43 protein-coding genes and 2 tRNA genes (2 of these 45 running past the window's edge) are annotated in these 57,671 nt (G+C 34.2%); 20 read left to right on the top strand and 25 right to left on the bottom strand.

All coding sequences use genetic code 11. From position 1 onward, the window contains the following. Both recQ and N4A45_05140 read left to right on the top strand, forming a co-directional pair. Nucleotides 1-77, top strand: partial view of a DNA helicase RecQ gene (recQ, locus tag N4A45_05145; protein ID MCT4664601.1) — the 3' end only. Its footprint begins 2,098 nt before the window's first position; the window shows 77 of its 2,175 coding nt (coding positions 2,099-2,175); its start codon lies beyond the left edge, outside the window; the stop codon is at nucleotides 75-77. Between the two features lie 75 nt (nucleotides 78-152). After that, entirely contained in the window at nucleotides 153-2,312 is a 2,160-nt protein-coding gene (locus N4A45_05140; protein MCT4664600.1) for an OmpA family protein, read from the top strand. A gap of 617 nt (nucleotides 2,313-2,929) precedes the next feature. Here N4A45_05140 and N4A45_05135 read toward each other — a convergent pair. The 3 genes from N4A45_05135 to N4A45_05125 form a co-directional block, all read right to left on the bottom strand. Beyond that, on the bottom strand, nucleotides 2,930-3,652 hold the full coding sequence (locus N4A45_05135) for a DNA-binding response regulator (GenBank protein ID MCT4664599.1): 723 nt from the start codon (nucleotides 3,650-3,652) through the stop codon (nucleotides 2,930-2,932). A gap of 25 nt (nucleotides 3,653-3,677) precedes the next feature. Further along, nucleotides 3,678-4,286, bottom strand: a complete 609-nt coding sequence (locus N4A45_05130) for a hypothetical protein (protein ID MCT4664598.1) — start codon at nucleotides 4,284-4,286, stop codon at nucleotides 3,678-3,680. 164 nt (nucleotides 4,287-4,450) lie between these two features. Continuing rightward, nucleotides 4,451-6,205, bottom strand: a complete 1,755-nt coding sequence (locus tag N4A45_05125; GenBank protein MCT4664597.1) for a sensor histidine kinase — start codon at nucleotides 6,203-6,205, stop codon at nucleotides 4,451-4,453. 684 nt (nucleotides 6,206-6,889) lie between these two features. Here N4A45_05125 and N4A45_05120 point away from each other — a divergent pair. The 3 genes from N4A45_05120 (at nucleotide 6,890) to N4A45_05110 (ending at nucleotide 9,617) form a co-directional block, all read left to right on the top strand. Next, on the top strand, nucleotides 6,890-7,135 hold the full coding sequence (locus tag N4A45_05120) for a helix-turn-helix domain-containing protein (GenBank protein ID MCT4664596.1): 246 nt from the start codon (nucleotides 6,890-6,892) through the stop codon (nucleotides 7,133-7,135). After that, nucleotides 7,132-7,482, top strand: coding sequence for a hypothetical protein (locus N4A45_05115; protein MCT4664595.1), 351 nt, complete (start codon nucleotides 7,132-7,134; stop codon nucleotides 7,480-7,482). Before N4A45_05120 ends, N4A45_05115 begins: the two co-directional genes overlap by 4 nt. A 701-nt stretch (nucleotides 7,483-8,183) precedes the next feature. Beyond that, the gene (locus tag N4A45_05110) at nucleotides 8,184-9,617 is read left to right on the top strand and encodes an FG-GAP repeat protein (protein MCT4664594.1); all 1,434 of its coding nucleotides are present in this window, start codon (nucleotides 8,184-8,186) and stop codon (nucleotides 9,615-9,617) included. Nucleotides 9,618-10,313: 696 nt separating this feature from the next. Here N4A45_05110 and N4A45_05105 read toward each other — a convergent pair. The 11 genes from N4A45_05105 to N4A45_05055 form a co-directional block, all read right to left on the bottom strand. Next, nucleotides 10,314-13,070: a hypothetical protein gene (locus N4A45_05105; protein MCT4664593.1), complete on the bottom strand. Its 2,757-nt coding sequence runs from the start codon at nucleotides 13,068-13,070 to the stop codon at nucleotides 10,314-10,316. 234 nt (nucleotides 13,071-13,304) lie between these two features. Next, a complete protein-coding gene (locus N4A45_05100) occupies nucleotides 13,305-15,074 on the bottom strand; it encodes a chloride channel protein (GenBank protein MCT4664592.1) in 1,770 nt (589 codons plus the stop codon). A 57-nt stretch (nucleotides 15,075-15,131) separates the two neighbouring features. Beyond that, nucleotides 15,132-17,231, bottom strand: a complete 2,100-nt coding sequence (locus tag N4A45_05095) for a helix-hairpin-helix domain-containing protein (GenBank protein MCT4664591.1) — start codon at nucleotides 17,229-17,231, stop codon at nucleotides 15,132-15,134. Nucleotides 17,232-17,324: 93 nt separating this feature from the next. Further along, nucleotides 17,325-17,825 (bottom strand): hypothetical protein, encoded by a 501-nt coding sequence (locus tag N4A45_05090; protein MCT4664590.1) that lies wholly within the window; start codon nucleotides 17,823-17,825, stop codon nucleotides 17,325-17,327. 385 nt (nucleotides 17,826-18,210) lie between these two features. Beyond that, nucleotides 18,211-18,948, bottom strand: a complete 738-nt coding sequence (locus tag N4A45_05085) for a histidinol phosphatase (GenBank protein ID MCT4664589.1) — start codon at nucleotides 18,946-18,948, stop codon at nucleotides 18,211-18,213. 152 nt (nucleotides 18,949-19,100) lie between these two features. Further along, the gene (nadE, locus tag N4A45_05080; GenBank protein MCT4664588.1) at nucleotides 19,101-19,883 is read right to left on the bottom strand and encodes an NAD(+) synthase; all 783 of its coding nucleotides are present in this window, start codon (nucleotides 19,881-19,883) and stop codon (nucleotides 19,101-19,103) included. A gap of 60 nt (nucleotides 19,884-19,943) precedes the next feature. Continuing rightward, entirely contained in the window at nucleotides 19,944-21,158 is a 1,215-nt protein-coding gene (locus N4A45_05075) for a SufS family cysteine desulfurase (GenBank protein ID MCT4664587.1), read from the bottom strand. Between the two features lie 9 nt (nucleotides 21,159-21,167). Further along, a complete protein-coding gene (locus N4A45_05070; GenBank protein MCT4664586.1) occupies nucleotides 21,168-22,166 on the bottom strand; it encodes an NAD(P)H-dependent glycerol-3-phosphate dehydrogenase in 999 nt (332 codons plus the stop codon). Between the two features lie 239 nt (nucleotides 22,167-22,405). Next, complete coding sequence (locus N4A45_05065; GenBank protein MCT4664585.1) at nucleotides 22,406-23,386, bottom strand: hypothetical protein; 981 nt, start codon at nucleotides 23,384-23,386, stop codon at nucleotides 22,406-22,408. A gap of 179 nt (nucleotides 23,387-23,565) precedes the next feature. Then, a complete protein-coding gene (kdsB, locus tag N4A45_05060) occupies nucleotides 23,566-24,318 on the bottom strand; it encodes a 3-deoxy-manno-octulosonate cytidylyltransferase (protein ID MCT4664584.1) in 753 nt (250 codons plus the stop codon). Between the two features lie 9 nt (nucleotides 24,319-24,327). After that, nucleotides 24,328-26,778: a TonB-dependent receptor gene (locus tag N4A45_05055; protein MCT4664583.1), complete on the bottom strand. Its 2,451-nt coding sequence runs from the start codon at nucleotides 26,776-26,778 to the stop codon at nucleotides 24,328-24,330. 99 nt (nucleotides 26,779-26,877) lie between these two features. Between N4A45_05055 and dprA the strand changes: the two genes are divergently transcribed. Beyond that, a complete protein-coding gene (gene dprA, locus N4A45_05050) occupies nucleotides 26,878-27,945 on the top strand; it encodes a DNA-processing protein DprA (GenBank protein ID MCT4664582.1) in 1,068 nt (355 codons plus the stop codon). Between the two features lie 164 nt (nucleotides 27,946-28,109). On the opposite strand, the gene N4A45_05045 is transcribed toward dprA, so the two are convergent. Next, nucleotides 28,110-28,262: a hypothetical protein gene (locus N4A45_05045; protein MCT4664581.1), complete on the bottom strand. Its 153-nt coding sequence runs from the start codon at nucleotides 28,260-28,262 to the stop codon at nucleotides 28,110-28,112. 177 nt (nucleotides 28,263-28,439) lie between these two features. Between N4A45_05045 and N4A45_05040 the strand changes: the two genes are divergently transcribed. After that, a complete protein-coding gene (locus tag N4A45_05040) occupies nucleotides 28,440-29,381 on the top strand; it encodes a GSCFA domain-containing protein (protein MCT4664580.1) in 942 nt (313 codons plus the stop codon). 86 nt (nucleotides 29,382-29,467) lie between these two features. Here the strand turns inward: N4A45_05040 and N4A45_05035 are convergent. Together N4A45_05035 and N4A45_05030 are read right to left on the bottom strand one after the other, a co-directional pair. Then, nucleotides 29,468-29,539 (bottom strand) — tRNA-Thr (locus N4A45_05035). 55 nt (nucleotides 29,540-29,594) lie between these two features. Then, nucleotides 29,595-29,667, bottom strand: a tRNA-Gly gene (locus tag N4A45_05030). 405 nt (nucleotides 29,668-30,072) lie between these two features. On the opposite strand from N4A45_05030, the gene N4A45_05025 reads away from it, so the two are divergent. Both N4A45_05025 and N4A45_05020 read left to right on the top strand, forming a co-directional pair. Continuing rightward, nucleotides 30,073-33,486, top strand: a complete 3,414-nt coding sequence (locus tag N4A45_05025) for an HYR domain-containing protein (protein MCT4664579.1) — start codon at nucleotides 30,073-30,075, stop codon at nucleotides 33,484-33,486. A 10-nt stretch (nucleotides 33,487-33,496) separates the two neighbouring features. Next, entirely contained in the window at nucleotides 33,497-34,747 is a 1,251-nt protein-coding gene (locus tag N4A45_05020) for an OmpA family protein (GenBank protein ID MCT4664578.1), read from the top strand. Between the two features lie 190 nt (nucleotides 34,748-34,937). Here the strand turns inward: N4A45_05020 and N4A45_05015 are convergent, their stop codons facing one another. Beyond that, on the bottom strand, nucleotides 34,938-36,587 hold the full coding sequence (locus N4A45_05015; GenBank protein ID MCT4664577.1) for a S41 family peptidase: 1,650 nt from the start codon (nucleotides 36,585-36,587) through the stop codon (nucleotides 34,938-34,940). After that, nucleotides 36,584-36,934, bottom strand: coding sequence for a ribonuclease P protein component (rnpA, locus tag N4A45_05010; GenBank protein ID MCT4664576.1), 351 nt, complete (start codon nucleotides 36,932-36,934; stop codon nucleotides 36,584-36,586). The genes N4A45_05015 and rnpA overlap by 4 nt, the downstream gene beginning before the upstream one ends. Before the next feature lie 405 nt (nucleotides 36,935-37,339). Here rnpA and N4A45_05005 point away from each other — a divergent pair, with 405 nt between their 5' ends. The 10 genes from N4A45_05005 to rffA all read left to right on the top strand — a co-directional run bounded on the left by N4A45_05005 (nucleotide 37,340) and on the right by rffA (nucleotide 50,869). After that, the gene (locus N4A45_05005; protein MCT4664575.1) at nucleotides 37,340-40,363 is read left to right on the top strand and encodes a DUF2723 domain-containing protein; all 3,024 of its coding nucleotides are present in this window, start codon (nucleotides 37,340-37,342) and stop codon (nucleotides 40,361-40,363) included. Between the two features lie 89 nt (nucleotides 40,364-40,452). After that, on the top strand, nucleotides 40,453-42,315 hold the full coding sequence (locus tag N4A45_05000) for an ABC-F family ATP-binding cassette domain-containing protein (GenBank protein ID MCT4664574.1): 1,863 nt from the start codon (nucleotides 40,453-40,455) through the stop codon (nucleotides 42,313-42,315). Between the two features lie 278 nt (nucleotides 42,316-42,593). Beyond that, the gene (locus N4A45_04995; protein MCT4664573.1) at nucleotides 42,594-42,956 is read left to right on the top strand and encodes a hypothetical protein; all 363 of its coding nucleotides are present in this window, start codon (nucleotides 42,594-42,596) and stop codon (nucleotides 42,954-42,956) included. Nucleotides 42,957-43,009: 53 nt separating this feature from the next. Further along, nucleotides 43,010-43,597, top strand: a complete 588-nt coding sequence (locus N4A45_04990) for a penicillin-binding protein activator LpoB (GenBank protein ID MCT4664572.1) — start codon at nucleotides 43,010-43,012, stop codon at nucleotides 43,595-43,597. A 233-nt stretch (nucleotides 43,598-43,830) separates the two neighbouring features. After that, entirely contained in the window at nucleotides 43,831-45,216 is a 1,386-nt protein-coding gene (locus tag N4A45_04985) for a hypothetical protein (protein ID MCT4664571.1), read from the top strand. A 191-nt stretch (nucleotides 45,217-45,407) separates the two neighbouring features. Further along, a complete protein-coding gene (locus N4A45_04980) occupies nucleotides 45,408-46,532 on the top strand; it encodes an Mrp/NBP35 family ATP-binding protein (protein ID MCT4664570.1) in 1,125 nt (374 codons plus the stop codon). A gap of 20 nt (nucleotides 46,533-46,552) precedes the next feature. Then, nucleotides 46,553-46,834 carry a NifU family protein gene (locus tag N4A45_04975; GenBank protein MCT4664569.1) on the top strand — a complete coding sequence of 94 codons (282 nt, stop codon included), beginning with the start codon at nucleotides 46,553-46,555 and terminating at the stop codon, nucleotides 46,832-46,834. Next, complete coding sequence (locus tag N4A45_04970) at nucleotides 46,824-48,662, top strand: 2-oxoacid:acceptor oxidoreductase subunit alpha (GenBank protein ID MCT4664568.1); 1,839 nt, start codon at nucleotides 46,824-46,826, stop codon at nucleotides 48,660-48,662. Before N4A45_04975 ends, N4A45_04970 begins: the two co-directional genes overlap by 11 nt. Before the next feature lie 5 nt (nucleotides 48,663-48,667). Next, nucleotides 48,668-49,663 (top strand): 2-oxoacid:ferredoxin oxidoreductase subunit beta, encoded by a 996-nt coding sequence (locus N4A45_04965; GenBank protein MCT4664567.1) that lies wholly within the window; start codon nucleotides 48,668-48,670, stop codon nucleotides 49,661-49,663. A gap of 60 nt (nucleotides 49,664-49,723) precedes the next feature. Beyond that, nucleotides 49,724-50,869: a dTDP-4-amino-4,6-dideoxygalactose transaminase gene (rffA, locus tag N4A45_04960; GenBank protein MCT4664566.1), complete on the top strand. Its 1,146-nt coding sequence runs from the start codon at nucleotides 49,724-49,726 to the stop codon at nucleotides 50,867-50,869. Between the two features lie 108 nt (nucleotides 50,870-50,977). Here the strand turns inward: rffA and N4A45_04955 are convergent, their stop codons facing one another. From N4A45_04955 to miaB, 6 genes are all read right to left on the bottom strand, one after another. Next, a complete protein-coding gene (locus N4A45_04955; GenBank protein MCT4664565.1) occupies nucleotides 50,978-51,922 on the bottom strand; it encodes a DUF3365 domain-containing protein in 945 nt (314 codons plus the stop codon). Between the two features lie 340 nt (nucleotides 51,923-52,262). Further along, the gene (secG, locus tag N4A45_04950; protein MCT4664564.1) at nucleotides 52,263-52,652 is read right to left on the bottom strand and encodes a preprotein translocase subunit SecG; all 390 of its coding nucleotides are present in this window, start codon (nucleotides 52,650-52,652) and stop codon (nucleotides 52,263-52,265) included. A 1-nt stretch (nucleotide 52,653) separates the two neighbouring features. Next, nucleotides 52,654-53,409 (bottom strand): hypothetical protein, encoded by a 756-nt coding sequence (locus N4A45_04945; protein MCT4664563.1) that lies wholly within the window; start codon nucleotides 53,407-53,409, stop codon nucleotides 52,654-52,656. Next, nucleotides 53,410-53,916, bottom strand: coding sequence for an LPS assembly lipoprotein LptE (gene lptE, locus N4A45_04940; protein ID MCT4664562.1), 507 nt, complete (start codon nucleotides 53,914-53,916; stop codon nucleotides 53,410-53,412). Then, nucleotides 53,913-55,202 (bottom strand): sigma 54-interacting transcriptional regulator, encoded by a 1,290-nt coding sequence (locus N4A45_04935; GenBank protein ID MCT4664561.1) that lies wholly within the window; start codon nucleotides 55,200-55,202, stop codon nucleotides 53,913-53,915. Before N4A45_04935 ends, lptE begins: the two co-directional genes overlap by 4 nt. A gap of 13 nt (nucleotides 55,203-55,215) precedes the next feature. Next, nucleotides 55,216-56,685 (bottom strand): tRNA (N6-isopentenyl adenosine(37)-C2)-methylthiotransferase MiaB, encoded by a 1,470-nt coding sequence (gene miaB, locus N4A45_04930; protein ID MCT4664560.1) that lies wholly within the window; start codon nucleotides 56,683-56,685, stop codon nucleotides 55,216-55,218. Between the two features lie 330 nt (nucleotides 56,686-57,015). Between miaB and N4A45_04925 the strand changes: the two genes are divergently transcribed. Then, a protein-coding gene (locus tag N4A45_04925; GenBank protein MCT4664559.1) for a class I SAM-dependent methyltransferase crosses the window boundary here: on the top strand, nucleotides 57,016-57,671 show its 5' portion. 91 nt of this gene lie beyond the right edge of the window; 656 of the gene's 747 nt are visible here — the first part of the coding sequence; its start codon is at nucleotides 57,016-57,018; its stop codon lies off the right edge, out of view.

Genomic DNA, 57,671 nt, shown 5'->3' with positions numbered 1-57,671 from the left:
ACGAATTTGATGGAGATTATACAGAAGAAGAACTTCGACTCGTTAGACTCAAATTTGTTTCGGAAGTAGGTAATTAAGCTTGTGTTATCTGTTTATTAAATCAAAATAATTCACTATTTTAGCAGTCATTGAAAAAACCCAGAAGAAAAAGTATGAAATTTTCTAAAATACTATTTGGATTATCGCTAACGTCTTTTCTATTTGCCGCTGAGGCAGATGCTCAAACGAAAAGAACGAAAAGAGCCGATGAAGCCTACTCTGTTGTTGAGTTTAAAAAAGCTTTAGACTTGTACAAAGACGCCTACAAACGGGCAAACGACAAGAAAGAAAAGCAATATATCAGCTATAGAATGGCGCTTTGTGCCAAGAATATAGGAGATTACCGCAAGGCAGAAAACTACCTAAAGCGAACAGTAAAAATGAGATATGAAGATCCAATTGCCCTATTGGAACTTGCTCAATCTCAACTCGCTCTTGGAAAATTTGACAAAGCGGAAGAAAATTTCAAAAAATACCAAAAACTTGTTCCTGGTGATAAAAGAGCAGAACAAGGACTGAAAAGTACCGATTTTGCCAGAGCTCAAAAAGCCAATCCAACACGCTATTACCTCACCAATATTAAGAGAGTAAATACCAAATACCAAGACTTTTCTCCTGCCTATGCAAAGAAAGATTATAGCTCTTTCTTATTTACTACTGCTAGAGAAGGTGTTGTTGGGAACGATATTGATTACCAAACAGGTGGATATTTTACCGATATCTACGGAACAAAATTGGAAAAGAAAAAGCGTAAAAGATCTTCTAGAAAGAAAGGAAAAAACGCAAAAAAAGCCAGACGTTGGGAAAAAGCCGTTTCTCTTGGGAATATGGGAAGTGGAAAAGGTGAAGAAACCATCAATACAAGAGATGCAGAAGGACCTATATCTTTGACTCCAAAAGCGAATATCATGTTCTACGCAAAGTCTGTGTTTGATAAAAATCAATACGAAGGAAGAAAAATATTTACCTCTAAACGTAAAGGTGGAGGATGGGATGAAGGAACTATTGTAGATATTCCTGTATTAAATGCAGAAAACTATGATATTATCGACTTCACACACCCTGCAATTACTCCTGACGGAAAAAGATTATACTTTGTAGCAAAACTAAAAGACTCTTACGGAGGAACCGATATTTATTACTCGGAATACGATAAAAGAAAGAAAAAATGGACTACGCCTAAAAATTTAGGACCTAATGTAAACACAGCTTTCAATGAAGCTTTCCCTACAGTACATATAGATGGAACACTCTATTTTGCCTCTATGGGACACGTAGGAATGGGAGGATATGACATGTTTAAATCTAAAATGGATGAAAACGGAAATTTCCAAAAAGCCATGAACTTAGAGTATCCATTAAACTCTACTTATGACGATTTCGGTATTGTATTTAAAGGAAACACTGTAGAAGAAGGATTAATGACCTCTAACAGAAAAGGAGGAAGAGGATCTGATGATATTTACTCTTTTGAACTTCTTGATGTGTTCTTTAATATTAAAGGAAAAGTAACCGAAATAGAAGAAGGTCTTCCTGTAAAAGGTGCAGAAATTACTATGGAATCTAAAGATGGAGTAGTAGGAGATATTCGTACAAGTGATCAAGGTGAATTTATGGTTAACCCAAAATTCGTTGAAAAAGGAAAAGAATATGTAGTTACGATAAACGCAAAAGGTTACGAACCATTCGTAAAGAAAATTTCTACCAAAGGACTTACCGTAAACGATTTTGAAAAGACAGATAAAGGATACGAATATATGTTTGACAACAATATTTCTTTGATTAAGAAAAAAGAAATTATTGTGCCTATCGTAATGCCTCACGTAGAATATGATTTTGGAAAAGCAACACTCAGAAACTCTGCCATGCAAGATCTTGATGCTTTAGCCAGTGTACTAAAAGCTCACAAAGAGCTTAAAGTAAAACTAAGATCGCATACAGATCATATTGGAGGAGAAGAACGCAACCGTGAACTTTCTCAACAAAGAGCACAAGCTTGTGTAGATTACCTAGTAAGTAAAGAAATTTCCGCTGATAGACTTGTACCTGTAGGAATGGGAGAAAGCGAACCATTTACCATGAAAAAGGATGATGGAAACCTAAAAGCAGGAACAAAACTTACAGAAGCTTTTATCAACACTCTTTCTAAGAAAGATCAAGCTAAAGCTAGACAATATAACCGTAGAACAGACTTTGGGAAAGCAAATGACCCAGCTAAAGAAGCTCAAGATGCCAAAGCAAAAGCTGAAGCCGAAGAGCTAGGAAGATACTAGTCTTTCGGGTTTATTTAAAATAGTATTTTTATTGATTAGCCTCACTCATTTATTTGAGTGGGGCTTTTTTTTGATAGAAAGAAAATGAGTAATACCATTTATGGTGTTAATTTACCCAAATACAAAAGCCCCCTTTGAATAGCTTGTCCCGATTTTTCGGGAGGGAAAGGGGGATGTTCCACTACGATAGCACTCCAAAAGAAGCTGAAACAAATGGGTAAATTAACGCCGTAAACGGTATAAAAGCAATAAATACATCAATATCCAAAAAAATATAAAAAACAAAATAGCAACAACGATAGCCATAGAATCACCTGAAGTAAATTGAATGAAATAAGATAGAAAAGCGGGAAATGAAACAACTAGTTGCAGATAACCCCAGATGACATCAAAATCAATATCATAAACAAACAAAAAATGATAGTAAATCCATGCCACTGCATAATATCCCAATGTAATCCAAAATGAAAATTTTATTTTTTTAAAATTATTCATACCATTTATGGGGTTAATTTACTCTTTGATACCGCACTAATAAACTTATGAAAATCAGTAATTAATGTAATGAGATAAGAAAGTAAATTTATCAAATAATCGGTATCAAACCAAAAACTAATTTATTTTGAGTGTCTCAGAACTGATAGTATTTCATTTTTTTTATATCGTCCAATGGGAATTTCGAACTCTGATATTCGCAGCCAGTTATAGCTCCAACTTTCAACCTTTTTTATGTTTGCAATAAAAGACCGATGAACTTGCTGAAAACGTGAGTCGTCTAATATTGCAAGAATATTAACAAGACTCCCTCTTAACAAAAATGGCTTTTTCCTAATAGTGGTTTGTATATTAATATAAACATGGTCTGATTGGATGAATAAAATGTCTCTTTTTTTTAATTCAAGGATCTTTTTATCTACAGATATTTTCAATATATCTTCTTCCGAATTAATTTCAATCATCTCTAAGGTTGTATAGAGATCTTGGTATCTTATAGGTTTTGTAAGGTAACCCCTCGGTTTAGTCCTTTTGGCCTCACTAACAAAATGGTCATCTTGTTGTGCAGTAACATATACAAAGGGTATTTGATATTCCACATTAATAAACTTCCCTAAATCAATTCCTGATTTTTCTCCCTCTAATGCTATATCTATCAAGACAATATCAACTTTATTTTCTTTCAAAAAATCCACTGTATCCTCAAAACAGGTAGTTATCTTAACAACAGAGTATTCTTTCTTTTGCAGATATAATGAAATAGTTTGCGCAATCAATAACTCGTCTTCTACTACAAGAACAGTCTTTATCTTTTGTACACTCAACATTTTGGTAAAATTTAGCATGAATATTTTCGATAATGGATTGAAGTTAACGATAAGTGTTAATCAGATGTCCATTTAATTGGTCTATGAAAATTTGAACAATTTCCTTCTCATGATTATTTAATTCATAGGAGTTTTCTCCGTCATCATAGTATTTCAGCTTATACCGCCTTTTCTTAATACATTCAACGGATATCGAGATTGTCAAATCCCGTAAGAGTTCTTGATTAATACGTAAAGAATGAATAATTAGCTCGTTCAATATCAAGCTAAGTGGCTGAATCGTTGTTGTATTAAATAAAATCTCCTTAGCTGAGATATCGAATCTAATTATTGGTATGTTTGACGAATAAGAATGAGTGATATTTCTACATAGTTCTGAAAAATAAGCTTCAAGATTATACTCAAAATTTTCATTTAATAGATTAATGGAATTATGCCATAGGGCGATCGTTTGAATTTTTGAATCAATATCTTCAATTTGATGGCTATTTCCATTACAGTACTTATGGATATTATTTTCTATAAGATTGGCAATTATTTGTAAATTATTATTAAAAAGATGTCTTGATTTCCTACTCAAAAATAAGTTGATATTGGATCCTTTCGGTATTTTCTTTTCGAAATGTATTTCGGTCATTTTTATCAATTTCATAGTTGCGAGCTTTAATTGAATACTAGAATAAGGCAAGATTAAGAAAACAAAGTATTAACACAAAAGCAATTGTTACGAACAGCATTATTTTGTTGTAAACAGCAACAGTAACGAAACAAACGATAACATTAAATAAAACAGTATAGCTGTTGATTAAGATTTTGTTATACATTTATGCAAAAAGAAAAATCATTCAACTCATTATTTTTAATTTCCCCTCTGAGCTGTTTTACCATTGTATATATTACATGAGTTCCAAATCCCATAGGTTTCTCATGTATTGGCATGATACCATTATCATTAAAAGACACCCTTAGCAAACCCTTCTTTTCAAGATTAAGACCTATATGAATATCTAAATCCCCAGAATCTGGATTAGCATGCTTTAAAGAATTAGTCATTAACTCATTAATAATCAAACCTATTGGAACGAGCTTTTCGAGATTCAAATGCATATCAGAAATAGACAAATTATAATTGCTTCCTATTCGATAATCATTTGAGTAAATAATATTCTCACATAATTCTGCAATATATTTAGAAACTTCAAGTTCCTCAAAATCGTCATCTAAATACATCAGATTATGGCAAGCTGATATTGTATGAATTCTGTTAATTAATTCATCTTCAGAGAATGTATCAAAATTTAGCTCTATTAAACTAATAATCAGTTGTAAATTGTTTTTTACTCTATGATGTAGCTCTCTCATCAAGAAATTGGTTTGAACTATTGACTTATTAAGTTTTTTGTTGGCTCTTAATAAACGTGTTTTCTGAATTTGTATTTTTCTATTCAACTTCCTAGTTTTATGCATAAAAAACCATGTAATTAATAAGACTATTACTACAATGCTGGATACAATAATTAACAAGGTTATCCAGTATTTTTGTTTTTCAATATTCAATTCTCGATCCTTAATAATCACGGAATACTTCGCTTTCTCATATTTTTGTGAAATTTTTTGAATAATAAGATTGTCCTGAACACGACTCTGTTTTTGACGTTTATAAGCTTCAGCATAATAAACATTTGCAGAATCAATTTGTTTCATTTTCTCAAATACACGTGCTTTATAAAACAAAGAATAACCATTCCTAAATAACCTTGAATCACTCGGTAGTATTTGATCTTTTTTATTAAAATAGTGTAATGCACTATCTTGCATATTGATACGAGAATAAATTTTGGCGATATTAATATAGTTCCCCGCTTCTTCTTCTAATCTTTTTATACGATGGTTTGCTTTTGCTGCAAGCTCTAACAAAGAAATAGCTTTTTTATATTTTTTTCTTCGAGACGCAATAAAAGCACTTGCCATATATAGATCAGGCAAATTAATCGTGTCATTGTATTCCTGTGCTAATAAAAGACCTTTTTGATTTGCGATATATGCAGAGTCTGTTTCGAAAAAAACACGATAAACAGATCCTAATCTAAGATAATATAATGAAAGTAATTCTTCTTCCAACTTATATTCTTTAATCAATTTCCAAGCAATATTTAGATAGTCTTTGGCTTCTTTTTCCAATACCATTTTTTCGTTAATCAATGACATCAGTATATAAACCCTTATCAATAGTTTAGGATTTTCTTTGGGAACAATGTCGGATTTTAAATCAATAAGGATATCTAGAGCATTAACATAGCTTCTGTTCGACGCCTCTAACACCTTAGCTTTTTTAAATAATATATGGTGAGCTATAGATTTATTTTGTTTAGGAATTATATCTAAACAAAGATTATAATACTTGACTGCACTATCAACCTCTAAAGCATTGTTATAATAATCTCCTTTTACTTCCAAATTGGTCCAGCTAAATTTCTTTTGTCCAAATATTTGAAAACAACCCATTCTAAACAGCAAAAACAGCAAAACCATTCTGAGTGTAAAGTTTTCAAAAATAGCAACATAAGTCATTCAAGGGTTTTTACGAGTAAGTTTTATTATATAATTAGCAATAATATAGATATATTTTTATTAATTGATAATGAAACTTCCATTTATAAAACAAATCCATCTATTTGTGCTATTAGTAACAAAAACATACCGCTCAGAACAAAGGACCCGCTTTTAAATACTAATTTCAATTTTTGCTTATAAGTTTGCTCAAGAGTTTTGTACATACACGAGTGCGAGTTAATTGTATATTCCTAATATTTGAATATTTTGAAACATGGATTCTCTTTATTCGAAAATCGATGTTAGTGTGTAGTGTAATTTTATATTCTCTTGATAAGATTGATTATCAGAGTGATTAGATAAAACCAATCACTCTGTTTCAATTCAAAGAAAAAAAGAACTAAAAATCTACGTTTTATGTCGTTCTGAACATAAACTGACCGTTTACAACATTCTCAATTTATTTTTATGATTTTGTCTATAGTTTTGTTTCAAACTTTAGATAAGGTAAATATGGATTATAAAGAAATACATATGGGCAAGCACCTCAAAATTATCTCTGAAGAAAAAGGGCTATCCTTATCAAGGGCTTGTTCTTTTCTGAATTGTAGTAAAGATGATATACATACAATGTATCAACAGTCCTCGTTAGATTCTTCTATTTTATTGAGGTGGTGCAAATTACTTGACTATAACTTTTTTATGATTTATCATACACATTTACAAATGTTCACTCCAAGTGCAGCAACTACCAAAATAGCGAGTAAACCTAAAAACCAAGAAATCCAGAAGTCATACAGCTTCAAAAAAAATCTTTATAGTCCAGAAATAATCAAATGGATTTTGGAGCAGATAGAATCCAAAAAAATGAGTGTTTCTCAAATCATTGATCGATATTCAATACCAAGAACTACTATCTATAGATGGAAAAAGAAATATGCCAAATGAATCGAATTAACTATAAAGCACTGTATTTGGACTTTCTGAATGATAAGGCAATAGACATTCCAAGCCCAATAAGAGCTTCTTTGATTAAGTCAATTAATACTATTGAAAAGGGAGAAATTTCTTTAAAACAGATTCGAGAACTTAATGAAATAATTAAGAAATCCATCAAACCGAAAAGTAGTAATTCAGGAATAAAGGTTCAAAATAGCTATGACAAAGATTTTATAAAGTATATTCTGGAAAATCAAAAAGAATATGGGTACTCTAATAGGGAAGTAGCAAATATTTATAAAATGAGTAGAAATACAATTGCTAACTGGAAGAGAATTTTCCAGGAAGGATATTAGTGTATTTTCAGCGTGATTAAAGGTGATGGTTTAGTGAATGAGGGACTTCAAATATCGTATTTGATTTCCCTTTTTTTATATAAATAAATCTTAATGTCATTGAGAACAGGATTCTGTCGTTTATAACATTTTCAACTTCTTATAAGAACCAAAATTGTACTTTTACGCTGTTCTTGTTCTGGTATGAAAAATAATACTTATTCCGAACAAAGGTTGTGTTTACTCAAAAATAGCACCAGTTCTTTTTTTTAGTTAATGGATACTCACCAAAAATTATTGCTTTTTTTGATATGAATTTGTTCTAAAACATTTATCTAAAAAGAACTCTTTTTTTAATAAACCAAAAATGATTTTAGTTTATTACACATGCTTTTGTTCGGATTATTTTAAATAAGATTTCCCTTCTTATATTTAGATAACTAATCATATACAATCTACATAAGTATTTAAGCCACAGCCATATTACTTTTACTCTATAAATAGTGAATAGACAATAATTTTCAAACTCTTATCGTATCATTTTCCTAGTTTTTCAAACTGAAATATCAAAAAATCGATAACCCTAGTTTAGATTCTTGTGTGCATTTCAAAATTATCATTCAAAACACTGTCGTTCAGAACAAATTCTGTGTGTATAGAACAAAAAACATTCTCATGAATCTTTGTATCGTGAAGTTTGTAATCAAAAAAAAAACTCTTTTATGAAAAATAAATCAATGTTAGGTATTGCCTTTATACTACTTATTCTAACAGTCACATCTTTTTCTAGTTTCGCTCAAATCGGTATTGGAACAACGATTCCTGATCAATCGGCCACTTTAGAATTATCCTCAAGTACTCAAGGGTTCTTGATGCCTAGGTTGACTTATAGTCAAATTGACGATATTATAAATCCTGCAGAAGGATTGATGGTCTACAGTATAGATGAAAATTGTTTATGTACTTATAATTCGAATATCTGGGTGAATTTATGTACTAATATTGAAGTTTACAACCTACCTACAAAACAGAAAAAAATAATTACCCCCAATGGAATAGGGAGTTCATATTTTGGTACAACCGTTAGTTTGAGTGATGACGGAAAAAACGGAGTAGTTGGTGCATATTTAGACGATTCAAGTATGGGTGCTGTTTACGTTTACTCCATAAACGACAGTGTCTGGACAGAAGATCAAAAAATAGTACCTACGAATAATATTGGAGTAAGTAACTTTGGTTATGCTACCAAAATGAGTCCTGATGGTACAAAAATTGCCGTAGGTGCATTTTCCGATGATAACAGTATAGGAGCAGTATATATCTATTCATTAAATGGATCAAATGTTTGGGTAGAAGATCAAAAAATTGTTCCAACTAATGGAATTGGTACAGGTCAATTTGGAGGTTCTGTAGATTTCAATGCAGATGGATCGAAAATTATTGCAAGTTCTTTATCTGATAACGGCAGTATAGGCGCTGTATATGTTTATTCGTTAGATGGATCTAATGTTTGGGTACAAGATCAAAAGATTATTCCTACAAATGGTATTGGCAATGGTCTATTTGGCCTTGCTATGGCACTAAATGCAGATGGAACACGTTTTATTGTGAGTGCATATCTTGATAATTCGGACATTGGAGCGGTTTACGTGTTTTCACTAAATGGATCCAACGTTTGGGTGCAAGATCAAAAGATAATTCCAACTAACAATGTTGGAGCAGGAAAATTTGGTAGATCAATTGCCTTAAATTCCGATGGGACCACACTTAGTGTAGGCTCATACACTGATAATAATAGCATTGGAGCAGTTTATATATATTCTTTAAATGGATCTAATGTTTGGGTACAAAATCAAAAAATTATTCCTACAAATGCTATCGGAGCAAGTGAATTTGGTACCTCTTTAGATTTTAGTAATGATGGGTCTAGAATGATTATTGGTGCACCGATAGATAATTCAAAAATAGGAGCTGCTTACCTTTACTCTCTAAATAGCAATAATAATTGGGTAGAACACAAAAAAATAACGCCGGATAATCATATTGGGATCAACGATTTTGGGTTTTCAGTGAGCTTTCATTCAGTAGGAACTCAAGCCATAGTAGGAGCTCCGAGAGATAACAGTGATTTAGGAGCCGTTTATTTGATTTACTGATACACTCTTCTTCTTGCCAACTAAATAAATTTCATTTTTAGATTACCAAGAGACTGATCCATAAAATAATATGGCAGTCTCTTTTTTTTACCCCAGAAATGGGATAAAAATCCTACAATTCCATTGCAGAACCTTAGCGGAGGGTAAAAAATTATTGAATTATCTTTAAAGCGTACAGAAAAAAGAGTCATGCTGTTATACCATTTATGGTATTATTCTTTGATCTTGCCATATTGTTTGGATAACAAAATATCAAAACAAAGAGCTTAAGGGAAATGATCAAAAACGGTGTAGGGAAATACTTTTTCAAGTTTGTAAATTAGAAAATGTAGAAATTATTAGGAATATTGTGAGTTGCTATCATATTAACATACATACAGAATATCTACTAAAATAAGGATCAGTAGCTTGGTCAAGAAATTGAAAAGACGAAGTTATTGAATAATTCAATCAGAATTCCTAACATTAACGTAAGTTCGACTTAAAAATTGAGCCACACTTCTATTTTTTAGATTTGACCCATAGGGTCGGAAAACAAGAATTATTTAAACATTTACAACAAACCTAACCCGAATCCCATTTTCTAATAAAAGTAGCAAAAAGCTTTTCCTCTTACCATGACAGATTATTAAACAAAAAAAATTGATGTGAAAAGAGATCTCACATCAATTTTTTTTAACATTATTTTTCTACTTATCAATTTTTAATACATCTCACAGAGTTTCCATTGTGACGTCCAGATTGATGTAAAAATGGTACCCCAGTTAAAGTTCTTGTAACTACTCGAGATCTTGTACCAGAGTTCACTGTAGAAGTATAATATCTAGCATAACCTCCTGGAGCACTATCTCCTCCATTTGCTCCTGCATTTGGAAAAATTAAAGAATTTACATAACCTGATAGATTAGTCATTTCTTCCACGCTAATCAATGTTGTGAATTCACTTAATGTTGGCACTCTATATCCAACAGGACAAGGATTATTCGTTCCGTTCACTCCCTGCCATAAATTTGTATTTGGAGTACTTCTCCAGTCTCCACTATTGTGCCATTGAGGAGGTGTTCCAAATGCAAGAATAAAATTACTATGACCTGGGACATCTGTTGGAGACTTGGTATATGTAACATTAGTTGGGTTCGTTAAGTTTGCTGTAGTATTTGTAGGATATGTCATAAGCTCATGACCATCTGTAAATCTACCCCATTGAATATGCGATCCATAAGCATGCCTATCCGTTACAGAGGTGGCTTGTTTAGATGGATCAAATACTGATGTCATATTTCTGTTGGCATAATTTGCCCCTAAATTGTTATTAAGCCAAATATTTCCATCTTCTGCAAGTATAGGAGCATATACAAAACGGTGTGAAGGATCACTATATCGTCTATCTGGAATTCCTCCAGCACCTTTTAGTATAATATTTCCTTTGCTCTCTCCATTTATCGAAAAGTTTAATGTAGCTATGGTATTTTCAGCATTAAATAATAGTTTTTTAATATTAAAGTTTCCATCGCCATTCACTTGTATGGTTACTGTGATTACTCCTGAAGCAGAGAAATTTCCTGCAGGATAAGTAATTCGGAAACTATTATTATCACTTTGACCAGTACCTGGATTATTGGCTACATAAGTCCCATTAAATGCCGCATAGCTTCCCACTCCTCCTGTATAAGGAACTTTAATTAAAATTTTCTTGGTTGTATTATTGATTACACCTTGGAAATTAACCTGTGGACTTCCATCCATTGTGGAAAGTATATACGCTGTTTTTGGGAAATTAAAATTGGCATTTCCAATTTGAACAGCTTGATTTTTAGTACAACTAGTAAACCCTGTCTTACTCCATGTGACATTGAGGGTTCCAGAAGCCGCTGGTGTACCTCCTAATTGGTAAGTAACTAATTGTGAGCCACCTGCTGGAATATTCACTGAAGTTGGACTAACAGAAGATACGGTCATACCTCCTACACCACTTAAACTCAAATCACCTGTAGAGAATGTCTGAGTACTACTAGCAGTACCTGTATTATTAATAGTAACCGTAAATTTGTTTGCAGCGGTTAAATTCGCTCCTTGTATATAGGTTCCCTCAATACCATTTGTATTACAATCATTAGTAACAATAGGAGCAGAAACAGTTCTATTTCCACTACAAGATAATCCACTATTGGAACATGAAGTCGTAAAATTACCTGATTGTGTAGGGGTTCCTGTAAGTTGATAAGTCACTACTTGGTTTCCTCCTGCTGCAATGTTTGCAGTGGCTGGAGAGACTGAAGCTACGGTGATTCCTCCGTTATTACCCGATAAAGAAATATCTGATGTCGCAAAGTTAAGCGTTCCGGAAGCTGCCGATCCTGTATTATTGATTCTTACACGGAAATAATGCGTATTATTTAGTGCTGAGTTTTGAGTATAATTCCCTTTAAGTCCATTGGTTCCTGTACAAACTTCGGCCAAAACTGGAATACCCGAAATAGTTCTATTTCCACTACAAGATAATCCATTATTGGACCATGAAGTCGTAAAGTTACCTGATTGCGTAGGAGTTCCTGTTAGTTGGTAAGTCACTACTTGATTTCCTCCTGCTGCAATGGTTGCAGTGGCTGGAGAAACTGAAGCTACGGTGATTCCTCCGTTATTACCAGAAAGACTTAAATCCGAGGTCGCAAAGTTAAGTGTTCCGGAAGCTGCCGATCCTGTATTATTGATTCTTACACGGAAATAGTGTGTATTGTTTAATGCAGAGTTTTGAGTATAATTCCCTTTAAGTCCATTGGTTCCTGTACAAACTTCAGCCAAAACAGGAATACCCGAAATAGTTTCACTTCCACTACAAGATAATCCACTATTGGACCATGAAGTCGTAAAATTACCTAATTGTGTAGGGGTACCAGTAAGTTGGTAAGTCACTACTTGGTTTCCTCCTGCTGGAATATTAGCTGAAGTTGGAGAGACCGAAGCTACTGTGATTCCTCCGTTATTACCAGAAAGACTTAAATCTGAGGTCGCAAAATTAAGCGCTCCACTAGAAGTAGTTCCAGCATTTTGAATGTTTATTGAATAATAGTGAGAAGCGGTTAAGGCTTGGTTTAAGACATAATTACCCGCAATTCCATTAGAATTACAGCCGTTAAAAACTGTTATATTTGGTGTGAAGCCATAACAGTTCCAATCAGGAGTAGTTGGAGTTCCTTGATTCACATCAATACACTTCTTATCCAAATTATAGATCATAAGTCCGCTTGCAGGATTTACCATATTGCTTTTTTGAGTTTCTGTAAGTCTGGGTGGTAGAAACCCTTTAGAGGTAGACTCCAACTCCAAAATGGCAGAAGGATGAGGATTGGTAGTCCCTATTCCTATTTGACTATAAGAACGGGTAGAAATTGTGAGTGTACTTATTACCGTAATTAAGTACAACCACTTACTAATGGTGCTAACTACTTTCATATTTAAACTATGTTTATTTTTTTCAAAAGTAGTTTGAAAAATGACGGTCAAAATCGTTTTTGTTCTGAACGGTATTTTTTTGTTCCAAACAACAATATCAAGTACTGAACTGAGTAATTTTCTGCAAAAACCAAATGGTAATTCCAATTTCACATTGAAAATGTGAATATATTATTAATGAAAGCTAATTTGACCTAAGGGATTAGTCTTTTATATTTTTTTTCAATATGTTAATCAAAACTCTTCCTGAGTATAACGGATCATCGTTTTTCGATACACATTGAAGATCTTGGATCTTGATACAAAACCGACGTATTTACCTTGATCGGTAATTACAATATTCCAAGCATTGGACTTTTTGAACAAATCAATCATTTCTGAGGCTTCGATATTAATATCGCATTGAGCAACTGGATCATGTACAATTTCTCGGATACTCATCTGTTCGTAAAGCTCCGTTTCAAAAAGGTATTCACGGATATCATCGAGTTGAATAATTCCTAAAAAATTGTATTCGTCATCTATTACAGGAAACATATTTCTACTCGAATTTTTTACAGCTTCCACCAAGCTTCCCAAATGGTCGTCTATATGAATCGTATAAAAATCTTTTTCTATTAATTCTCTAAAAGATATTTGATCAATTACCAATCTATCTTTTCCTCGACCGTAGCTACTACCCCGTCGAATAAGCTGTTTTTTGTAGATTGAATTTGGTTCAAAATATTTACTGATTACGAATGCCACTGCCGTTACAATCATAAGCGGAAGGAAAAGCTTATAACCACCTGTAATTTCAGCAATTAAAAAGATAGCAGTGAGTGGAGCGTGCAATAATCCCGATACTAAGCCTGCCATTCCCAAAAGGGTAAACTGGCCCGTATTGGCTTCCATTCCAAAGAAATTGAGCACTTTGGCTATCAAAAAACCGAAAGAACCTCCAATAAATAAACTGGGAGCAAAAACCCCACCTATTCCACCCATTTGTATGGTAATTGCACTGGCGATTGCCTTAAAAAGGACCATAAGTAGCATAAGGATAACAAAAACAAGGAAACCATCGGTTTCAAAAATCCAAAAATTGGCATCATTTCCACTCAATAATTGATTGATATAATCATAACCTTCTCCGTAGAGTGATGGAAAAAGGAAAATCAGAATTCCCAAAATTATACCACCCACAAGCCATTTTATCCAAAGTTTATTCCACCTGCTAAAAAACTGCTCTGTATAAAAATAAATCCTGTGATAAACTGCCGAAAAAATCCCCGTAAAAACACCCAATAGTACGATTTGGGGAAGATAACTTTGATCAAAAACCTGTCCTAAGGTATAATGAAAAGAAGTATCATTTTCCATCAAAAAATACTTAGTAAGCAAGGCCGTTGCCGAAGACAATAATAAGGGAACAATGGATGCTGTAGTAAGATCTAACATAAAAACCTCCAAAGCGAATACCACAGCTGCAATGGGTGCATTAAAAATAGCAGAAAGTGTTGCCGATGCGGCACATCCTATGAGTAAAATTTTGGCTTTATGATTTAGGTTAAATAGAATTCCTAAATTATAACCAAAAGCCGAAGCCGATTGTGCAGCAGGAGCTTCAAGCCCAACAGAACCTCCAAACCCTACCGTAAAAATGGCACCTAAAAAAGAATTAAGTCCTTGATAATGGGAAATTTTCCCTGTTTTTTTTGAAATTTTATGAAGAATTTCTGGAATCCCTTTTGGAATTTTAATTCTAAGGATTTTTTTTATGATCAAAAAACTCAAAATGACTCCAATTACGGGATAAAACAGATGAAGATAATTTCCAATATCGAAATGATGAAACGAATCTATAAATCCCTGTAATGCTTTAACAGAAACCTTGAGACTCACCGCTAGTAAACCCGAAAAAATTCCTATGAAAATACTAATTATCAGCAAAAAATTCTTGAGCGGAATATTCTTAATCCGCCAAAGATGTACTTGGAGTACTGCTTTTTTAATAGTGTTTAGCAATGGAGTTTTATTATCTTTTGTGAAAATACAAAATTATACCAAATGAATATCAAACAATCAATCAATTAAAGATACACCGATTCTTTTTTGTTCTTTATCTACCTGTATCACTTTTACTTCCAATATTTCATTTAAGCTTACATGTTCATGAACATCGCTTACAAAAGCTGCCTTTATTTTTGAAATATGAAGCAGTGCATTTTCTTTAATTCCGATGTCTAAAAAGCACCCAAAATTGGTAATATTTTTCACTTTTCCTTGAATCATTTGCCCTTCAAAAACATCGTTTATACTTTTGAATCCGTTATCAATTCCTGTATCTTTTAGCTTGGGTCTTGGGTCTCTCTGTGGCTTGAGAATGGCATTTTTAATATCAGTAAAAGTATGTTTCCCAATACCATTTTCTTCTGCTTCTTGATCAGAAATTTCGCCAATTTTTTCTCTTATTTCTTTAATATCCTCACTCCTAGTGAGCTGATAAATAGCTTGATAATTTTCTGGATGTATTCCCGTTGCGTCCAAAGGATTTTCTCCATCAAAAATTTTCATAAATGCTGCTGATTGCTCAAAAGCTTTCGTTCCTAAACCTTTTACCTCCAATAATTGTTTACGAGATTCAAAAGCTCCTAATTCACTTCTTTTTTCCACAATCTTTTGTGCCAAATTTTCATTGAGACCTGCTATTCTTTTCAATAAATATTTTGAGGCAGTATTAAGATTTACTCCTACTTCGTTTACACAAAACTCTACACAAAAACCCAGCTCTTCTTCCAGTAATTTCTGATTTACCGAATGCTGATATTGTCCTACTCCAATGGATTTTGGATCTATTTTAATGAGTTCTGCTAAAGGATCTACTAAACGCCTCGCAATAGAAACTGCTCCTCGAACGGTGACATCATAAGAAGGGAATTCTTCTCTACCCACCGAAGAGGCAGAATACACAGATGCGCCACTTTCGTTTACTTCAATGATGGGGATTTTATTATAAAGTAATTGTTTTTGAGCAAAATCTAAAGTCTCTTTTCCTGCCGTACCATCACCCACAGCAATGGCTTCAATCTTGAAGACTTCTGTAGCATGTCGAAGTTTTTTACCTGCCATTTTTCGTTTATTGATCTCATCGGAAAAAGGAAAAATAGTTTCATTATGTAATAAATCTCCATTTCGATCAATACAAACGAGTTTACAGCCGCTTCTAAAACCCGGATCAATTCCCAAAACTCGTGCTTCACCCAAAGGAGGCGTGAGTAGTAATTGTTTTAAATTTCTTGAAAAAACCTTTACGGCTTGTTCATCTGCTTGCTCTTTAGAATATTTCCAAAGCTCACGTTCTATTTTCGGACTCAGTTTTTTCTGAAAACAGGTTTTGATCTCTTTTTCTAGCCAATCTGCTTGTTCCAAATGCGACTTTAAGTATCTCTCATTAATTTTTTCGAGTAAATAGGCTTTATCATAATCCAATTTTACAGACAGTACTTTTTCTTCTTTTGCCCGTTCTAAAGCTAAGAATTGATGAGAAGCAATTCTATTTATTCGTTGAGAAAAATCGGTATAGGCACTAAAATGTTTTACCTTTTCTTCATCGGCAGTTTTCTTTAATTTGGATTGCCAAGATCCATTTCTGAGGGCATTTTGATGCACAAAATCTAGTGAATTTTGATACACAAAATGCTGTACAATTTGAGCAATTCCTTTTTCTACTGCATCCGCATCAGGAAAATCTTTACAAGTTTTACTGGCAAAAAAACTAGAGGGCTCTATAGAATTATTGCTCATCAACATCTTGGCAAATTTTTCAAAACCTGCTGTAATGGCTTTTTCTAGTATCTTTCCTTTAGCCACTTTAAAAGGTTCATAAATCCTTTCAAGCTCTGACAAATCCCAGCAAGTTTTCACTTTGGATAAGATATTTTCCTCCACTCCTATTTCTTGGAGTTTTTTAAGAATACTTTCTTTTCTATCAACCAGCTTTTCGTGTTTCTCTTTTAGTTTTTGGATTTCTAAAATGGCTATTTCATCCAAATTTCCTGTTTGATCTTTTCTGTATCTGGCAATAAAAGGAATCGTAGCGCCCCCATCTAAAAGGGTAACAACAGCCTGAATGGCGTTTTTATGATAACTGGTATTTTCTTGTATATAAGTGTTTGGTGTCATGATGCTCAGGAACTCTATTTCTCTGAATACAAAGAAACGATAAAGATCTCATTTTTGGAGTTGGGAGTAAAAATTCTGGTCCGAAGACTTCATCTATTCCACAGGGAATTCTTTATAAATTTCACGCATTTGTTTTGATAGCATTCTTCCTTCTCCGTTTTCAACTAAAAAATAGTTTGGAACTGCAAGGAGTCCCATTTCGGAAAAATGGCTATTTGATTTTATAAATTTCAAGCTGGGATACTGCGGATGATAGTCAATAAAATTTTTGATGACTGCTATATTTTCACTAGAAATTAAAATAATTTCAAAATCTGGATATTGCTGCTTAACTCTTTCAAGATCATCAAATTTATCGATGCAAATACTGCAATAAGTTCCCCAAAGCCCAATAAGATACTTCCCTGTTTTTGGAAATGTAAATGCTAGGCTATCTAGGGTAAAGTAATTATCTTTTATATCTAGATGGACTTCTTCTAGTTGATAAAATTTAGATTCTTCGTATTTGGCTGTACCATAATCGTATAAATATCCTGATACAACACCAAAAAATAAGACAAGAAATAGACTTTTAAGGAAGGAAAACTTTAACATCAGTATAAGGGTTTATATTCATAGTAATATAGTGTTCGACTTCAAGAAATAGCTCCTGTCCTATATAAAACCCAAAAAGAAAAAGCGGAATATGATACCATTTAATTCTCTTTATCATTGCTTTGATCATTTGTTTGTTTTTTTTTGAATTATACCGATTACTTGCTAAAATTACCCACTTATTTCACTGCGTTTATAACTGGCTTTTAGCAATGTATCGGCATTATACCTATGAGTAAATTAACACCATAAATGGTATTAGTTGTTTGATGTTTTTATTTACTTTTAAAAAAAACAATTGCACAGGACTATATTCTTCGATTTCAATAAAAAATCAAACAATACAAGGTTCACTATTCCCATTTGGTAATAGGGAAAGTCATCGCTACTTAAACAGTGTAGGATTAAGCAATCTACCAGAATTTACTAATTCATGACAAGCTTTTGTACAAAGTGCTTCTTCTAATACGTCTATATGCTTCATTCTATGAATATCCGTTCCTACCCAGTCTATCATTCCTTTTGAAATGAGTAGTTCTGCATTCTTTTTTGCTGGTTTAGAATAATGATTTGTTAGTGACATTAAATCTAACTGAAACTGTACTCCTCTATTTTTGAGATCCTCATATTGATCTAAGGTCATATATTCATAACGCTCAGGATGTGCCAAAACAGGTTTATATCCTTTCATTTGAGCTTGATAAACAAAATCTTTCACCCCTTTTGGTCTAAATCTAAAAGAAAGTTCAAATAGGAAATTTTGGGTATTTGGAAAGGTTCTTAACTCTTTATTTTCTAAATATTCTAATAAACGTTCATCAAAAAAATACTCTGCAGCAGCGTGGTGTTTATGCCCATGCATAGACTCTATTTTTAGCTTGTAATCTACTTCTTTGAGAGCGTTCCCGATAGTTTCGGCATTATTGGGGTAATAGTCTCCCATAATATGGGGCGTATAAACAAAATTTTCGAAACCCAAAGAAACTAGTGCTCGAATCATATCCATAGATTCTTCCACTTTTTGTGCTCCATCGTCTATTCCTGGCAAAAGATGAGAATGCACATCTGTTTTTATTGCTGAAACATCTACTTTATTTCGTTTTTTTCTGAAAAAGAAATTCATAAAAAGTATAAAAAATCTTGTTATTATCTACCTTAAAGCTGCATTGCATTACTTGCAAGATAGTAGAATAAATTTAATAAAAAAGTTCTTATCGTATATTTTTTAACGATAAAAATACAATGATATAATAATTTTGTTTTGTTAATACAGAATTATTTGAACGCAACAGGAATTTCACAAACTGGAATTGGTTTCATTTTGTGCAAATTAGAACGGTGCATTCTTTCATAAATTTTGAATACTTCCTTTTCTCTTCCACAAAAGTTATCAGCTTTTTTTCCTTCATTATAAACCTGCATAGCCCATTCTAATTCGGGATAAGAAGCGCCTATTTGATCTTCATCACTTCTTCCATCTTCCCAAAGCCCATCAGTAGGTGCAGCTTTTTGGATAGATTGTGGTACTCCTAGTTCTTTTGCCAAAGCATAGACTTCTGTTTTTGTCAAATCGGCTATTGGACTTAAATCTACACCACCATCACCATATTTTGTAAAGAACCCCACACCAAAGTCTTCTACTTTATTACCTGTTCCGGCCACAAGTTTTCCTTGACTTCCTGCCAGTGCATAAAGTGTTGTCATTCTTATTCTGGCTCTCACATTGGCAAGGTTAAGATGCGTATGTGTGTCTTCTGGCAAGCTTTTTTTTAAGGTTTCAAATGTGTTTGTTAGATCTATTCTTTGTTTCTGAATTTGAGTTCCAAATTGTTCTTCTAACCATGCAATATGTTCTTCAGAACGATCTAATTCTGCTTGAAATTGATGTATGGGCATATTTACACACACTACCTCAGCTCCTGTCAATCCACATAAAGTAGAAGTAAGAGCGGAGTCTATTCCGCCAGAAATTCCAACTACAAAGCCCTTTGTTCCACTATTTTCCTTATATTCTTTTAACCAATTAACAATATGATCAATGACTGCTTTTGTTTGCATTTTTTCCAGGATTAGGTTTTACTAAATTTATATTTTTTCTTAAAAAATTACTTTTCAAAGTTATAATAACATCATTAAAGCCCTTTTCAATGATTTTACCAAAATATTTACTTCTTCTTTTGTGTTATAAAGTGCAAAAGTGGCTCTAACTGTTCCAGAAATACCTAAACATTTCATCATAGGCTGTGCACAATGATTTCCTGTTCTTACGGCAATTCCCATTTGATCTAAAAGTGTTCCTATGTCATAGGCATGTATATCTTTATGATTAAAAGAAATGGCACCAGATCGGTTCTTTTTACTACCGTAAATTTCTATTCCCTCTATTTTTTCTAATTCTTGATAGGCGTATTGTACGAGTTCATGTTCATACTCGGCAATGGTATCCAAACCTATTTTTTCAAGATAATCGATACTTGTTTTTAAAGCAATTACATCAGCAATATTAGGCGTTCCAGCTTCTAGTTTATGAGGCAGACAAGCATAGGTTGACTGCTCCATCGTTACTATTGCAATCATTTCTCCACCTCCACGATAGGGTGGTAATTCATTCAAAAGATCAAATTTTCCATAAAGCACACCCACTCCTGTAGGTCCATAAAGTTTATGACCCGAAAAAACCATAAAGTCACAATCCATTTTTTGTACATCTATTTTTTGATGTGCCACAGATTGTGCTGCATCAATTAAAGTGTATGCTCCGTTTTCTTTGGCTATTTTTATGATTTTCTCAATGGGATTTACAACTCCCAATGAATTAGAAATGGCTGCAATGGCCACTAATTTGATTCCCTTTTTGGCTTCTTTTTCAAAAAAATCGATGTCTAAGCCTTCCTTTGTAAACGGAATACTGATGAGCTCCGCTTCCTTTTGTTCGCAAACCCATTGCCAGGGTACAATATTGGAATGATGCTCTGATTCTGCCACAAAAATTCGATCACCTTTTTGCACTTTACTTGCTCCAAAAATGGTGGAAATTATATTAATTCCATCGGTAGTTCCTGAAGTAAAAATGACTTCTTGCTCTTTTTCTGCTCCAATAAATTTCTGAACCGTTCTTCTAGCTTCTTCAAAGGCATCAGTAGCTTTTTGACTTAAATGATGTACTCCTCTATGAACATTACTATTATAGCTTGAATAGTATTGAACCAAGGCATCTATCATCACTTGAGGTTTTTGTGTAGTGGCTCCGTTATCTAGATAAATGAGGGATTTCCCATGTACTTGTTCTTCAAGTATTGGAAAATCTTTTCTTATGGTTTCGATGGGATACATATCGTCTTTTTAGTTGAGTTGGTCGGAAAGAATTTTGAGCTCTATTCTTGGTGAAATACTTCTATAAACAGTATTAAATGCCGTTTCCAAAATAGGCATATTTACTTGGTATTTTTCGTTTATAGCGTGCATACATTTTATGGCATAATACCCTTCGGCAACCATATTCATTTCCACTTGTGCAGATTTTACAGAATATCCTTGTCCTAGCATTACGCCAAAAGTTCTGTTTCTAGAAAACTTTGAATAACAAGTCACTAATAAATCTCCCAAATAAGCTGAATCATTGATATCTCTATCAATAGGATGATAAGCATCAACAAATCTTTTTATTTCCCTAATTGCATTAGAAATAAGAACGGCTTTAAAGTTATCTCCGTATCTCACACCATGGGCTATTCCTATAACAATTGCATAAACGTTTTTAAGAACAGCACTTATTTCGGTCCCATAAATATCATCAGACTCTGTGGTGGCAATAAAATTGCAACGTAATTTTTCGGCCATAAATTGGCGATGTTTTTCGTTTTCGGAAGCAATTGTGAGGTAAGAAAGACGCTCTAAGGCTACTTCTTCTGCATGGCAAGGCCCTGTAATTACACCAATATTTTCTGCTGGAACTTGATAATGTTCCATAAGATACTCACCAATAATTTGATTTGTTTCGGGTACGATTCCCTTTATTGCCGAAAAAACAATTTTATTCTTAAAACTGGCTCCACTGTTTTGTAAAGCCAAATGCAAAAAGGCTGAAGGGATGGCCAAAATAATATATTGAGCTTGATGGACAATATATCGAAGATCGGTGCTAAATTCTATTGAATCAGTATCAAAATGGGCATCGGTAAGATAGTTTGGATTTTTTCCTTCACGCTGAAAATCGTTAATATTCTCTTCTGAACGCATCCACCAAAGGATATTTTCTTGTCCTTTACTGAGTATATACGCTAGGGCTGTTGCCCAACTTCCTCCACCTACAATGGCTATTTTTTTTCTATGTTCTTGCATAAATAATAGATTCTGAACTTGAGAGAAGATTTGTTTAAACTTCCTTCGTTTTGGGGTTCAAAAAACAAAGATAAGGAATCTAAAGGCAGGCATTATTCTTTTGGAAAGAAAGTCGGGTGAGTTTTGCTACGTTTATAGTCATTGGTAAATTATACTAGAAATCGTATTATTTCTTTCGCAAAAAAAATCCAGTTTCTATGGTTAAGAAGCTGGATTTTTGTTCTGTTTATATAGATTTTTTACTCAATCTTTACTTTAATCCCTTTACCTGCAGTAATTACCATATTTTCATTGGCATTAACAGAATTATTTATTTGCCCATGGAACTCAAAAGAAATTTCATTGGTATTTGCATTATAATTGGTCAATTTAAAAGAAGCATTCCCTCCTATAGTATTGGTGTAAGGAAATTGTTCATTAGGTTTAATATAACTAATGATTGCACCATCTGCGGCTTTTAGAGTTTTCCCAATGATAGAATTAATATTATTGCCATCAATATTGGTTATTGCAACTCCTAGTACGCCATTATTTGCGGGATCTAAAGCATTTATTGTTAAGTTTTTTGCTTGTGCTTGAACAATGAATGAAGCGGATACCATAGTTGCATTCCATTTTCTTGAATTACCCCCAAAATTTCCTTCAATAGTATTTGGATCTCCTGTTGGTTCTGGATCTGGTCCTGGATCTGGTCCTGGCTCTGGGTTTGGTTTATTCACAGAACCATTTAATCCTTTATTTCCGTATGTATTTATAACAAGGTTGTCTGCCATTCCTCCATTAATACGGTCTCCGTTTGTTAGCGTTCCTTCAAAATCAAAATCGATTCTTCTGTTTAAGTAGTTCACTTGCATTTCTCCAGCTCCTAAACTAAAGAGTTTATCTCCTGCATAAAACTTAACGTTTATCACTTTTGAGTCAAACATTAAAGGGTATTCTCCAACTAAAAAATCGTGTCCTTTTACGGTTTTAAAAGCAAATTCCACCGAGTCATAAGCATCACCGATATTATAGGCAGTAATGTAAATCCCTGTATCTGTTTTTACGGATTTATAATTTTGGAAAGCACGTATTTTCCCCATATCAGTCACAGGATCTGTAGACTTTGAAAGATAATATTGGAAAAATTCTTCAGTTTCTTCTGTTACTGCATTATCACAGGATTGAAATAAAAATCCAATCATAAATAATGATAAAACACTTAAAAATAATCTTTTCATAGAAAATGGTATTGGTATTCTAGTATGTTGAGCATATTGATTCAAAAAACTCTGATACACATCAGAAAATGAATGCCTGAAGTGAGCGTATCTGTCAAGTTTAAAGTTTAATCAATCAGCTCAATTTATCAAAAATAAGGATTTCTTCTCAAATTTTCTGATCATGAGACCTTTTTATCTTAGAAATTCCAGTTTTTGAGAATATTTTCCAGATCTTTTGGAGTATCGATAGAGGGACTTTCCTCTTTGGTTATGGGAAGTTTTATTTTAAATCCATTCCACAACCAAGTGAGTTGTTCTAGAGACTCGGCTTTTTCTAATGAGGCCGTTTCTAACTGATTAATCTTTTCTAATACATTAAATCTAAAACCATAAATTCCGATATGTTTATAAAAATCCATTTGAGTAACCCATTGATCTTGTGGATAATTTCGGATATAAGGAATAGGCGATCTTGAAAAATAATGGGCAAATTCGTCTTTATCGCAAACAACTTTTACGGCATTGGGATCCAACACTTGAGCAATTCGTTCTATTTTTTTTCTTAAACTGGCTATTTGAGTTTCTGGGTTTTCAAATGCTTTAAGCACTCTTGATAATTGATTTGAACTGATAAAGGGTTCATCTCCTTGCACATTTAGAACGATGTCATTTGGTGCTAATTTTAAGTTCAAAACGGCTTTCCAAACTCTTTCTGTTCCTGTTTGTATATCGGCATCTGTAAGAATAAAGGGTATTTGCTGTTTTTCAAGATGTGTACTAATTCTTTGATCATCTGTAGCAACAAAAACTTCATCAATATCTGTGCATGAAATTACTTGCTCATAAACTCTTTGAATCATGGTTTTTCCTTTGATATCCACTAAAGGTTTTCCTGGAAAACGGGTGGAACCATATCGAGCAGGTATGATTGCTATAACTTTTTGAGTCATGAACTTGAATTATAATTTAATGTTTGCCTGAAGTACATATCGTCTTGGTGGTGCTACTCTTCCTGGACGAATGGAATATTCTGTATTGAAAACATTTTCAACTCCAAATATCATTTCTACTTCGTCTGAAAGCTCATATCCTAACCTAAAATCAACTTGCCAAGTTCCATTTTTTTCTCTTTCTCTTGCTTCTTCAATAAGTAGGTTAATGGTATTTAGATCTACGTTTGCATTGAGACCATTAAGAACGTCTTGTACATTTTTGAATTCGTCATCGGAGTTTTCGTTAAACAAATAACTCACAAAGAGTTTATCAATATTACTCATAAACGAGTTGTATCGAACATTAACCATAGGATGAATCTTTCTGTATTTCACACCTAGATCAGCTTTAAATAAATGACGGAATCGATATTTTAAAATTGAAGGATCTGTTGAAGTTACATTATAGTTTACTTCTGACCCTATTTGTCTTAATAATCCCTCAATAATCACATCAAAAAGAGCATTTGGCTCTTGATTCATTAAATCATAGAGTATTTGTTTGTTATCTGTAAAGGATGCATAGACAAAAGAAGTGTCTAAAGAAATGGGATTCATATAGGTATATCCAATATTAAAATCTATTTCCACCTCTTTACTTATCTTCCCATAACCTTTAAGATTCGCTTCAATACCTGCTATTTGTGTTTCTCCCACATTTATTTCTTTGAATCCTGCACCCAAAGCATTTAGCTTTGAATTACTTGAGTCTCCCCAAAGTCCAAAACTAAGCTCTGTCATATTATTAAACCTCATCAAAAAGGCATCTACTTCTGCTTGTAGGTTCCAGTTATCGCCTCTAAAGTTTTTCACAACTCCCAGTTCTGTAGACCATCCTCTTTCGGGCTTTAGGTCTGGATTTGAATAAAAAGAAACTTCTCCTGCATTTCTTGAGAAGAAATATTCAAAAAGTGATGGAAACCTAATGGCTTCACCCCAATTTGCTTTTATGAATAAGTCTTCATTTATTGCATAGTTTGCTCCAAGTCTAAATACAGGTTCGAGATAATTTGTATCTACCCCAGTATTGAATTCCATTCTGGCTCCTCCCACAATATTCAAATTTCCAATTCCATATTCTGCTTGTAAAAAACCTGCGGCATTTGCGGCTTGTGCATCTACGGTATATGCTTCTGAAACTCCTCTTATATAAGAACCTGCGAGTCCAAAAGTTAGGGCTATTTTATCTTTTCTCCATTGCGAATGGTAATTTCCATAATAGGTATCTGAAAAATTACTCACTGTGTCAATGTAGTTTACACGGAAAAACTGTCCATTAAGTTGATGTTTCCAGTTGGAACCGGGTTTTTGGTACTCAATAAAAGGTCTCACGGCTAGTTCGTTTGTATGAAATTCATACGTTACATCATCAAAAGAGGTTGTAGCAATAGAATCATTATGATACAAGAAAGATTCTCCTCTAAGGTTATTAATATAGGTTGCTGAAAGTCCATATCTTAAACCAATATCTTCTAGATCGTGTGCTACTTTAAAGAAAAATCGTTGTCTTTCATTGTCTACATTATTTTTGATATAACTTGTTTCTCTAAAAAAATGCCCACTTCCTGAGAGCTCCACATTACCTACTTTTTGCCCATGATAAATGGTTCCCATGTGAGACATGAGCGGTATCGTACTTTTGTTCCAATTCCAAGAATCTCTTTTATAATCATCAAACATGGCGGTTTGAAATGTAGCTTTCGTAAGTCCTTTTTTTGTAGGACGACGGGTAAATGCGTTGATGGTTCCATTTAAAGCAGAAGCACCGTACATCACACTTGAAGGTCCTTTTATCACCTCCATCTGTCTCACTGCAAGAGGTTCTATGGTGTACCATTGTATTTCAGAGTTTGCTCCTTCCATCATAGGAACTCCGTCTTGAAGAAGTAAAACTCTAGAACCCGCACCATAAGTCCAACCACTTCCTCCACGGATATTTATTTGATCTCCGATGGTATGTACACTGGGTAATTGATCAATAGAACGGAGGATATTTTCTGGTGATTTTGTTTCCAATACTTTTGGAGCAATTACATCCATTGAAACAGTAGACTCTTCGTATATATGGCTATATCTACTATCTGAAACTACCATTGTTTGAAGTACATTTGAAGCTTCTTTCATCTTGAAAACAAAAGATTTTGAGGTGTTTTTCAAACGAATCGTTGTATCGATAGTTTCCATACCTACAAAAGAAATTTCTATATGTTTATCCCCTGGAGAAGTGTTATGAGAGAAATACCCTTCTGAATTACTAACGGCAACTTCATCGTTAATGCTAATGTGAGCATTAGGGATCGGTTCATTATTAGACGCTTCTACTACACGTCCCTTCATGGTTATTTGTGCATGAGCTATGAAAATACAACTTGAAAGCATGCTCAAAAGAAGTATCAAACTTATTTTTTTACGCAACATAATGATTGAGTATTGGAAATTTTGTACAAAATAAGGTATTTTTGAATCATTAAGAACATTCTATTGGATAAAGATCTCATATATCAAGTTGGAATAACGATGATACCCACTATTGGGTGCGTTACTGCTAAACAGCTCATAGCGTACTGTGGTGGTGCAGAAGCCGTGTTTCATGAAAAAGCAAATGTTTTAGAAAAAATTCCAAATATTGGAAGAAAAACAGCCAAAGAAATTGTGAGTCAAAATGTGCTTTCTGCGGCTGAATTCGAATTGCGTTTTATGGAAGAAAATGGGATTCATCCTGTTTATTTTCAAAATGATCATTATCCTTTTAGACTCAAACAATGTTCTGACGCTCCTGTTCTACTTTATCAAAAAGGAAATTGTAATCTCAACACAAAAAAGGTGGTAAGTATTGTGGGTACTAGAGCCAGTACAGATTATGGGGAATCTTGGTGCGAAGAATTTGTAAAAAACCTTGCTCATCATGATGTGTTATTGGTCAGTGGATTGGCTTATGGAATAGATGTCTGTGCTCACCATTCTGCCATAGACCATGGTATTCCCACAGTGGGAGTTTTGGGTCATGGACTCGATACTATGTATCCTGCAAAACACCGAAAAATCGCTCAAGAAATGATAGAGAATGGAGCTATTTTATCAGAATTTGTTTCGGGTACAAAGCCAAGTAGAGAAAATTTTCCGAGAAGAAATAGGCTCGTTGCAGGTATGTGTGATGCTTTAGTAGTTGTAGAGGCCAAAAAATCTGGAGGGGCATTAATTACGGCAAAACTTGCCAATGATTATAACAGAGATGTTTTTGCTTTGCCCGGAAACCTGCATCAAAATTCTTCTGCAGGATGCAACAAACTCATAAAAAGCAATCAGGCAAACCTTATAGAATCTATTGAGGATCTTGAGTATATCATGAATTGGGAAAAAGACGACACGGGAAAACAAAACAGTGGACAACAAATGGAGTTGTTTATTAACCTTAATACCGATGAGGAAAATGTACTCAATGGAATGAGTCATCAACCAGAATCAATAGATTTGATTTCTTTGAGACTTAAAATGCCTATTTCAAAAGTAATTCAAATATTACTCACGTTGGAGCTTAAAGGTTTGATCAAAAACCTACCAGGAAATTTGTATAAAAGAATCTAATACTACTTACGGTGTTCATTTGCCAATAGGTTTTCATGGCTTACACGAGTGTGTAAATTACATCATAAATGGTATAAGAATATATTTTATCAATATTTTAAAAACAAGAAAAGACCATCTTGAATAATAAGACAGTCTCAAATATTTTAAAAGTTCCGAGAAATTTATTCTACGGCTAACTCTTCGTCTTCTTCACCTTCATTTTTCTTATCAATGAAGTAAGCTCCAATCCACATTGGAACAATTCCGATAAGAAACATCAACATCCAAAAAGCCATTAAGGCAACAAGTACAAATGCTAAAACTCCGATAAACATAGTCTGATTTTTTTATTATCGACAAAGTTAATCTTATTTTTGAAAAAAAAATCATCTAAATATAGATTTTATACCGATTGCTTGCTAAAATTACTCACTTATACCTCTGCGTTCATAATTGATTTTTAGCAATGTATCTGTATAATACCTGTAAAATAAATTTACACCGTAAATAGTATGTGGAATCCTTCTGAATTAATTCTTCCTTTTCCCAAAGTGAATTTTGAATGGAAAATTGAACCCAAAGACTCTATTACCCTTCTAGGCTCTTGCTTTTCTGATCATATTGGACAGAAACTGATCGACCATAGATTTGATACTTGGTCAAATGAAATCGGGATTTTATTCAATCCTGTTTCTGTTTTTAAAACAGTCTTAGACGCATTTCATCAAATACCCACCGATGATACTTTGTTTACTACGCTTTATGACTTCTGGTTTCACCATCAGTGGCATTCAAAAGTCGTTGGAGAATCTAAAGAAGAGCTTGTTGTTAAAATAAAAAAACACCAAGAAGCTCTTCAAAAACGATTACTAAAAACCAATTATTTAATTATTACATTAGGAACTTCCATTGTAAGAACACTTGATCAAAAGATTTGTGCAAACTGCCACAAACAACCCAATGGACAATTTGATAAAAGGTTTTTGAAGTCTGATGAAGTTCATGCATACTTCTTTGAATTCTATCAAACTCTAAAAAGAGTAAATCCCAAAATAAAACTCATTTTTACTGTAAGTCCAATAAGACACACAAAAGAAGGATTAATAGAAAACAATAGAAGCAAGGCACAATTAATTAATTGGGTGCAAGACTGGGTATCTACTTTTGATGATATTTTCTATTTTCCGTCTTATGAAATAATGATGGATTGTTTACGAGATTATCGTTTCTACAAAAAAGATAAAATCCATCCAACAGAGGAAGCTGTAGAGATTATTTGGGAATACTTTAAAGAGAAAAGCTTTGGAACTAAAAGTAAAGATTTGTCCAAAATAAGTCATAAATACCTACAGATGAAAGCCCACAAAACAAGGAATTCACAAACTGAGGAGCATCAAAAATTCTTGTCCAAAATGGAACAACTGGAGCAGCAGATAAAAAATCTTAGAAAATAGTACACGCTCTTGTCTTAAAACGGATAGGCATAAAAAAAGACCTTCCTTTATATATTAAAAGAAGGTCTTTAATAATCTACAAAAAGAGCTAACGAGGAGATTTGAACTCCCGACCTCTTCCTTACCAAGGAAGTGCTCTACCCCTGAGCTACGTCAGCAAAAAAGTCTTTTGACTAAAAAAAGCATCTTAAATTTAAGATGCTTTTTAATCCGAGCGGGAAACGGGACTCGAACCCGCAACCCTCAGCTTGGAAGGCTGACGCTCTACCAATTGAGCTATTCCCGCGTCATTTTTGCATGGCAAATATAGAGTATTTTATTTATACCAAACAAGCTTTTTTGAAATAAATTTTAATATTTTTTTATCATCACTAATAGTCAGTTATTTACATTTTTTTTATTACATTTACACAATGTTATTTACATACTCAAGTATTATATTTGAATTTATAACCTTTATCATTCTAATAAATAAAACAATTACGAATAGCGTACTTGTTTCATTTCCTGAGGGTTTGGGTTTGTTAAAAAAAAATTAACAAGTAAGGCGGTAGAAATTGTCTTCCATATTCAAAAATAACATAACCTAGGATAAAGGTAATAAAAGAGGTAGAACTCAGTAAAATTGTGACTTTAGAGGGTGTTATTTAAAATTCAATTATCTACATTTGCCGAACAAAATCATGTAAAAATGAAAAGCAAACTAACGAAAAGTCTATTCGGACTATTCTTGCTATCTATATTTCAGACAAATGCCCAGAGTTTCTCTGTTGTGGATACTTTTTATCTTGGGCAAACATCTTTATTAGATACCGCCAAAATTTTATCAAAACATCAAAACCAGAACAATCTCGTTCAATCTGTGGCAATCACAGAGGTTCTTGCTCTAAACTGTGCCTCAGTTGGTACAAATGAGCTTGATATTGATGTATTTTTAAGCAATGACACAGTTCAAACTACTTTTTCTTTAGTAGTCCTTGACACTATTGCTCCTCAAATTAGCTTACAGAGCAATGTTACACTAAACCTTAACCAGAACGGAAATAGAATTCTGGCATGGGCAAATATCAATAATGGTTCGTCTGACAACTGTGATTATACAGTTTCTTTGAATCCTAGTATTGTGAATTGTTCAGATATCGGAACTAAAACACTTTTGGTGACACTAACGGACGCCTCTGGAAATAGTACAATAGATTCTACTCAAATAACTGTTGTTGATAATATTAATCCAAATATTGTAGTTGGACAAAATACATTCTATCTCGATAATAGTGGTCAAGTTGGCATTGACCCAGCGGATCTCAATGGAGGAAGTAGTGACAACTGTGATAATAATTTTACTTATACCTTATCTCAAACGAATTTTGGTGTTTCAGACATAGGACCTAATATCGTAAATTTTGGAATCACCAATAGTAAAGGAGAATCTGCCAATTTAAACACCACAATTTTCATTAGAGATACGACACCTCCAACGATTGTTAGCTCTATAAAAACAGCCACCTTGGATGCTTCTGGAAATGTAAATATTGTTCCTGATTTATTTGACGATGCCTGCTCTGACAATAGTTTGATATACACCCTTAGTTTATCAAAAACGAGTTTTAATTGTACTAATCTTGATACAAATATCTTGATTCTCACTGCTACGGATAACTACAACAATAGCCGTAGCGAAGAAGTAAAATTAGTAATAAAAGACATTGTAAACCCAGTGGTCCATGCTAAAAATATCATTCTAAATCTAGGAGTAAATGGTACAGCAGCGTTAACACCAAACTTAATTGATAATGGGAGTACTGATAACTGTAACCTCACATTAAACATCTCTGATACCTTATTTGATTGTACGGATATTGGAACACAAAATGTGTATTTAACAGGTACTGATGCCAGTGGAAATTCGGCTTCGGCACTATCTCAAGTAACAGTGGTTGATAATAATTACCCTACTATTTCTTCTCAAAACATTACGGCCTATTTGGATCAAACAGGAAATGTTTTAGTTGATCCTATTTTAGCTGATAATGGCTCTAGTGATGCTTGCTCAGGTACTTTGACATTTGCCTTATCCGATTCTTCATTCAATTGTGCAAACCAAGGAATCAACTCGGTAATTTTTAAAATTAAAGACAATGATGGCAATATCGTTACTGCACCGATAGAAATTACTGTTTTGGATACCATAAAACCTATTGTTACTTTACAAAATACCTCATTATTCCTTGATACCAATGGGATATTGATTCTCAAAAAAGAAATGATCGATAATGGATCGTCTGATAACTGTTCCGATCATTTGGATTTTTCTTTCTCAGATTCGGTATTCAATATAAATGATTTGGGTAACCAATATATAGATATTACCATTTCGGATAACAGCAACAATACTGTGATTATTAACAATCATCAAATAACAATTGCCGATACTACTGCACCACTCATTCATAGTGGTATAGATGATCTACTAGACTACTCTCTACCCAATAGCTGTGGGAGAAATATTCTTTTTCCGAGTCCAGTAGTTTCTGATAACTCTGGATCTACAACGATTAGCTATAGCCAAGGTAGCGGAACCTTTTTTCCAGTGGGAGAAACGATGGTGATTTACACAATTGCTGATGCACAATTAAACTCGGTGGTCGATTCTTTTAAAGTAGTAGTGGTAGATACTATTGCTCCTGTTTTAGTTCAAGGAATTGTAAACTATACTCAGGATACAAATAATGTGGTTACTTGGGATAATACTCAGATTCAAATAACTGATAATTGTACCCCCGATGTGAACTATACCTTATCTCATAACTCGGGAGATACTTTTCCTGTTGGATCTAGCTTTGTGTCTATTGAGGCAACAGATACCAATGGAAACACCGTGACCTTTGTTTCGGAAATTATCGTGAAAGACCTTGTGGTACCTCAATTCACTTTTACACCAGCAGATTCTTTAAGTTTCTTTTTGTCTCAAAATGATTGTGAAACAATTGTTAGCTATGACTCTGTTGTAGTTGTAGACAATAGTCCTGTTTCTATTTCCTATTCCATTCCTTCTGGAACACATTTAGGAGTAGGAAATCATCCTGTTTTAGTAACCGCAGAAGATACTTTTAATAATAAAGCTTACTATTCTTTCACAATATCTGTGGTGGACAGTATTAAACCTACATTTACACATGTACCAAGTAATTTAGTATTTGGAGAATGTGATACCGTTATTAATTATCCTGTGCCAGAAGCGACAGATAATTGCCAAATCAAAGTAATAACTCAAATAGCCGGACAGCCTAGTGGATCTAGTTTTGCTCCTGGTATTCATACTTTGGTTTATAAAGCAATAGATGTCAATGACAATGAGTCTATTGTTAGCTTTGAAATTGAAATTGTGGAAACCACTCCTCCCAATATCGATAATATATTGATTCCTTGTGGGGATGAATCTTTAATTTCATTAACCAATAATCACCTCAATACCAGCTTTAAAGGAAATGGAATAGCAAACGGAAGCTTTGACCCTTCTTTATCCGGAATAGGTAATCATTTAATCCATTGGGTATATGAAAACAATTTTGGCTGCACCGAAAAAGACTCCTTTTGGATAGAAGTAAGACCTGAACCTGAACAGCCAAAAATAGAACAAGTTGATGCTTACAAACTTCAGGTACATAATGCTTATGACAAATACCAGTGGTATAGAAATGCCGTTAAAATAAATGGAGCCACAGGTGTTCAACTCGAAATATTTGATGGAGGAAATTATGAAGTAATTGTAAGCAATGAAGCGGGTTGCTCAAAACTCTCAGACATCTATAATATTGGAGGTGGAAAACATCCATCATTAGATATTCCAGAACTCAAGAAAGAACAATTTGTAGTTCATCAAAACAGGGATTTAGAATTCATCGAATTATTTTCATTTAACCCGATGAATCAAATGAAAATTCATATTTATGATGTACTTGGTAAACTTATGATGCCTTTTGAGGTACTCTCTAGTGATCATTATCAAATGAAAATGTCAACTAGCAATGTGAAACCAGGGCTTTATTATATGATTATTGAAACAGAAACACAAAAGAAATCATTAAAAATTATTATTCAATAAGTTTTAAACTATGATACAAAAATATTTTAGTCTTTTATTTGCTCTATTGACCTCTTCTTTTGTCTTGGCACAAAATCCTCACTCAAATGAGAACACGTTTCAAGTAAAAGAACGTTATAATTGGCTTACCGTAGGGCTAGAGGTAGCGCACTTTGCCGATCTTCCAAAAGGGCTTATTGGAAACGATAGAGACCCGCTAGATTTAGCTTTCAGTTTTTCGCACGAGAAATCTAGATTTGATATAGGAACAGGAGTTTATGTTGAAGCGCAGTTGAGCCCAATAATCGGTGTTCAAGGTTCTTTCCACTTAGGAAGTTCATCAGGAGTAAATGACCGTGCTTATTATGAAAGCTCAATCAAGAGATATCATGCAGGAGCTGTTTTTAGTTTTACAAATATGACTACAAAAAAAGCCGATCCTTATGTGAATATATTCGCTACAGCAGGAATTGGAATCATCAGCTATGATGCACAGCAGTTTTTCTTCTCAGGTGCAAAGAATATGGCGAGAAAAGCCGTAGCCTCACAAATAGACTTAGGAGTAGGTGCTCGATATCATTTTTCTGAAAAAATTAGAATTGAATTTTCATCAACTTATAATGTCGTATGGGATAACGGTTTTGATGGCGACAAGTTTAATTATGCCGATGGACAAGATCAATACTTAAAAACAGCTTTAGGAATTGCCTATACTCTGGGCTCAAGTAAATATCTTTCTCTTCATAAAACACCTGTGCTCTCAAGAAAGTATATCACTCTAGATAATGATAAACTAAAAAATGAGCTTCAGGATTATGTGGATGAAAAAGTAAAAAAACTTGAAGATGATATCGATGGACTTCATAACAAAACAGATGCTTTAGCAGACCGCATGGACAACCTTGAAGACCAGTTTAATAAATTTGTAGAAAAATTTGAGAATGGTCAGGTAAAGTATTTTAGAAATGTATTTTTTGCCTTTGATAAATATTATATCACACGTTTGTATCAAAAAAATGTTTTTGAAGTAAGCCAAATCTTAAAAAAGAATCCAAAATACCATATAGATATCACAGGTGTTACAGATGTATATGGACCAGAATCTTACAATACAAAGCTTAGAGTAAAAAGAGCCCAAGCAGTAAAAGAATTACTCGTCAATAAATTTGGGATTCATGAAAATAGAATTACCCTAAACACCCAAAAAGAGAAAGTGCAAGGAAAACCCTATCAACACTTAAATAGACGATCATCTATGCTGGTGTATTTACCAAAAAAATAATTTGATTTCTTGGGTTTATATTAAGAAATCATTCTTTATATGTGTATGTGTGAAAAGCGTTCTAATTTTGGTTAGAACGCTTTTTTAATGAGTTTTAGTCAAGGGTTATCAAGGCACATACAATGAATTTCATCAACAAACGATACAAATCAGATTATACAGAACGGTTTTCGATACAATTTTTGAATTTCTATTTACTTGCCTTCAAATAATCTGCGTATTCCTTATTGTCTTTCAAAACACGAATTGCCGCTTGAACCATATTATCTTCTTTCAGCAATAGCTGAGATCTTCCCGATGCAAAATACCATCGGTTACTAATATCATTTAATAAAAGTCTTTTAATTTTGATTTTCTCTTCCTTAAAAGTGTTTTTTTCATTCTTAATATTCCCCACCTTCAATGCCTCTAGGTGAGCGATATTCTCTTTTAGAATACCTTCTTTTTCCAGACTTTTTTCTATTTCTTTTATTTGCTCCCCTAACTGAGTGGTATAAGAAAACTCTTTTTGAGCTACATACTCTTGAAACTTTTCAAATAAAGCATCATCTACCTTAAAATCCTCAATTGATGGTTTGTTTTCCACTTTTTGAGAATATTCTGTAATAAAATCGAAAAGGAAATAATCATACACCAAACCACCTAAAGATTCTGGGAAACTATCTTTTTCTACAATCAAATCAGGATCTACACCTCCACCATCATAAACCGTTCTACCATTAGCTGTTTTAAATGCGGTTCTAAGGTGATCTGGGAGTTTTTTCCTACTGCCGTTTGCCGTCTTTTTACCATAATCAATGGCTTGAATACACCTTCCACTAGGCGTATAATATTTAGCAATAGTCACTTTGAGTTGAGAATTATACGGCATTTGGACAGTTTTCTGAACAAGCCCTTTCCCAAAACTTCGAGTTCCGAGTATGACTGCCCGATCATAATCCTGCAAAGTTCCTGATACAATTTCTGATGCCGATGCCGAGCTTTCGTCAATTAAGACAACAACTGGGATTTTTTCATCCCAAGGGTTTTTACTTGTTTTAAATTCTTGATAAGCACTCTTGTCTTTTCCTCTGGTGCTCACCACAATTTTATTATTAGGTAGAAAAAGATTACAAATTCTCACAGCCTCTATCAATAAACCTCCTGGATTTCCTCTAAGGTCTATAATGACACCTTGCATAGTTTTTTCTGCTTTGAGCTCTTCCAAAGCACTTTGAAAATGAGCCCCGCAAGCACGATCAAATTTTGTTAAATCAACATAAGCGATCGATTCACCTACCCAGCCGTAGTAAGGAATACTTTTAAGTACAATTTCCCGTCTTTTAAGTCCAATTTTTTGTGTCTTTGAATGACCAAAACGTTGGTAACTTACCTCAATCTCTGAACCCGCTTGTCCTTTGAGCTTTTCATCAATCTCCTCGGGTGTTTTATTGTTTAGTTTTTCTCCATCTAAAGCCAAAATTTGATCTCCGATCTTGAGTCCCTGTTCATGTGCAGGAGAATTTTCTATAATATTCCCTATATAAATGTTTTTTTCCCTTTCAAAAACTTGCATTCCCACACCTGCAAAACTTCCCGTGGATTGTATTCTAAATTCCTCTACCTTTGTTTCTGGAATATACACCGTATAAGGATCTAGGTCTTTCATCATGGCATCCATTCCTGTTTGCATCATTTCTCCAGGCGAAAGTTCATCTACATAAGATTTTTGTAGTTCTTGATAAACTTTGGTAAAGATTTCAAGGTTTTTTACAATCTCAAAATAAGGATCTTGAAATGCCATCATGATTAATGATAATGCAGGCAAAAGCAAGAATATTTTCCATTTTTTTTTCATCATTGTTGAATTTCTTCTAATATTTTTTCAAATGATTTTTCCAAGGCGTCTTTTTTCGGAAGTTTTCTTCCTGTGTAGAGCAAGGCAATATGCATGTTCTGTTCCAAAATTTCTTGCCCTCTCAATCTAAATACTTCTCTAAGTAATCTTTTTATACGATTTCTATCCACTGCGTGCTTATGATTTCTTTTGGGTGCAATGACCATCACTTGCCCCTTTTCTTGTTCCCTTAGTACAAAAACCTTTATAGGAAAAGAAAAAAAACGTTCCCCTTCCTCAAAAAGTTTTTCTATATCTTTTTTTGAACAAAGTCGCTGTTTTTTACCCAGTTTATAAGAAGTATCTATCATGGTTTGCAAAATACGAAAAAATTGTTCTTCTATATATTTCTTCTTTTTGAAACAGGCAAAGCTCACCATAAATTGTATGGCAAAAATCCTTTCAAAAAACGATCTTTTACAAAAAATGAGAATTTATATTGTGTATAATGTTTACTGATACCATTTACGTTGTTAATTCACTCACTGAATAAGCCCTCCCTACTTTTCGGAAGGGTTAGGAGGTGTTCTACAAAGAAATACTCCAAAAAAGCAACCGAATCTATGGGGAAATTAGCACTGTAAACGGTATGGCTCACCGATATTATTCAAAACTTTTTCTAATATTAAAAAACCTTTAGATAACTTAAACTTCTTGAATTCCTTGGTTGTAGCGGTAATATTTTTTTATATTCGCAAGAGACAAAATTTTTTAAGATGCAAGAATTTTACAAAAAATGGAATAACCTGTTAGGATGGATCGTATTCGCCATTGCTACAGTAGTTTATGTATCCACAATTGAGCCTTCTGCAAGTCTATGGGACTGCGGAGAGTATATTGCTACGGCTTACAAAATAGAAATTGGTCACCCACCAGGTGCTCCTTTATTTCTTTTAATTGCCAATTTCTTTTCAAATTTTGCTGGAGGCGATGTAACTCAAGTGGCATATTATGTAAATATGATGTCAGCTTTAAGTAGTTCTTTTACCATCTTATTTCTATTTTGGACAATCACCCATTTTGCAAGAAGAATTGCAGAAATCCGTTCGGGAGAAAAAGCTTTAGATAAAAACCAAATCATTATGATTCTTGCCAGTGGAGCCGTAGGTTCTTTGGCTTATACATTTTCAGATTCATTTTGGTTCTCTGCAACAGAAGGTGAGGTATATGCCTTATCATCGTTCTTTTCGGCAGTAGTTTTCTGGGCAATATTAAAATGGGAACAAAACTTCGGGAAACCAAGAAATAATAAATGGATTATCCTCATTGCGTTTATGGTAGGACTTTCTATGGGAGTTCACATGCTAAACCTTTTGGCTGTTCCAGCTATTGTATTTGTCTACTACTTTAAAACTGCAAAAAAAATCACTTTCCTCAATTTTGTTTTGATGGGAATACTTTCTGTAGCTATCTTAGGATTCCTTTTTGGGGTATTTATTCCTCAAGTAGTAAATATCTCGGGTAAAATAGAGCTATTTATGGTAAACGGACTTGGAGCACCATTTAATACAGGAACCATTTTATTCTTCATTTTATTAATCGGATTTATTGTGTGGATAGTGCGTTTTTCTGCCAAGAAAAGCCTTTTTGCTCATACAATTGCATTAAGTTTTGCCTTTATGCTTATTGGTTTTTCTCTTTTCGGAATCTTAGTAATCCGCTCGAATGCCAATACCCCAATTGACCAAAACAATCCTGAAGATGCCGTTGGGCTTTACTCATATCTACAAAGGGAACAATATGGTTCTACTCCTATTCTTACAGGACATCAATACAATTCCAAAGTTGTAGGACTTGAGGATGGAAATCCTGTATATATCCGTGATGACGAAAAAGGAGCGTATGTAGTTAAAGATGATCGTAAAAATACCATTAAAAAATACCGATCAAAAGATATTGTATTCTTCCCAAGAATGCATAGCTCAAACTCCGATGCTCATATTCAAAACTATATGAAGTGGTCGGGCTCTAAAAGAGATAAAATACCTACTTCTGGAGAAAATATGACTTATTTCTGGAATTATCAATTTGTACACATGTACTGGCGTTATTTTATGTGGAATTTCGTTGGTCGTCAAAATGATATTCAAGGACATGGAGGTACTGAAAATGGAAACTGGATTTCAGGAATCGATTTTATTGATGAAATGCGTCTTGGATCTCAAGATAATATCGCAGAACACCAAGCCAATAATAAAGGAAGAAATGTTTATTTCTTCTTACCTCTTATCTTAGGATTAATTGGGCTTTTCTATCAACTCAAACATGATGATAAAAATACTTGGGTAATTTTCCTCCTTTTCCTATTTACAGGACTCGCCATCATGGTATATGTAAACCAACACGCCCCACAGCCAAGAGAACGAGATTATGCCTATGTAGGTTCTTTCTATGCCTTTGCTATGTGGATCGGTTTAGGAGTTTATGGTCTCTGGGATATGCTAAAAGATAAAGTAAAAACGCCTGCATTAGGACATGTAATTACCGTACTTTCTTTAGTAGCTGTTCCAGGAATTATGGCTGCTGAAAACTGGGATGATCATGATCGTTCTGGAAGATTAACCGCCGTAGCATCAGGTAAAAACTATCTAGATTCTTGTGGTCCCAATGCCATTTTATTTACCATGGGAGATAACGATACCTTCCCACTCTGGTACTTGCAAGAAGTGGAAGGATACAGAACGGATGTAAGAGTAGTGAACTTGAGTCTTTTCAATACAGACTGGTATATCAATCAGCTAAAAAGAGAAGCTTATGAAGGGAAACCTATTCCGGGAAAAATGACTTTTGAGCATTTTAAACAAGGTACACGAGACTTTGCCATCTATAGAGATATTCTAAAAAACAAAAGAATTCCGATCTCTGCTTTAAATGACTTTATCATTTCTGATGATGAGCAAAGTAAAGTGCCATTAAGAAGTGGTGCAAAAGTAGATTTCTTCCCTACTCAAAAAGTGAGTATTCCTGTAAACAAAGAAAATGTTAAATCTACAGGTTTAGTTCCTGCAAAAGATTATAACAAAATGGTGGATCAATTGGATATTGATATAAACATAACCCAATTGCAGAAAAAAGATATCGCTATCATTGATATGCTTTCAAACTTCAACTGGGAACGTCCTATTCATTTTGCCATTACAATTAGTAATAGCTCAAGAGACTTTATGTTCCTTGACAAATATTTCGAACTTGCAGGAATGACCTATAAGCTTACGCCAATTGTACACAACAAAGTAGGTGGGCAAATGGGAAGAATAGATACAGATGCCTTAGAAAAAACCTTATTGACAGACTCAGGTGAAAATCCATCTTTCCACTGGGGAGATTGTGACAAAGAAGATATCTATCTAGATGTTTTTAATAGAAATATGTTTATGAACTATAGAAACATCTACTCAAGGCTTGCTATGGAGCTTATCCGTGAAGGAAAGAAAGACCGTGCCAAGGTAGTACTAGATAAAATTGCAGAAAAGACATTTAATGCAAATCTGCCTCATAATTATTTCTCTATTGGAATCATCCAAGGATATTACCTAATTGGAGACAAAGAAAATGCTCGTAAACACGGAATGGATGTTTATAACACCTTCCGCCAGCAATTGGAACACATTAACAGTATTCCAAGAACAAATCCTAAACGTAAATTCAATGATCTTGAATTAGGACGAGCCAGACAGTTTAGTCAATATATGGAAGGAATGTTTAGACAATATGATCCTGAGTTTTTAGCACAAAACTAGGAACACATCCTTTTTGATACCCATAAAATTTAGAGACCTTTGCAAAATAGAAATCTGCACAAGGTCTCTATTCTTTTAAAACACATTCTATGAACTTATTATCAGTAGAAAATATTAGTAAATCTTTTGGAGAAAGAGTCTTATTTGAAAATCTCAGCTTCGGGATAGCACAAAGCGAGAAAGTTGCCTTTGTTGCCCGAAATGGAACAGGAAAAACGACCCTGCTCAATTTACTGATGGGAAAGGATAGTCCAAACACTGGAAATATTGTTTTTAGAAAAGAAATACGTGTTGGGTTCTTAGAACAAAACAGTCAATTTCCTAATGAGAAAACCCCCATGGAGATTCTTTTGGATATTGATCTTCCTCAATTCAAAACTTTAAAAACCTATCACCACTCCTTAAAACATCCCGAAGATGAAAAACTTTCTCAACAGGCACTTGACCTCATGCAAGAGCATCAAGCATGGGATCTTGAAGCAAAAATGGAAGAAATGCTTTTTTATTTAGGATTAAAAGAAGTAGCACACAAACCTGTAAAAAATCTTTCAGGTGGACAAATAAAGAGAATGGCTCTTGCCGAGGTTTTACTCAACGAACCAGACTTATTGATCCTTGATGAACCTACAAACCACCTAGATTTAGATATGATAGAGTGGATGCAAAATTTTCTACTTAAACAAAGTTTTGCTATCCTCATGGTAACCCACGATCGCTACTTTCTAGACTCGGTTTGTAATGTAATTTTAGAACTAGAAGATCAAACCATTTATAGACATAAAGGAAACTATTCCTATTACTTAGAAAAAAAACAAGAACGCGAAGAAATAAATGCCGTTACACTAGGAAAAGCCAAGCAAGTTTTTAAAAAAGAACTCGAATGGATGCGCCGACAACCCAAAGCTAGAGGTACAAAATCTAAATCGAGGATAGAGTCTTTTAAAGAGGTTAAAAAAACGGTAAAAGGACAGAAAAAAGAACGTGACCTCCAAATGAATATTCAAATGGAGCGACTGGGGAGTAAAATCATCGAAGTTCACCACCTACGAAAGTCTTTTGAGGAAAAGTGCATTGTAGATGACTTTAGTTATACCTTCAAGAAACAAGATCGTATAGGAATTATAGGGAAAAATGGAGTAGGAAAAACCACTTTCCTCAATCTTTTGATGAAGTTAGAACAGCTGGATGGCGGGAAAATTGTGCATGGGGAAACCTTAAAAATAGGATATTACACCCAAAAAGGACTCCAGTTTGACCCCAATAAAAGAGTCATTGAAGTCATTAAAGATATTGCCGATGTCATTCCACTAGCCAAAGGAAGAAAACTTACCGCAGCTCAACTCTTGGAACGCTTTCTTTTTCCAAGAAAAATGCAGTACGACCGTGTAGAAAAACTGAGTGGAGGAGAAAGAAAAAGATTGTATTTACTCACCATTTTAATGACCAACCCGAATTTCTTAATCCTTGATGAACCCACCAACGACCTAGATATCTTAACGCTCAATGTTTTAGAAGAATTTTTGGAGGAGTTCCCTGGATGTTTACTAATTATTTCCCATGATCGATATTTTATGGATCGATTAGTTGATCATCTATTTGTCTTCCAAGGAGTAGGAAAAATAAAAGATTTCCCAGGTAATTACACCGATTACCGAGTTTTTGAAGAAGAAGAAAAGAAAAAAGCAAAAGCTGAAAAAGTTCCAACAGAAAAAAAAGAGCACAAAAAACAAACTAATCGTACCAAAAAACTAAGCTACAAGGAGCAACAAGAACTTAAAGAAATAGAAAAAAATCTTCAGAAATTCCAAAAAGAAAAAGAACATATAGAAGCAGGACTCAGTAATCATGATTTTGCAAATGATGAACTGGTTGAAAAAAGCAAAAAACTACACGACCTCAACAATGAAATAGAAGAGCTAGAGTGGCGTTGGCTGGAGCTTCAGGAAGAGTAATAATATGTATGGTATTAATGCACTCACTGTTATAAGTCCCTTTTGAAGAGCTTGTCCCGTTTTTTCGGGAGAAGAAGGAAAATATTACACAAAGTAAACAGCTCCAACCTATGGATAAATTAACATCATAAATGGTATAAACTCTAATACATAAAAATGAAGTATCTTTATCCAAGAAAGAGCAAGGCTAACATGAGCTTTTTCTAATACCGAAATCTTCATGAAAAATCTTTTGGCACAGAACTTGCCTTTTAGATGATAACTAAAACATTAGCGTTATGAAAAAATTTGCATTTATATTCTTCTTGATTGGACTTATTAGTGTTCAAGCCCAAGATTTATCAGACCAAAATCCGAACTACGAACAAAGTAGAAACAAGTATATGGCTACCACTGAAAACTATACTCAGCACCAAGGTACAACTGTACAAGACACCTACAAAGCCATAGACGAATTAGAAGCAAAAAGAGAACGCAAAGAACTCAGAAAGAAAATGAGAGCCATGCGTCCTTATTGGAGGCATCAACGCAGAATGGAAAGAATTAAAAACAGACGTTTTTATAGAAATAGATATTATGATAGAGGGTTTTATAGACCTTACCCTTATAGACGCTATAACTATCATAACCATTGTAACTAAATAATTGCACAATTAGGCTAAAAACAAAACAATCACAAAACACTTAAAATAATATGAAACGAATTTTCACAGTTGTATTTGCAGGACTTATTGCAATGACTTCATTAGAATCTTGTAATAGAAAAGTAACACGTGTAGATGTAGAAGAAGAAATTGATCTAAGTGGAAGATGGAATGATACAGACTCTAGATTAGCAGCCGAGGAACTTACCTTTGAGGCGATAAACGCCAGCTGGATTGAAGATTTTAGAGACGAAAAAGGGAAAAAACCCGTAGTTATTGTAGGTCTTATTCGCAATAAATCACACGAGCATATTGAAGCAGAAACTTTTATCAAAGACATTGAAAAAGCCTTTGTAAAACATGGAAATGTAAGAATTGTTCAAGGTGGAAAAATGAGAGACGAATTACGTGCAGAACGTGCTGATCAACAAACAAATTCTTCGGCAAGTACCATGAAACGTTTTGGACTAGAAACTGGAGCAGATTATATGATGCAAGGTTCTATCAAGTCTATCGTAGATTCATACAAAAACAAAAAAGTAGTTTATTACCAAATAGATTTAGAATTAACTCATATTCAAACCAATGAAAAAGTTTGGTTTGGAGATAAGAAAATCAAGAAATTCGTGAAGCGATAATAGAATTTTCTTCAACAGAATTCTAATACCAAATAAATTCCAAAACAAGCGATCAAAAGTGATTTCTAATCCTTTTACACGCTCTTTCATTTGAATTTTATTTGATATAATACCTCAAAATTGATTTCTAACGGAAGTCTTGAAATTGAATTGGTATTCATAAAACAAGAGCTTTCTTTTATACGCCAAGGCATTTAAAGAAAGCTCTATTTATTTCTTACACATAGATAACAATGAGACGATTTCTACCCATATTCTTCATTCTAATTTCGGCTTTAGTTCTTAATTCTTGTGCGAGCTATTATGCAATGAGCTCAAAATACCAAACAGAACTAGAAAGTGGAAACTATGAGAAAGCCTATAAATTTGTAAAAAAGAATAGTTACCTAAAAAAGAAGCGCAACTATCCTTTACAACTACTAGAACAAGGAAAATTAGCTTTCCTAGTAGGGCAATATGAAGAAAGTAATCGTTATTTCAATAGTTTTGATTCACTAATAGAAGAAAACTCTGGAGATCTTGGAAACCAAATTATTGGAGCCTTTACTAACCCTGAAATGGAAAGGTATAAACCAGAAGATTATGAAAAAGTAGTCATTCATTATTATAAAGCACTCAACTATCTCAATCTTAAAAAACATGATGCGGCTTTAGTAGAAGTAAAAAGACTCAATCTTCGCCTTTATGAAATAAACGATAAATATCCTGCCGACAAAAAAAACCGCTATACCAGCGATGCCTTTGCCCTTAGTTTACAGGGAATGATTTATGAATCTATGAATGATATCAATAATGCATTTATTGCATACAGAAATGCAGTAGATCTATATCTCAAACACGCCATTGATTCTAATCCCGTTTATTTCAATACATCAATCCCTTATCAGCTTGTTGATGATTTGCTAAGAACGGCAAACCAAATGGGATTTTATAATGATGTAAGTCATTACAGAAAGATCCTCAAAGTACCACAAGATTATCAAAGCCAAACATACCCAAATGGAAGTTTAATCGTTTTTTGGGAAAAAGGGTTGATTCCTTATAAAACATCTGATGCCCTCACTTTTTTTACGGGAACATCTGGCGGAGGTTTTGTCAATATGAACAATGAAGAAACAGGATTAAATATCAGTGTGCCTATTACTAGTAATTTTAAAGACGGATCTCTGAGTATGGTATCTGTGGCTTTCGCCAAATTTATGAGTAGAGCCTCAGAATATAAAATGGCTAAAATTTCAAAAAAAGGATATGCTTACCCACTTGAGAAAACAGAAGACTTTGAGTTTATTGCTATCAAAAACTTAGAAGACCGACGTGCACGTGAAATAGGAAAAGCTGTTATCAGACTCACCACCAAAAAAATTACCGAAGCACTGGCTGAGTCAAAAGCAGAAGGTTTAGGTTCTGTTTTGAGCATCGTAAATGCATTAACAGAAAAAGCCGACACCCGAAACTGGCAGTCACTTCCAAGTCAGATTTATTATTCAAGAATTCCTTTAGATAAAGGGGAGAACAAACTTACTTTTACCCTCGAAACATTCTCTGGAGCCACAAAAACAGATACCCTAACAGTGAATAACAAAGGGGGAATTCATTTTGAAACCCTTTCTACTTATTGATATAAATTTTCCTTTTTTTAGCCTAAAAAAAGAACCTGTGAAGAAACAAATCCTCCTTTTCCCGTAACCGAAATCACCCAAAAGGAATAGGACGGAATCCGCCTTGCTCTTTCTGAGTTAATTCATCTAAATGACATAAGGTCGCAATTGAATTATTGATTACCTTTGCTGCATTACAGACTATCAGAAATATGAGCTGGAAAAAAGACCAAGTAAAAGCCAACCTATCCGCCGTAAGAGTATCGGGTAGCGATGTAGATATCGTATCAGAAAATGCACTTAGAAATATCGTTTGTTTTGGAGACGATGTGCATATCGATTTGGTAATAAGCAACCCAACCTTGCAAGCCAAAAAGAAAGTAGAAGCAGATATTTTAGCATCTTTGAAAAAAGAGCATCCGAATACGACCCTCAAAATAAAATTTATTGTAGAAAAACCGCCTGTTGAAAAGGTTCCACCTCTTAGAGGAGACAAAATTCCAGGAATTGATAATATTATCGCAATTGCCTCTGGAAAAGGAGGAGTTGGAAAATCTACTTTAAGTTCAAACTTAGCATGTTCATTAGCTAAACAAGGCTATAAAGTAGGATTAATAGATGCCGATATTTTTGGACCCTCTATTCCTATTATGTTTGATGTAGAACGAGAAAAGCCTCACGCTATTGATATAGACGGGAAAACCAAAATAGAACCCATAGAAAGTTATGGCGTAAAACTACTTTCTATCGGATTTTTCTCAGATGCCAATAAAGCCATTGTTTGGAGAGGGCCTATGGCTACCAAAGCCTTGAATCAAATGATTCATGAAGCCCATTGGGGAGAACTCGATTATTTATTAATTGATCTTCCTCCAGGAACTTCAGATATTCACCTTTCCTTAGTACAATCACTTCCTGTAGATGGAGCGGTAGTAGTAAGTACCCCACAAAAAATTGCTTTGGCTGATGCCAAAAAAGGAGTTTCTATGTTCCAAATGCCTAATATCAATGTTCCTATCCTAGGATTAGTAGAGAATATGGCATATTTTACCCCAGAAGAATTACCAGAAAATCGTTATTATATTTTCGGAATGAATGGTGTAAAACATCTTTCGGAAGATATTGGCGTTCCATTTTTAGGGGAAATTCCGATTATGCAATCTATCCGTGAAGCCTCAGATGCAGGACGACCTGCAGTATTGCAAAATGGAACAGAGATTTCAAAAGCCTATTTAAAATTTTCAGAAAAAGTTGTAGAACAAACTAAAAAGCGTAAAAGCGAACTAGAACCCACCAAAATCGTAGAAATTACGAATATGGACGGATGCTCTACCTAATTTAATAATAAAATCATAAGATGAAACAAGAGACGAGAGACAATGTACTAAAAGCACTAGAAGAAGTAAGACCCCATTTACAATCTGATGGAGGTGATATTTCGCTAGTAGATATCACCGAAGAAGGTGTTGTGATTGTAGAACTTCATGGCTCTTGCATAGGGTGTAGCGTGAATCAAGTAACGCTAAAAGTGGGGGTGGAAACCACCATAAAAAAATATGCTCCCGAAATTACCGCTGTGGAAGAAATTTCTTCCACAAAGAAAAAAAGACGCAAAAAAACAACGAAAAATGACGCATAAGTCAAGCCAAAAGGTAGATCAAGTAACCATACTATTTGCCGGAGATTCAGGTGATGGTATTCAGTTGACAGGAAGTCAATTTTCTGAGAATACCGCCCTATATGGTAACGACCTAAGTACTTTCCCTGATTTTCCTGCCGAAATTCGTGCTCCACAAGGTACGGTTTCAGGAGTGTCAGGTTTTCAAATACACTTCGGGTCAATAGAAATATTTAACTCTGGAGATATTGCAGATGTTTTAGTAGCTTTTAATGCCGCAGCACTCAAAAAGAATATCGACAGACTGAAAAAAAGAGGAATCTTGATTTGCAATACTGCTGGTTTTGACAAAAAGAACCTCCGATTATCAGAGTATGAAACCTCACCAATTACTGATGAACTTAGAGAAGCGTATCAAGTAATTGAAATAGATATTACCAAAATCACCCGTGAAGCTCTTGATGGATTTGATCTAAGCACAAAAGATAAAGACCGATCGAAAAATATGTTCGTTCTTGGGTTTATCTATTGGTTGTATAATAGAGACCTCAAAAATACGGTGAACTTTTTGGAAACAAAATTTGCCAAAAAACCGGTAATCGCAGAATCCAATATCAAAGTACTTAAAGCAGGATATTACTATGGAGATACCGTTGAGGCTATTGCCAATACTTATGAGGTAAATCCTGCCAAAATGGCTTCGGGAGAATACCGAAATGTGATGGGAAACCAAGCTACTGCATTAGGTTTGATTGCCGCTTCTGTAAAATCTGGTCTCGATTTGTTCTACGGAGGTTACCCAATAACCCCAGCTTCCGACGTTTTGCATGAACTTTCTAAACACAAAAATTTTGGAATTAGAACTTTTCAGGCAGAAGATGAAATTGCAGGAATTTGTACCGCCATTGGAGCAGCATACGGAGGAGCATTGGCAACAACAGCCTCTTCGGGTCCTGGAATTGCCTTAAAAGGAGAAGCATTAGGACTCGTTCACATGCTCGAACTTCCTATGGTTATTGTGAATGTTCAAAGAGGTGGGCCCTCTACAGGATTGCCAACAAAAACAGAACAAGCCGACTTAAACCAAGCGGTTTATGGAAGAAATGGAGAAGCTCCCATTCCTATAATCGCCGCTCAATCTCCATCAGATTGTTTTGATGCCGCTTTCCAAGCTTGTAAAATAGCTATTGAGCACATGACTCCTGTTATGCTACTCACAGATGGATATATTGCTAATGGATCGGAACCTTGGATGTTTCCTCAAACAAAAGACTTAGAAGACATCAAACCTCCAATGGTTTCTGAAGACCAAAAAGGACAATATTTACCTTACGAAAGAGATGAAAACTTGGTAAGAAAATGGGCAATCCCAGGTATGGAAGGTTTTGAACACCGAGTAGGAGGACTAGAAAAAGATGCCCTTACAGGAGCCGTTTCTTATGATAGCTTCAATCATCAATCGATGATTAAAACTAGGAAAGAAAAAGTGGATAAAATAAAAGATTTTATTCCGCTTCAAACTTTTGAAACAGGTAGCGAAAAAGATGATATCCTTCTGGTCTCTTGGGGATCAACATTTGGATCTATCAAATCGGCATTAAAATCTGAAGAAGGACAAAAACTTTCTGTGGCACATATTCACCTTAGAAACCTGTTACCTTTCCCAAAAAACTTAGGAGAACTATTAAGCCATTTTGATAAAATCATTGTACCAGAACTTAATAATGGACAATTAATTCATCTTCTAAGAGCAGAATATCTAGTAGATGCCCAAGGGTTGAACAAAATAAAAGGAATTCCTTTTGAGGTTCAAGAAATCCTTTCGGCAATAAAAGAACATTTGAACTAGACCCCATGTTAGAAAAAGAAATCAAAAAATATAAAGCCAAAGATTTTGCATCGGATCAAGATGTAAAGTGGTGTCCAGGTTGTGGTGATTATGCCATTTTAAAACAAGTACAAGCGGCACTTCCAGAAATAGGAGTGGCGAAAGAAGATATTGTTTTTATTTCAGGAATTGGATGTTCCTCAAGGTTTCCTTACTATATGGACACTTTTGGAATGCATGGAATTCACGGTAGGGCTCCAGCTATTGCCTCGGGACTTAAAGCCAGCCGTCCAGAGTTATCCGTGTGGATGATTACTGGTGATGGAGATGCGCTCTCTATTGGAGGAAATCATTTAATTCATTTATTGAGAAGAAATTTAGATATGAATGTACTTCTTTTCAACAATGAAATCTATGGATTAACCAAAGGACAATACTCTCCTACTTCTGAAATAGGAAAAGTAACAAAATCTACTCCAAAAGGAAGTATCGATCATCCATTTAATCCTTTAGCTTTAGCTATGGGATCGGATTCTACTTTTATTGCCCGAGTGATGGATAGAGACCCAAAACACATGCGTGCTATTTTCTTGGAAGCAGAAAAACACAAAGGAACTTCTTTGGTAGAAATTTATCAAAACTGTATTATTTTTAATGATAAAGCATTTGAGCAGTTTACCGATAAAGGATCGAAAAAGGAAAAAACTATCTATCTAGAAGAAGGAAAACCCCTTGTTTTTGGAGCAGAAAATGAATTAGCAGTCGTTTTGGAGGGGCTTAAACCCGTGGTAAAACCATTAGCAGAATGTACTGATACAGAACTGTGGATGCATGATTCTTCAGATAAAATAAAAGGGTTTATCCTCACACAATTTTTTGCAGATAACCCTGAGTTACCACGTCCTTTCGGGATTTTATACAAAGAAGATCGTTTCCGATATGAAGATGCAATGGAAGCTCAACTCTCTGATGATGGAGATCTAGATGCCATTCTTCGAGGAAAAAATACTTGGTCAATGTAGTTATCAGATAAAAAACAAATTATATATTTGACTTAACTAAAATTTTTGAAAAAATAGAAGATGATTGTTTTTAATAAACCATACTTAACAGGTAAAGAAACTCAATATATTCAAGAAGCTGTACAAACGGGTAAAATCTCTGGAAACGGAGATTTTACCAAGCGTTGTCAAAAATATTTTGAAGATAAATATGGTTTTGGAAAGTGTTTACTCACCACTTCTTGTACCGATGCTCTAGAAATGTCGGCTATTCTTTTGGATATCCAACCGGGTGACGAGGTTATTGTTCCAAGTTATACTTTTGTTTCTTCTGCCTTGGCTTTTGTTAGAGAAGGTGCGGTAATCAGATTTGCTGATTCCAATGAAAATCACCCAAATATTGCTGTTTCAGAAATAGAAAAACTCATTACGCCCAAAACCAAAGCCATTGTAGTGGTTCATTATGCAGGATTTGCCTGTGATATGGATGAAATTATGGCACTTTCTGAGAAACACAATATTCCTGTAGTAGAAGATGCTGCCCAAGCAATTGACAATTATTTCATTGATAAAAATGGGAATAAAAGAGCTTTGGGTTCCATCGGTCATTTATCAACTTTTAGTTTTCACGAAACCAAAAATATCATTTCTGGAGAAGGAGGACTTTTGGCTATCAATGATCCAAAGTACTTCAACAGAGCCGAGATTCTTTGGGAGAAAGGGACAAATAGAGCCGAATTTTTCCGTGGAGAGGTCAATAAATATGGATGGGTTGATACAGGTTCTTCTTTTTTACCAAGTGAAGTAATTGCAGCTTTTCTTTGGGCACAGTTAGAGAATATGGAAGATATCCAAACCAAAAGACTGCATATTTGGGATTATTACTATAAAAACTTAAAAGAACTAGCTGAAAAAGGTCATTTTGAGCTTCCTGTTTTAAATGGAAACTCTACAAACAATGCTCACATGTTCTATATCATCTGTAATTCTTTGGAAGAACGCTCTGCTCTTATTAAGTATATGAGAGCGCAAGATGTACAAGCGGTTTTCCACTACCTTAGCCTTCATAAAAGTGAATACTACGAAGATAAATTCCAAGAGGATAGAACGATTCCAAATTCTGATAAATTTGAGAATCAACTATTAAGATTACCGTTATACTATGAGTTATCTGATACAGATTTAGAACAAGTTGTTGCTTCTATTAAAGGATTTTTTGAAAAATAATTTATCATTTTTTAAATACGATTCATTAAAAAAACCCTTTTAGAAAAATTCTAAAAGGGTTTTTTACTATTTAGCAGTCCAACGTTTTTGGAACACAACAACCGTTCTTTATTTATCAATATCAAACTCCACTACCCAAATCCCTCTAAGTTCATTCACACCGTAACCTACGGCTTCATCAAGAGGGTATTTTTTATTTAAAGCAAGTAGTGTTTCTTTCTTGATTTGGGTATCGGGTGTACCGTGACACTGAAGACACATTTTATTCGTAGTTATAGGCGCATATAAAGTCTTTTTAGCATCCGTAATTGTAATTTGTGGCTCTAATGTTTCACCTTGCTTTATTTTATCCTTAAAGAAGTTTATATAGTCCTGTTCTAAACTGTTTGCTCTTTGGTTTTTATTTCTAGGCTTATCAGAAACTCTTTTTATTTGGGCATTGAGCTCCAATTGCATACTATCTGTAATACTTTTTGCGTTTAGATGACAGAAGTCTAATGCGGCTAAAGTTCCATTTTTATTGATTTGTCCCATCAAATTCTTCCCTAATTGTCCTTTGGTAGTTCTCACGATCTTCATTCCTTTAGAAATCATATCTGCATGGGGATTTTTGTCTTTTTTCCCCATACTAGAAAGACCTTGATACCACTTTGGCTTAGGTAAATTTTCTCGATAAATATAGAAAGCTATTTGCTCAAGTTCTTTTTTTGAAAAACCTAATGGAGGCATCAGATTATATTTCTTAACCATTTCAGGCATTAGGCTATTTTCGGCTTTTGGTTTTTTTGCAAAAGAACTGAGGGCTTGGATAAAATTAGCCTCTTGAGGATATTTTTGTTTATACACATCTTTTATATAAGCCATTGGAGGAGCAATACTTCCATTTTTTGATGCCGTGGGAATATGGCAAGTATTACATTTCATTTTTAAGAGTTTCTCTCCTTCTGCAAGTTTTTGTTCTGGACTAAGTGGTTTGGTATTTTTTTGTCCTCCTCCACAAGAAATTAATCCGATACTGAGTAGAAAAAAACTGGTGTAAAATAATGATTTCATAGGTCTGTTTGTCTCTATTTTGTACCAAATAATACCATTTATGGTGTTAATTTACTCATAGGTATAATGCCGATACATTGCTAAAAGCCAGTTATGAACGCAGTGAAATAAGTGGGTGATTTTAGCAAGTAATCGGTATAAATTGTATTTGGTATCATTCACAAAGTTAAAATTCTACCTTAGAATAAAGAAAAAATGAGCAAACAAAGTATGTGACATTGATCAATCAAGAAGAGGTTTTAATGGTGCCACCTCATTCAATAAAAGGTAATTTTTGCACAAAAAAAACCTATTCTCTTTCCAGAAAATAGGTTTTTAAGTTTTTTTGGTACCGAAATACTTATTCAGCAGCTGGTGTTTCTTCTGTAGCTGGTGTGCTTGCAGGAGTTTCTGTGGCTGGTGCAGTATTTGCTGGTGCAGCAGGAGCAGCTGGTGCTTGCATTCCTGTTTCTTTTACCTCTTCAAGATATTCGTTTTTAAGCTCTGGTGTATCAACTGCTCTAGTCTGAACATTGATAAACTTGTGCGATGCTAATACTAAGACAACAAGAACTACAGCAAGTGTCCAAGTTGTTTTTTCGATAAAATTAGTGGTTTTTTGAACTCCCAAAATTTGGTTTCCACCACCAAATGTTGAAGATAATCCTCCTCCTTTTGGGTTTTGTACCATCACTGTGATTATCAATATAACACAAACCAATACCAATAAGGCTCCGATAAGACCAATCATATTATTTATTTTTTTTCAGTTTCTTGATTTCTTCTATCTGATTTGCAAAGAAACTACTTTTTTCGGGATTTTTCAAACTTAATATCTCATAAGCTTCTATTGCTTTGTTATAAAGTCCCTGATTTTTGTAAATTTTCGCCAAAGTTTCGGTAGTAAAGTGTCCGTGATCGGTAATACTTTGCTCTGCCAAGTTTTTTTGCTTGCCTTTGGGTTTTTCTTTGTTCGGTTTATTTCCTTTTCTGTTTTCAAGGAATTCTTCTATAGCAAATACTTTTTGTTTGTTTTCTGGCTTTTCTTCTTCAGAACTTTCTTTTAGGACTTTGTTTTTGTCCTTTATTGCCAGTTTTAACCAATAAGAAAACGAAAGTTCCTCTTGAACTGTTTCTGTAATCTTTTCTGGAAATTCCTCTGTTTTTTCAGTATTTTCAAGAGAAGAATGAGATGTTAAATATAGAGTTTCCTTGTTTTCAAGGTCTTTCTTTTCAGGTGTTTCATTCTCCAAAATCCAAACTGCATCTGGTATTTGAGTGAGTTGATGAAAAAGTTTTTTGGAGTCGGATGCAAAGGCTACTGTTTTTCGAAGTTCTCGCTCATATTTTTGTGCATCCTCTTGGTCTTGAAGGCTTTTTTGATAAAGCATTCTCCCCAGCTGAAAAAAAGGAAATTCTTGGGTTAAAGATTCCAAGTTTTGAATTTCATCAGCGGTGAATTCTTCTTTTTGAAGATAGTTTAATATGTCGAAATTTTCGAAATTCATTTACCAATTTGTCAAGGTTTCATTGATAATATTATCAAGTATTTCTGTAATAATTTGTTGTGACAATTCTTCTTCTACACTTTGAAAAGAAGTTTCTTTACTAAAGTCTCTATAAACGGCAGGAAATAATTTATCTACATTATTTTCTGGTTGCTTAATGTTGATAAATTTACAATGTACTTTGATTGAAAAACGGGTATTTTCTGCTGTATTGGCATTAGAAATCCCTATCGGTCTTAAGCTATATTCTTTTACGGTTATTTTATATTGTAAGTCGGGATCGAGTCTTTTTTCTACCAATTTTGTTTGGCTCAAAATACGATTAATGAGTCCTTGCTGGATATTAAAACCCAATGAAGGTCTTACCGTAAGGGCTTCATTGGCTATGGGAAGCACAAAAAAAGTCTTGATACTTGGGTCTATATTAATTCCGGTAAGGGAATATACTCCACAAGATTGGATTCCCATAAAAAACGGGATCAGAAGGGTTAGAAGCCATTTTCTCATAGGTCGTATTGTTTTATTTTTCTGTATAAAGTACGTTCAGAAATGTCCAATTCTTTCGCTGCTTCTCTTCTTTTTCCTTTATGCTTTTCTAGGGCTTTTTTTATCAAGCGTATTTCCATTTCTTGAATAGAGAGACTTTCTTCCTCGGCGTCCTGTATGGGTTCTTCAAAGTATTCTTTTTCTGCAGAAAAACTAGGTTCTTCTGTGGTATAACTAAAAGAATCAATGGTTGTTTCTTCGGTCCTTGGAGCTACCTCTTGTGCTTGAGCTATTTGTAAAAGTCCTGTATTACTCGTTGCCAAATGTGTTTCTTCATTCAGTTTCTGAATGGTTTGTGCATGATCATTTGCAAAATCCTGACTATAGCCTTTTTTGAGTAAATCTACGGTGAGATTTTTGAGCTCTGCCAAATCCTTTTTCATATCAAAAAGCACTTTATAAAGTATTTCTCTTTCAGAAAAAGAATCTTCTGGATTCTTAACAACTAACTCATTCTTTGAAGCCGAATAATTAGGAAGAAAAGACTGCAAAGTGGGTGCATCTATCATTCTATTTTCTTGCACAACAGAAAGTTGCTCCACCACATTTCTAAGCTGACGAATATTTCCTGGCCAATTGTATTGGTGTAAGACACTTAAAGCATCAGGCGTAAGCCTTACAGTGGGCATTCTGTATTTACTAGCAAAATCACTCGCAAATTTTCTAAAGAGTAAACCGATATCATTTCCTCTTTCTCTCAAAGGAGGAAGCGTGATTTGCATGGTATTTAAACGATAAAATAGATCTTCACGAAATTTTCCTTTTTGTACGGCTTCAAAAAGATTTACATGCGAAGCTGCAACAATTCTTACATCCGTTTTTTGTATTTTAGAGGATCCTACACGAATGAATTCCCCTGTTTCCAATACTCTTAGAAGCCTTACTTGGGTAGCCAAGGGAAGTTCTGCCACTTCGTCTAAAAAAATGGTTCCTCCATCGGCTTCTTCAAAATATCCTTTTCTGGCTCCGGTGGCTCCCGTAAATGCTCCTTTTTCGTGACCAAAAAGCTCAGAATCTATAGTTCCATCAGGGATGGCTCCACAGTTTACGGGTATAAAAGATTTATGTTTTCGTAAAGAAAGTTGATGGATGATTTTTGGAATAGCTTCCTTACCCGTTCCACTTTCTCCTGCAATGAGTGTTGTGATATCGGTGGGTGCTACTTGCATGGCTTTTCTGATGGCTCTGTTTAGACCTTCCGAAAAACCAATAATTCCAAATCTATTTTTAATATTTTGTTCGTCCATCTCTGTTCTATTCCTATTGTAATTCTTGCATTTTTGAAAACCCTACTGCTGTTCCTTTCAAAGTAGCACTGGTGCAATCTTCGATTTTTACGTTAATAAAATCTCCTTTTTTGTATTGTTCTTTTGGAAAAACAATTACGGTATTCTGTGAATTTCTTCCAAAAAGATGCTCTTCTGATCTTTTTGAAACACCTTCTACCAACACTTCCTGTACTTTTCCAATTCTTGCTTGATTATTTGCCAAAGAATGTTTTTGTTGCAGGTCAATAATCTCTGTCAACCTCTTTTTCTTTGTTTCTTTTGGAATATCGTCTTCCATTTTCTTTTCAGCCAAAGTATTAGGTCTTTCCGAATAGGCAAACATATATCCAAAATCAAATTTCACATACTCCATGAGCTTAAGCGTGTCTTGGTGTTCCTCTTCTGTCTCAGTACAAAATCCTGTGATAATATCATGAGAAAGGGCACAATCTGGTACTATTTTACGAATAGCATCAATTCTTTCACGGTATTCTGCATTGGTATATCCTCTATTCATTAGTTTCAGAATACGGTCGTTCCCAGACTGAAAAGGTAGATGAATAAATTTACAAATATTGTGATTGTTTGCCATAGCTTCTAGTACGTCATCTGTCATATCCTGCGGGTTAGAGGTGGTAAATCTAATACGCATATTAGGAGCTGTTTTGGCTGCTTTTTCGAGCAATTGTCCAAAATTTGTACTGGTAGCTTTTTCTATTTCAGAGAGTTTTTTGAAATGCTTTTTCGGACCTCCACCATACCAAAGGTAAGAATCGATATTTTGTCCTAAAAGAGTTACTTCTTTAAATCCTTTTTCAGAAAGCTCACTGATTTCTTTTAAGATAGACTCTGGATCTCTACTTCTTTCACGTCCACGAGTGAAGGGAACAACACAGAAAGAACACATATTATCGCATCCTCTCATGATGGATACAAAGGCAGAAACTCCGTTTGTACTGAGTCGTACAGGTGATATATCGGCATAGGTTTCTTCCATACTCAAAAGTACATTCACGGCTTTTTTTCCGTCATCAAGATCACCTAAAAGAGTAGGCAATGCTCGGTAAGCATCTGGACCCACAACGAGGTCAACGATTTTTTCTTCTTCTAAGAATTTATCTTTTAAACGCTCTGCCATACATCCAAGAACTCCTACTTTGAGTCCTGGATTGTTTTTTTTGAGTTTTTGAAAAGTACTGAGTCTTTTTCTTACTGTTTGCTCGGCTTTTTCACGGATAGAGCAGGTATTTACAAAAACCAAATCGGCTTCTTCAATATTTCGGGTAGTTACATAGCCTTCTTTGTTGAGAATGGAAGCCACAATTTCGGAATCCGAAAAGTTCATTTGGCATCCATAACTTTCGATATAGAGTTTTTTGTGTCCCTCTTGGTCTGAGACTACTGTAGCTTGTCCTTGTTGACTTTCGTCTAATTGGATATTTTCGTGGTTGTTATCTGTCATTTTCAAAGAAAATTAGGAAGCAAAGTTACTCACAATTATTGGAAAATTGTCAAAATGGCAGTTGTATTAGATTTTTATATTATATTTGAGTCTATTATGTAATTTATGAATTGTCTTATGACTTTACCTCGAACAATTAGATATTAAACCATTTCTCGTATATTAGATTTTTCTCTTTGCCTAATGCCAATAGTTCACCATCAAAAATCATTAAAAGAATGTTGAAAAATATTTACCGATTTATATCGCCAAAATTTCAAAATTTGTTTTCGGATTATCCTGTACAGTTCCAACCCCAGATACGGGCATGGGAAACCTGCTCATCAATCCTTGTATTCAATCATTAACCAAGATAGAGCACTTTATGCTAGTTGGTTAGAAAAAGCTGTAAATCATTCAAACAATCTTTTAAAAATAAATAAAGTAGCGTGTGAGAATAATCATCCTAATTGGGTAAATGGTTTTCTACCTGGTTTGGATATTATAATGCTATATACTCTTATCGCTGAATTGAATCCAAAAAAGTATATAGAAGTGGGTTCAGGAAATTCTACGAAAGTAGTTTACAAAGCTAAATCGGAGAATAATTTGGCTACACAAATTATTTCCATTGACCCCCAACCAAGAGCAGAGATAGATCATTTAGCTGATGAAGTCATTCGTAAACCTTTTGAAAATTTGGACTATGAAAGCATATTATCCTTAGAGGCTGGAGATGTTTTGTTTATTGATAATTCGCACAGAATATTGCCCAATTCAGATAGTATGGTATTCTTTTTAGAAATATTACCAAACTTAAAACCTGGGGTTATTGTTCATATTCATGATATTTATTTACCTTATGATTACCCACAATTTATGTGCGATCGTTTTTACAATGAACAATACGGACTTGCTATGTATCTAATGGCAAACTCAGATAAGTATCAAACCATTATGCCTAATTATTTTGTTTTTGAAGACCCTGAGCTTCATGGAATTTTAAA

The organism is Flavobacteriales bacterium (assembly GCA_025210805.1).
In the GTDB taxonomy this organism is placed as follows: Bacteria; Bacteroidota; Bacteroidia; order Flavobacteriales; family CAJXXR01; genus JAOAQX01.
Note: the sequence above shows the minus strand (reverse complement) of the source record. Positions and strands in the feature narration are given on the sequence as shown.

Coding starts and splice junctions, on each gene's coding strand:
- kdsB (MCT4664584.1), bottom strand. CDS start 24,318: ATGACTCAAAAAGTTATAGCAATCATACCTGCTCGATATGGTTCCACC.
- N4A45_05025 (MCT4664579.1), top strand. CDS start 30,073: ATGAAAAGCAAACTAACGAAAAGTCTATTCGGACTATTCTTGCTATCT.
- rnpA (MCT4664576.1), bottom strand. CDS start 36,934: ATGATAGATACTTCTTATAAACTGGGTAAAAAACAGCGACTTTGTTCA.
- N4A45_04975 (MCT4664569.1), top strand. CDS start 46,553: ATGAAACAAGAGACGAGAGACAATGTACTAAAAGCACTAGAAGAAGTA.
- rffA (MCT4664566.1), top strand. CDS start 49,724: ATGATTGTTTTTAATAAACCATACTTAACAGGTAAAGAAACTCAATAT.
- N4A45_04965 (MCT4664567.1), top strand. CDS start 48,668: ATGTTAGAAAAAGAAATCAAAAAATATAAAGCCAAAGATTTTGCATCG.
- N4A45_04935 (MCT4664561.1), bottom strand. CDS start 55,202: ATGGACGAACAAAATATTAAAAATAGATTTGGAATTATTGGTTTTTCG.
- N4A45_05105 (MCT4664593.1), bottom strand. CDS start 13,070: ATGAAAGTAGTTAGCACCATTAGTAAGTGGTTGTACTTAATTACGGTA.
- N4A45_05125 (MCT4664597.1), bottom strand. CDS start 6,205: ATGACTTATGTTGCTATTTTTGAAAACTTTACACTCAGAATGGTTTTG.
- N4A45_05095 (MCT4664591.1), bottom strand. CDS start 17,231: ATGACACCAAACACTTATATACAAGAAAATACCAGTTATCATAAAAAC.
- N4A45_05040 (MCT4664580.1), top strand. CDS start 28,440: ATGTGGAATCCTTCTGAATTAATTCTTCCTTTTCCCAAAGTGAATTTT.
- N4A45_05045 (MCT4664581.1), bottom strand. CDS start 28,262: ATGTTTATCGGAGTTTTAGCATTTGTACTTGTTGCCTTAATGGCTTTT.
- N4A45_04955 (MCT4664565.1), bottom strand. CDS start 51,922: ATGAAATCATTATTTTACACCAGTTTTTTTCTACTCAGTATCGGATTA.
- secG (MCT4664564.1), bottom strand. CDS start 52,652: ATGATTGGTCTTATCGGAGCCTTATTGGTATTGGTTTGTGTTATATTG.
- N4A45_05085 (MCT4664589.1), bottom strand. CDS start 18,948: ATGAATTTCTTTTTCAGAAAAAAACGAAATAAAGTAGATGTTTCAGCA.
- N4A45_05070 (MCT4664586.1), bottom strand. CDS start 22,166: ATGCAAGAACATAGAAAAAAAATAGCCATTGTAGGTGGAGGAAGTTGG.
- N4A45_05015 (MCT4664577.1), bottom strand. CDS start 36,587: ATGATGAAAAAAAAATGGAAAATATTCTTGCTTTTGCCTGCATTATCA.
- nadE (MCT4664588.1), bottom strand. CDS start 19,883: ATGCAAACAAAAGCAGTCATTGATCATATTGTTAATTGGTTAAAAGAA.
- N4A45_04990 (MCT4664572.1), top strand. CDS start 43,010: ATGAAACGAATTTTCACAGTTGTATTTGCAGGACTTATTGCAATGACT.
- N4A45_04995 (MCT4664573.1), top strand. CDS start 42,594: ATGAAAAAATTTGCATTTATATTCTTCTTGATTGGACTTATTAGTGTT.
- N4A45_05135 (MCT4664599.1), bottom strand. CDS start 3,652: ATGCTAAATTTTACCAAAATGTTGAGTGTACAAAAGATAAAGACTGTT.
- N4A45_05000 (MCT4664574.1), top strand. CDS start 40,453: ATGAACTTATTATCAGTAGAAAATATTAGTAAATCTTTTGGAGAAAGA.
- N4A45_04985 (MCT4664571.1), top strand. CDS start 43,831: ATGAGACGATTTCTACCCATATTCTTCATTCTAATTTCGGCTTTAGTT.
- lptE (MCT4664562.1), bottom strand. CDS start 53,916: ATGAGAAAATGGCTTCTAACCCTTCTGATCCCGTTTTTTATGGGAATC.
- dprA (MCT4664582.1), top strand. CDS start 26,878: ATGATACCCACTATTGGGTGCGTTACTGCTAAACAGCTCATAGCGTAC.
- N4A45_04945 (MCT4664563.1), bottom strand. CDS start 53,409: ATGAATTTCGAAAATTTCGACATATTAAACTATCTTCAAAAAGAAGAA.
- N4A45_05115 (MCT4664595.1), top strand. CDS start 7,132: ATGAATCGAATTAACTATAAAGCACTGTATTTGGACTTTCTGAATGAT.
- N4A45_05065 (MCT4664585.1), bottom strand. CDS start 23,386: ATGAAAAGATTATTTTTAAGTGTTTTATCATTATTTATGATTGGATTT.
- N4A45_05130 (MCT4664598.1), bottom strand. CDS start 4,286: ATGAAATTGATAAAAATGACCGAAATACATTTCGAAAAGAAAATACCG.
- N4A45_05110 (MCT4664594.1), top strand. CDS start 8,184: ATGAAAAATAAATCAATGTTAGGTATTGCCTTTATACTACTTATTCTA.
- N4A45_05140 (MCT4664600.1), top strand. CDS start 153: ATGAAATTTTCTAAAATACTATTTGGATTATCGCTAACGTCTTTTCTA.
- N4A45_04980 (MCT4664570.1), top strand. CDS start 45,408: ATGAGCTGGAAAAAAGACCAAGTAAAAGCCAACCTATCCGCCGTAAGA.
- N4A45_05090 (MCT4664590.1), bottom strand. CDS start 17,825: ATGTTAAAGTTTTCCTTCCTTAAAAGTCTATTTCTTGTCTTATTTTTT.
- N4A45_05020 (MCT4664578.1), top strand. CDS start 33,497: ATGATACAAAAATATTTTAGTCTTTTATTTGCTCTATTGACCTCTTCT.
- N4A45_05120 (MCT4664596.1), top strand. CDS start 6,890: ATGATTTATCATACACATTTACAAATGTTCACTCCAAGTGCAGCAACT.
- N4A45_05005 (MCT4664575.1), top strand. CDS start 37,340: ATGCAAGAATTTTACAAAAAATGGAATAACCTGTTAGGATGGATCGTA.
- N4A45_04970 (MCT4664568.1), top strand. CDS start 46,824: ATGACGCATAAGTCAAGCCAAAAGGTAGATCAAGTAACCATACTATTT.
- N4A45_05055 (MCT4664583.1), bottom strand. CDS start 26,778: ATGTTGCGTAAAAAAATAAGTTTGATACTTCTTTTGAGCATGCTTTCA.
- N4A45_05075 (MCT4664587.1), bottom strand. CDS start 21,158: ATGTATCCCATCGAAACCATAAGAAAAGATTTTCCAATACTTGAAGAA.
- miaB (MCT4664560.1), bottom strand. CDS start 56,685: ATGACAGATAACAACCACGAAAATATCCAATTAGACGAAAGTCAACAA.